This is a genomic window from Nostoc sp. (assembly GCF_036917635.1).
Taxonomy (GTDB): domain Bacteria; phylum Cyanobacteriota; class Cyanobacteriia; order Cyanobacteriales; family Nostocaceae; genus Nostoc.
Genome location: NZ_JBALCW010000008.1, coordinates 173,015 through 230,685 on the forward strand (window position 1 = coordinate 173,015; position 57,671 = coordinate 230,685).

Consider the following 57,671-nt stretch of genomic DNA (forward strand, 5'->3'; position numbering starts at 1 on the left):
AAGAAACTGCTACCCGATTTTTGTAAGGCTGTCCGAACAAAAGCCCCTGATCCCGAAACTCAAAAACAGCCGTCGTTTCATTGCTCGTAACACGGTCTAGACTAGTCAGGTTCAAACCAGGACTGAATGATTCAGAAACGTACTCGAAAAATTCTCTAGCTCGTTCTTTTCCCACATTCAACCCGTGGAATTTTCCCATAGGAAACCAAAGGGTAAAATCTTCTGTGAGCATATCTAACAACGGTTCCCACTCTCGTGTTGCCATCCCATGCGTCAGATTATCAAATGCCTGTTGAGCAACTTTTAAAGTATTTTCTGAATCTTGCGTCATTTTCATCCCCGGCTGGATATAAATTAATACCGTGTTACTTAAAACCTCACCACCACTTTGCCACAATTCTGGCCACTGAGGAGATATTCTACAGCGTCGGGTATAGATTCTATGCCCTGAAACTGTGTTGTGTCAACGGCAACTTGAAGTTTGTCTGTGTAGAACAGGTTTAAAAGGCGATCGCGTGCTGCTATATATTCATAAAATCTCATATTTACTCGATAATAATGTTAATAGGACTTACAGACAGACATAGGTATTAAAATGAACAGTAACATCTATACAGCGCGCAAACATGTAGAAACTGAAGAATCGCTGAACTCAGTTCTTAATTTTCCCCAAGTGCCTTTGAATGTAGAAAACTTTTTTATTAGTCAACACGGTACTGCCCAGGTTCTATCAGTCAACCAAAGTACAGGTGAATCTACACAGCGAGTCGTCGTGAAAAAGGGTTGGAATGCAGGGATCGGTCATTTCACTACCGATGTGGAAATTTTTGTATTAACTGGCACACTTTGCCAGGGTGGGTTTAGACTACGCAATCTCAGTTACTCTTTCATCCCAGCTGGCATACCTACTGGCCCCTGGAAAACGGAAGAAGACGCCATTATCTTGTGGATGCCAAATGCTACCCCCACTTACATCACAGAAGACTACGCAAGCCTTGAGCAAATCCCCGAAACTTCTGTATATCATCTGAATATGCAGACCCATGAACGGATGACTGAGTATGTTCCTTTGCAAGAACTCCACGCTATGAAATGGGAAAGCACAACCTTTTTACCTCCTGGTTCAGCACGTAAAAGCCTGTATACCAATAAAAAAACCGGACGCGCCACATGGATTTTAGGCTTAGTACCTATGTGGACTGAAGGTAATTTCTATGCTGGTCATCCTACTACTGAGGAGGCTTATGTCATCTGTGGAGATGTGCTTGGACATTGGTCTATGAGCGATGATCCTTTTAATAGACGGTATACGGTAATGTGCAAAGATGGCTATTACTGGCGACCTGCACACATTCCACACGGCCCATTCTGGACAGAAAGTGGAGCATTACTTTTGTTTCGCACGAATGACCGCCTAAACTGTTATTGGATACTGCATAACCCAGATATTACTCAACAAGACCAGGCATCTCTCCAGGCTGCACTCGATCGCAACAAATCCGACTCTTGAAAATACAACCAGCAAGCAGGGTAATTAGGCGATCGCAATATACTCATCCCACAAGCAAAACAACCTTTAGACAACAAAGAATTTACTACGATTCAATCAGAATTTTTCATGATTTGGGGACAAGTTCATGTATAGTCAGTATACCTTGACATAAGCGATATCCACGGGTACTCTACAATGACAGATGCGTTAGGGTGGCGCAAAAAATTTGGCGTGCTTGCGCCCAGCACAAACACGATCGTCGAACCAGATTTTCACGCGATGGCGGTACGGGGTGTTACATCCCACATATCCCGGATTCATATTCGCGATCAAGACTTGAGTAGTGACGAAAAGATGGTGCGTATTCTGGAGCAGATCGACGAGGAAATTCTCTTCGCGGTTGATCGCGTGATGACAGCTGGTATCGACTACTTGATCATGGCAATGAGTGCCGAGACTTTTTGGGAAGGACTTAAGGGGAACAGAGCCTTCGTGAAACGGCTTGAGGATTATACTGGTCTGAAAGTGGCTGCGGGTGGCTCGGCGTGTCAGGCGGCTCTCGAAGCATTTAAAGTAAATAAGATCGCCGTCATCACTCCTTATCAGGCTGTAGCCGACGAGAGATTATGCGGCTTCTTCAGTGATATTGGGGTGGAGGTCGTCCGGCTGAAAGGATTGCGTTGTCCCACTGCAATAGCGATCGCTGAAGTCTCCGAAAATACTCTTCGCAACTATCTTCAAGAACTCGATGGTGATGATGTAGATGCGATCGTGCAGATGGGTACCAATTTAAGTATGCTCAGGCTTGCCGACGAAGCGGAGCGGTGGCTCGGAAAGCCGATCGTTGCCATTAACGCGGCAATCTGGTGGTATGCCTTACGACATAACGACATCCAGGATCGAGTCTACGGGTGTGGGAGACTTTTGAGAGAATTTTGAAAATGGCGAATTATCCTTCCTAGCCAGTTTGGAGATCATAATTAAGCTTATAAAACTTTATCCCACTCTAATTGATGAGCTAAACCATACTTGATAAAATCTTCTACTTTAGCTTTATCACTTTTACCAAAAACACCTAAGCTGTAAGGATTATCTTGCATCCGTTGTGTAACTTGCTCTTTCTCAAATCGGATAACTTCTTCTCTAGGTTTATCTGGTTTAAAAAAGTCTACAACCAAAACAGTTCTATCATAATTAGTGTAATTATGCGGACAGTGTGGATAGCTGTGATCTAAAACCAGAAATTTTCCTTCATGCCAATAAAGTTGATCGTGGCATATTTTCATCGCCACATCTCCCTCTGGCACGATTAATCCTAAATAGCCACGATTCATATGAGGGTTATAGTTCACATGCAGCTTGATATCCAAGCCGGGATGGAATGTACCAAAATACACATTTCTGATGATTTCATCATTGCTAAAGTTGACTTTTTCTATTACTTTAGCCAAACTTGGAAAATATTTTTTTCTTAATATAAGTGATTGTTGTGATGCATCATCTGTTCCATAATCAGGATATTGTATTTGATGCGCCTGAATATATTTTTCAATAAACATACCTTGAAATAAAATACCAAAAGCACTATATTTTGCATCACCCTTGGTTTTAATCGTTTGGTTTTTAGGCCCCAAAACCTCATAAGTTAATTTTAACTCGTCATCAGATGCATTCTTAATAAAGCGTGTAAACTCATCTCTAATAACTTGCCAGTTATCTTGAAAACTTTTGAGGAAAGTAAATTCTTTTGGGTCTATATGATACTCATTAAAACTTTCCATTGTCTTTTTTCCTGAAGATGATTTCATAAAAAACTGTTATATAATGATAGGATTTGGTCTTCGTCCCGATTCGATGTTGGAATTCCTGACTAAACTCATTTTAGTGTAAGGTCTACTGTGTCTGAAACTCCCGTATTAGATAAAATTATCAAAAATGTGCGGGTAGTTCGTCCCCATCAGGATGCAATCGAACTACTCGATTTAGGCATTAAGGATGGAAAATTTGCTCAGATTGCCTCTAATATTAGCCCAGACACAGGTAAAGAGGTATTTGATGGCAAACACCTGTTAGGCTTTCCTGGGGTCGTGGATGCCCACATGCACATCGGTATCTATCAACCTCTGGACAAAGATGCTGTAACTGAAACCAAAGCAGCCGCAATGGGAGGCGTGACTACCAGCCTGAATTACATCCGTACAGGGCAGTATTATCTTAACAAAGGCGGCTCCTACCGCGATTTTTTTCCAGAAGTGTTGGCATTATCCGCAGGTAATTTTTTTGTAGATTACAGCTATCACATCGCACCTATAGCTAGCCAGCATATCGGCGAAATACCTTTATTGTTTGAAGAACACGGTGTCTCTTCGTTTAAAATCTTTATGTTTTATGGCGGATATGGGTTGCATGGTTTGTCAGACCAGCAAAACCTCTTCTTGATGATTAATAAAGAAGAACGGTATGACTTCGCCCATTTTGAATTTATTATGCGTGGTCTAACTCGCTTGATGGAAAAACATCCAGAAGCGCGAGATACTATCAGCTTGAGTTTGCACTGCGAAGTTGCAGAAATTCTCAACGCTTATACCAAAATAGTTGAATACGATTCTAGTCTTAGTGGATTACACGCTTACAGTGCAGCACGTCCTCCTCATTCTGAAGGTTTAGCAATTTGCATTGCTGCTTATTTGGCGCATGAGACTAACTGTGCAAATATCAATTTGTTGCACCTAAGTTCGCGTAAAGCAATGGAAGCAGCTTTGACTATGCAAACTGCTTTTCCTCATATCAATTTTCGGCGAGAAGTTACTATCGGACATTTGTTATTAGATGTCGATACTCCTAATACAATTTGGGCAAAAGTCAACCCTCCTATTCGTCCCCGTGCTGATGTAGAATACTTATGGCAAGCAGTACTCAACAATCAAGTAGATTGGATAGTTAGCGACCACGCTTGCTGTTCTGCTGAACAAAAAAGAAGTGCTAAAGACTCGGATAATATTTGGTTAGCAAAGTCTGGTTTTGGCGGTACAGAATATTTACTTTCTGGTGTATTTAGTGAAGGTAGCAAGCGGGGGATGTCTTACAACCATATCGCTAAGTTGTTGTCTTGGAACCCATCGCGGCGCTTTGGTTTGTTAGAAAAAGGCGATATTGCTATTGGCTATGATGCTGATTTAGTATTGGTAAATCCAAATGAAAGCTTTGTGGTACGTGCGGCTGAGTCTGAGTCACAACAAGGTTATACACCTTTTGAAGGAGTGGAGTTAACTGGAAGGGTGAAGAGTACTTTTTTGCGGGGAAATTTGATTTACAATAACGGACAGGTTTTGGGTTCTCCTATTGGGCGCTATTTAAAAAGAGTATAGATTTTTAAACATTTGTATTGTCCAGAAACTCTATAAGTACCTTTGGGAGCATCCCAATTTTGGCTTAAATCTTTTCCCTCAGCCCCTCTCCCATCATATGGGAGAAGGGAGACATAATTCTAGTTCCCCGAATCTCAAAGATGGGATTCGGGGTTAGGGGATGAGAGCTATCAAGGTTTTTGCACCTGACGGGATGCTCTTAGGGACTGACAAATAAAAAAATGTTCCAAAACTGACGCAAAAACTCTCTCTATTTCTTCTCTCTGCGTTCTCTGTGCGGCAGTCGCTCATGGGGGAAACCCCCAAGACCGCGCTGCCTTGTCTCTGTGGTTCGTTTATTGGAATAATTTATTTCTTGTCAGTCCCTTACTACCTTTGATATTTCTTCAGGTATCTGTTCATCATACAGATGATTCCATCTGGAAACTGCACAACTTTAGCGTGGGGAATTGCTTGTGATAATAAATATGTCTAAAAAAGCTCGCTTGATTAGTTTATTCATAAACTAATCGGCATTTAAGTTGCATAATCAGGGCGCTCATGTTGCCCACCCCACAGGATATTGATAAAATTTTGATATGCAAATTAGATGTGTTTTAGCTTAGTACCCTGAGAAATTTAGGATTTATATCAACCTTTATTTAACTTCTTTAGCAAATTACCTTTTTTGTGCTATCTTCTGTAACCATTCAATTAAGGATCTTAAGGTTCCTGGCAATACTGCCTCACTGACAGTCACTGTATGCTGCTTACCGTTATCTTCTACTGTTAACTTATACTGAAAGCGATCGCTCTGAGGATTTGGCGAAGTAATATGTTCAGGTAGCCCAAATAAATCAGCAACTTCCACCAGTCGCGCAAGTGTGCTGGCTTCGTTTGGCAAAAGAGTGTCTGTATCAATGGTTGTTTTCTTGGTAATCCCAGCAAAGCCGCCCGTGCGTTCAAAGGATATCTGCATTTTTTTGCTCTCCGTTGCGCTATTTAGTTAGGAGAAATACAAAGACTGGGAGATAATAGTTTTCACATCCCAGTTTAACTTCTAACTCTTAACTCCAAACTCCTAACTTCTAACTCTTAACTCCAAACTCCTAACTTCTAACTCTTAACTCCAAACTCCTAACTCTAAATAACTCCTACCTTTTGCCAAGCATTCTGCACAGCTTTTTGTTCATTACTGCCATTACCATAGAGTTCACCAGCAATTTGAATGGTGACACTGGCAGCTTTTTTAAAATCTGCTTTGGCATTCAAGCGATCGCGTAAAGCAATATACCAGATTTTACCAACTGTTTGCCAAGCATAACCACCAATGTCAACAGCTGCTAAATAAAACGCATAGTTAGGGATTCCTGAGTTGATATGCACCCCGCCGTTATCATCAGTACCAGTATATTTATCTTTCACATGGGCTGGTTGCGGATCTTTACCTAATACTGGGTCATTGTATGCTGTTCCTGGTGCTTTTAGCGATCGCAGGGCAACACCTTTAATAGTTGGTACCAAAAGACCTTGACCAATCAGCCAGTCTGCATCTTGTACAGTCTGGTTTTTGGCCTTTTGTTTCACTAATGAACCAAAGACATCAGAAAACGACTCATTCAAGGCCCCTGGTTCACCGTAATACTGTAAACCCGCTTGATACTGGGTTATACCATGAACTAGTTCATGCCCAATCACATCAATTGACTTTGTGAAGCGTTGAAACAGTTCTCCGTCGCCATCACCATAAACCATTTGGTCGCCGTTCCAAAAGGCATTGTCATATTTAACGCCATAATGCACGGTGGAGTCTAAACGTAGTCCTTTGTCGTCAATGGAATTGCGATCGAATATCTCATGAAACAAGTCATAAGTAGCACCCGCCGCATCGTAGGCTTCATTCACTGCGGGATCGCTGCTAGGAGGGCTTCCCTCACTACGCACCAGTGTACCAGGGAGTTGCTGTCCATTTTTACCATCGTAGATGGTGCGGCGCTTTTCACCAGGAGAAGGCGCAAAGGAGATATTACCTACAATGTTTCTCCGTCCCAGAAATTGTGCAGAAATATTTAATGTATGAAAAGCCCAAGTACGCTGCTGGGGATTGCCATTCACCACGATATTTTTTAGTATATGAGGTGGGATAATACAACAAATAGGGCATCTAGAGTCTAGCGATCGCTCATACTTTAACCCAGCTGATTTCTTTTTATTTCGAGCCATCCAAGATATTCTCCTTTTAAAATTAAATATTGACAAACAAAGGAGCAAAAAAACGAATCCAAATCGCGTGTTCCTGGTTTGTTTTCTGAAAAAATTTTCTCCTCTGTACTCTCGGCTCGGTCTGTGGAGGATTGATAGTACCCCGTGAGGGTACTATTGATGTAAAAATATTCCATAAAAACACAAAGCAAGCTTAATTACCGCAAGTCTCAGCCAAAATCCTTGTGTGAGTTAGCAAAACCTCCTTTACAGACCTAATGCGTTTATATATCAATACAAGTTAAGCAATTTTTTCCTTCTCTCTGTGTCCTCTGCGCCTCTGTGGTAATGCCTCCGGCACGCTCCGCGAACGATAAAAAAACGACTTTGACAAAGAGTGGTAGCCTTAACTGAACCGTATTGGTTTATATATTAATTCTGATTAAGGGAAATAATGTTATTTATTGCTGTTTTGTTACTATCAATCTTTTCATCGTATCGGGGTAACAGTTGGACATACTTTATCAAACTTTTATAATTTTATAACTCGCCCAATTTAGCTGCTGTATCACTTAGCCACCTCAGAATATATAACGAATAAAAATCTAAGTTGTTTTGGGATGTCCGGAAAAACTAATAGATGCGATTAATCTCGTCTCTGCAAAATATAGATATATAAATACACTAATAATTTTAATGGTGTTGAGTTGTAGTATTATGTCTGTAGCACAACCTATCTTGTGAAGCGATCGCTCTGGCGTTGATAGTAAAATAAGCTGAAGTAATTAGTTTAGCAAGAAGCTGTATTTTCCCTACCCTCTATCTTCTGTAAGGTGTGAACTTGACATTAAACGTACTAATCTAGCTATAGTGGAACAGCCTTTGCTGTGTTTGGTTGGGCAAAAGATGGATTTTAGTCAGACTTTAATTGCAAAAAGTGATGCCATTCTCGATCAATGGGTAGAAGCGGTTTACCAAGATGAACAAATTCAAGCTACTAATGAACTTACTTTCAATGCTGTACGGGATAGCTTACCCCGCGTTTTGAAAGCATTAGCAACAGTACTTTCAGAATCTGAAACGAGCGATTTGCAGACAGTAGTAGATGCAAGTTTAGAACACGGTACACTCCGCGCCCAACAGGGATTTGAACCAGCCGAAATTGCGCGAGAGTATCGTTTACTCCGGTTTGTGATTTTTTCCTTTTTAGAGGAAGATTTATTACAGGTATCTGCACAAGATGTGCTAAGGACTGTTCGCCTGATTGATACAGTAATTGATGAAGCGATCGCGCGTTGCTTTAACAGTTATACTCAAGGACGATTACAAGAGCTTAAACAAGTCCAAAGTCAGTTGCGCTTGACTAACCAAGAACTAACTCGTTTGGTTCGCGCTAATAAAGATAGTCTCTCTCATTTGGCTCATGAACTGAAAACGCCCCTCACTTCAATCATCGGTTACGCAGACTTATTTCTGCGCCAGCAGCGTAAACAATCAGATATCAAAGATACCTATGGAAATCTTGAAAGTATCGAGCGAGTTCTCAAGAGTGGTAGACTTCTTGTGCGGTTAATTAACGATACTTTAGAAATTTCGCGCTATGATGCCGGACAGATGAAATTGCAGCCGACTTTAAGCGATGTGCGTAGTTTAATCAACTTTGTTTTAGAGATGATTGAGCCATTAGCGCGTGCTAAAGAATTATCCTTGGTTGTTGAATGCGATCGCGCCCCAACTCAAGTTACCACAGATCCTCTTCGGCTTCAGCAAATTCTCACAAATCTGCTCAGTAACGCAATTCGCTACACAGAATCTGGTTCAATTCATTTAAAGTGCTGGACGGTATCTCCACAGCAGTGGTCTATCTCCATTACTGATAGTGGTATTGGTATTTCTTTAGATGCTCAAGCACAAATCTTCAATCCTTATTTTCGGGAAGTAACTTCTCCCCAAGTGCAAAATTCTGATGGTACAGGATTAGGTTTAGCAATAGTCTCTCGATTTGTTCAGTTAATGGATGGTGAAATTAAAGTAGATTCAGAGTTAGGAAAAGGATCTACATTTACTGTAATTTTGCCATTAGAAGCCATTGCCTATAACCAAGGCTGACTATTTCAGCGAAATTTGAAAGTAAAATCGCAACTTAAATTGGTGCGTTACACTGCGTTAACGCACCCCAAAGGCTTATCTACTCGTCAATTTGACCAACGCGGCGGATATTCAAAATGTCGCTCATTTTCTTAATTTGGACAAACACTTGCTCTAATTGCGAGCGATCGCGTATATCTATTCCTAAGTCCATCAATGCAGGTTGACCAACACAGGTTTTCACTTGAGCATGGCGGACATTAATTCCTTGGTCACTCAACCGTGACAAAATATCCTTTAGTACCCCTACGCGGTCAAGGGCTTCAATTTGAACATCTACTGGGTACGTATGCGGACGACCACTATTTTCGGCGACTGGGTTCCATCTAACTGGTACTAAGCGCTCATACTCCACAGTTTCCAGATTATTGCAGCCTTGGCGATGAATCGAAATCCCCCTACCTCGCGTCACCACACCAATAATCGGTTCGCCAGGAATCGGGGTACAACACCCAGCTAAATAATACACCAACCCCTCTACCCCTATTATTGGCGAATCAGTGGAGCGCGAGATAGTTGCAGGTGCATCTCGCAAAGCTTTTGATGTAGTTGCTTCTTTGGGAATAAATGGCGAGACAGTGGAAACTGGTTGTTGTCCCTTCGCCACTTCTCGCCAACGATTTAGCACTAGGTTCAACGTTACTTCTCCGTAACCCAAACCGGCAAGTAAATCGTCCACACTGTGGTAATTACACTTTTCGGCGACAGTCTCCATTGCATCCGACTTCAGCAAACTATCAAAACCAGTTTTACCGAGTTCCTTTTCTAACAATTCCCGTCCACGAGCGACATTTTCTTCCCGGCGCGATCGCTTGTACCATTGTTTTATCCGATATTTCGCCGCCGAAGTTCTGACAAAGTTCAACCAATCCAAACTCGGATGGCTGTTCTTTTGGGTAAGAACTTCTACAATATCGCCATTGTGTAGCCGTGTTGACAGTGGCACCATTCGCCCATTCACCCGCACCCCTGCACAATGGTTTCCCACTTCCGTATGAATCCGATAAGCAAAATCTATACTCGTAGCTCCAGGACTTAAAGGAACAACATCCCCCTTAGGGGTGAAGACATAGACATCATCTTCAAATAAATTATCTTTGATACTATCAAGATATTCTTGTGCATCCTTGAGATCGCTTTGCCATTCCAGCAATTGCCGCAGCCAAGTAAACTTGTCATCCGTCCCTGTCAAATGGCTAATACTAGAACCTCCTGTTTCTTTATACTTCCAATGGGCGGCAATCCCGTACTCAGCGATATGATGCATTTCAACTGTCCGAATTTGCACCTCTAAAGGACGGCCAGATAGTCCAATCACCCCAGTATGTAACGACTGGTAACGGTTAGGTTTTGGCAGTCCAATGTAGTCTTTAAATCTCCCAGGAATTGGGCGAAAAGCATCATGAACCACCGCCAACGCCCGATAGCATTCCTCATTGCTTTGAACAATAATCCGCAGCGCCGCCAAATCGTAAATTTCATGAAATTCCTTTTGCTGGCGGTGCATTTTTTGGTAAATGCTATAAAGGTGCTTGGGACGGCCGCTAATATCTTGAAAGCGGATTCCGGCTTGCTGCAAACGCTCTTGCAACATGTTCGTAGCTTTAGCCAATTTCTCTTCTCGCGCCGTCCGTTTTTCAGACACAAGCTCTTGCATTTGCCGAAAAGCTTCCGGTTCCAAATACTTAAAAGCCAAATCTTCCAGTTCCCATTTAATTCGCCAAATCCCCAAGCGATTGGCTAAAGGTGCAAAAATATCTCGCGTTTCCTGGGCGCTGCGGCGACGGCTGGCCTCTGACATGTATTGTAAAGTTCGCATATTATGCAAACGATCTGCCAATTTCACCACAATTACCCGAATATCTTGGGCCATTGCCAAAAACATCCGCCGGAAGTTTTCGGCTTGACTTTCGGTTTTGCTGGTGAAATTGATTTTAGAAAGCTTGGTGACACCTTCAACCAATTGGCGCACTTCTGGGCCAAAGTGTTCTTCTATTTCTTGACTTGTGACTTCTGTATCTTCAACGACATCATGAAGAAATCCAGCTGCTATCATAGCAGCACTGCCTCCCAAGTCATGCAGCAAGTCGGCTACAGCGATGGGATGAGCGATATATGGTTCTCCCGATTTGCGGTATTGACCTTGATGCAGTTGGAAAGCAAATTCAAATGCGCGACCAATTAAGACTGCATCACTATGCCTTCGGTCATCTTCCGGTACGCCGCTACTTGTAGATGACTCCTTTAAACATTTTTTTAACCATTCGGGAATGGTTAGACCAACTGATGAATTTATAGCTAAACTGCTCATACAATTAGGTTTGGATAGGATCGGTAGATAAGTGAATGATAAATAAAACTGGCAGCATCAACTTAAGTTGATGCTGTCGCCCAGAGACGGGTAGAAAAAACAGTGTAAGGATGATTTTCCAATTGCCGGTGGTAGTCATCCAATTTGAGTTTCAAGCATCATAAAGAAAATCCATTGATGGCAAACAAAGCCCCAAATCCTGATTTGAGGCTTTTAGTGCTGATAAGTCTAAAAGAGAAGTTTATTGTAGAAGAAAAATTACTTGACATTAATACTATCTTAACTACCACAGGATGTCTTTAAATCGTGATAAATATTTGGCACTCGTAACCTTGCTAGAGCAATTACGTTCCGATGCCACAACTACCCAAATTGTTGCACCCGAATTGCGGCGGCGTGTAGCCTCGTTGCAGCAATTCTTTGGAGAGCAGATTGTGCCTTTGGCTGATGAAAACTGGCGAGTGCAGTCTTATCAAACTGAAATGAGCAAGCAATTGCGCCTGTTGGCAATAGATGTGATGTTTTTGCAAGGAGCGCGGCAAGCATCTACTGCACAAACGAGACTTCAGACGATTAGCGATCGCTTGACCACTCTCATTGAATACTGTAATGCCATCCTGCAACCAGAAGCGGAAGGAGAAAAATAACAATTGTTCACCTTTTTCTCTAATTTCTCCATCATCTCATTTATGAACTATAATGGAAAGTTATTTTGCTAACAACTTGAAAATGGGCATTGGGCATTGGGGAAACACTTACTCCAACTTCCCTTCTGGTTCCTTACTCTCCTGTTTCGTTGTCTCCAATAGACATCTCCATAAATTAATTATGCGTTACCTGAAATCCTTGTAGAGACGCGAAATTTCGCGTCTCTACATCTTTTTCGGAAATGCCCCATTCCCTAATCCCCATGCCCCACTCCCTTCATAAGAAGATTTATTGTGCGTCGCATATACGCTTCTACCGGCTCGGTTGTGGGTTTGAAGATCAGTGCATAATATAGTGACCCGCTCACAAGGTCAATAATTAAGTCTACGTCTGCATCCTTGTGAATTTCGCCTCTAGACTTGGCACGCTCAAGTACTTTAGAAAAGGCTTCACGTCGGAGTTTTGTATATTTTGTCCAATAAACCAAGGCAAACTGAGGATTGCTAGACGCTGTACCAATTATCAAGGTGAGTGTCTGACGACCAAGGGGACTATCTATTTTTTTGGCGGCATTATTTATTAAGATATCCATGTCTCCCCAAAACCTGCCAGTATCGGGGATCGCTAAATCATCTCTCAAACTTTCTATCGCGTCTGCAACTAGCTCCTCTTTGGAAGTGTAACGCCGATAGATGGTCGTTTTACCAACTCCAGCCCGAGAAGCGATCGCTTCTATACTCATGCTTTGATATCCTACCTCTGCAAGCAGATCCAAAGTCGCTTGCACAATAGCCTGATCGGCGTGGATGCTGCGTGGTCGTCCAGAGGGGCTGTTGATTTGCTTACTCATAAAATATCATCCCCAAGCAATATCTTGTTAGCCATTTGCTTCTAGCTTTGGGCATATAACATCGCCTATAGGAAACAAATAAGCCCTATAACCCAATTCTCATGCATGAAAACAGTAGCAGTGACCATCCATCCTTAGCATAGGTATTTCTGCCACTTTTCATTGGATTCTCCCTTGACCGTTTTAATATGATACGCTACCGTAACGTATGTATACAAAATTTAATTTTAGCTTTGGCGTCAGTGTCTCAACCAAGGCATTGCTTGACATTTCGCAAATATTATTTACGTAAGAATGGCTACTAATATTAAAAGTTCTAGTTTTGACCAATTTGGTTATGTCCACGGCCCATTGAAGTGGGCGATCGCTTTTACGGCTTCTCTTGGTGCCATCTTAGAAGTAATTGATACTAGTATTGTTAACGTAGCTCTTACCGATATCCAAGCGACTTTGGGTGCAACTGTCAGTGAAGTAGGTTGGGTAGTTAGCGGATATGCGATCGCTAACGTCGTTTTAATTCCCTTATCTGCATGGTTGGGAGATTACTTTGGTCGTAAAACCTACTTTATTTTCTCACTGATTGGTTTTACGATTTCCTCGGTTTTATGTGGGCTGTCCTTGAATCTACCGATGTTGATCGTTGCCCGAATTCTCCAAGGTTTATGCGGTGGCGGCTTGCTAGCGAAAGCCCAAGCGATTTTATTCGAGACTTTTCCTCCAGCTGAACAAGGTTTAGCGCAAGCAGTCTTTGGTGTAGGTGTAATTGCTGGCCCGGCAATTGGCCCAACCTTGGGAGGATTCTTAGTAGATGGTTTAGGCTGGCGCTGGATTTTCTTTGTTAACATTCCCTTTGGGATCATTGCAGTAGCGATGTCTTTGGCGTTTTTGCCAAAGAATAAGGAAAGGAACGACACCCAAAACCAAGCTGTTGATTGGTGGGGAATTGGGTTTTTAATCGTGGCTGTGGGTAGCTTGCAAACTGTATTAGAAGAAGGGGAGCAAGATGACTGGTTTTCTTCTAGTTTTATTGTCACTCTGGCGATCGTTGGTATTATCGGCTTGGGGTTGTTTATTTGGCGAGAACTGAAAATAGATCACCCGGCTGTAGATTTGAGAGTTTTGCGTCACCGTTCTTTAGCTGCGGGAAGCGTTCTCTCAGCAGTCGTGGGTATGGGGCTTTATGGCGCACTCTTTGCTGTGCCAATATTTGCTCAGAGCGTGCTGCAATTTACGGCAACACAAACAGGATTATTATTAGCACCTGGGGCTTTAGCGTCTGCGATCGTCATGGTTTTATTAGGCAAACTCTCTAGTATAGTTGATGCCCGATTTTTAATTGCAATGGGCGCTGTCGGCTCATCTGGAGTTATGTTTCAATTGGCAGCAATTACCCCACAAAGCGGGACAGACGATTTATTTTGGCCATTGGTATGGCGCGGAGCTTTTACTGTGTTGATGTTTCTCCCTTTGAGTTTGGCAGTTTTAGGGCCACTACCCAAACAAGATGTTTCTGCCGGTTCTGGTTTCTACAACCTAACCCGACAACTAGGTGGCAGTATCGGCATTGCCCTACTTACTACTCTGCTTGACCAAAGACAGACTTTTCATCGAGCCATCCTGTTAGCAAAACTTAGCCCTTATGACCCAGAAACCAATCAGCGTCTCGACTTGCTCAATGGCGCACTCCAAAGCCAAGGCATAGATGCGGCAACAGCACAACAACAAGCACTAGCTTTATTAAGTCAAACAGTAAATACTCAAGCTGCTGTTTTATCTTATGCAGATTGCTTTCGAGTCGTAGGGGTAGGGTTCCTTTGCTCATTACCTCTGTTATTATTCCTGGGCAAAGGCGGCGCAGGAGCGAAAGCGCCAATCGGTCACTAAATAATCTGTCAAGTTTAAATTTAGGCGATATAAGTAAGTGGGCGCAAATAATCATTACTGGCTCGTAGTTGCGCTTTAGCGCTAAAGCACAACTACGAGCCAAATACAGAGATTTTACTTTTCCTTATATAGTTTGGTTTTATCTTGTCTACCTACTTACACGGATTCATCTAGATGAAAAGCAAAAGCCCCACTCAGTTTTGAGCAAGGCTATGTGAAGTTTTATTGCTAAAATTAGAAATCTTTAATCTTAGAAAAAGTTCATTATTGTAATTATGCTAACGCTGGTCAACATCATTAAAGCGCCCATGATCATAGATTCGCCTAAACGGCTGGGGGTTTTTGAAGTGTTCATTTAAGTAAAATCCTTTTTATTAATTGTTCCTTAACCATATCAAAACCAGTATAAATATCTATAAAAGCATTGTAAAACTTAAATTTACGTAAAGTTTCTTAGTAATTACTTAATTTATACTTAAATATTTTTACTTATGATTCGTTATTCTCCTAGTCTCCCCAATACCGTTCGGTTAAGGAATTTCTTGGTTGAGACAGTTTGGGGGACAGGTCGGGAAGAGAAGAATTACTCAACAATAATCCTCTTTCCTCAAGAGTCTTTGCGACTCCCCCTGCTTATCGGAACCGTATTACTAATTTCCCCACTATCCATACCCCATACCAATAATGTAGTAATTTCCGAACAAAATAATTACCTCATCTCCGAGCGGAATACGAGCCTTTGTGGGTTAAAATAAATCTTAGTCAAGGGAAAAATATTTAAACAGAAGATTATCATGACAGTTTCCACGGCATCTAGAAACCAAGCGATCGCTTTTGACTTAGAAAAATTAAATCAGCAATTTGAAACTGCCACTCCTAAAGAAATACTGGCATGGTCTATAGAGAATATCCCAACGGAACTGGTGCAAACAAGCGCCTTTAACGTGGATGATATGATAATTACCCATATTCTTTACACTGAACTGAAGCATCCAGTTCCTGTGATCTTTCTCGACACCTTGCACCACTTCCCTGAAAGCCTAGAATTAGTAGCCAAAGCCATACAAATCTACAACCTGGATTTGCAAACTTTCAAAACTCCAGATGTAGACACCCGCGAAGCCTTTGAAGCCAAATATGGCGACAAACTCTGGGACAAAGATATTGCCCAATTCCACCACATTACCAAAATTGAACCACTGCTACGGGGACTAGACGAACTCAACAGCGTCGCTTGGATTACTGGACGCCGCCGTGACCAAGCAGTAACCCGTGCGAATATGCCCATATTTGAATTAGACGGTAAAGGTCGCCTGAAAGTAAATCCTATTGCTACCTGGACACGCCAAGACAGCTGGGTTTACGTAGCTGAACACGGAGTCATCTACAACCCCTTACACGACAAAGGTTATCCCAGCATCGGCGACGAACCCATCACCACCAAAGTAGGCGAAGGCGAAGACGAACGCGCCGGACGTTGGCGAGGAAGTGATAAAACAGAATGTGGAATTCATATTTAGTCATTAGTCATTAGTCATTAGTATTAAACAAAGAACAAATGACTAAGGACTAAGGACAAATTATGATTAAAATCCTCCATCTCTCCGACATCCACATGGGAAGCGGCTTCTCCCACGGACGAATTAATCCCACGACTGGATTAAATACACGGCTGGAGGATTTTGTCAATACCTTATCTATCTGTATTGACCGAGCGCTGACAGATACTGTTGATATGGTGATATTTGGTGGCGATGCTTTCCCTGATGCTACACCACCGCCTTATGTACAGCAAGCTTTTGCCAGCCAATTTCGCCGTCTCATGGATGCCAATATTCCAACAGTGTTGTTGGTAGGTAACCACGACCAACATTCCCAAGGACAGGGAGGCGCGAGTTTAAATATTTACCGCACTTTGGGAGTGCCAGGATTTGTTGTCGGTGACACATTAACTACTCACTGCATCGAAACCCGCAATGGTAAAGTGCAAGTCATTACCCTTCCTTGGCTGACGCGTTCAACTCTAATGACTCGCCAAGAGACTGAAGGTTCATCTTTAGCGGAAGTGAACCAACTGTTAACGGAACGCCTGCGAGTTGTTATGGAAGGGGAAATTCGCCGTCTTGACCCCGATGTGCCAACTATCCTTTTGGCTCATTTGATGTCTGATAATGCTACCTTCGGCGCAGAACGTTTTTTGGCGGTGGGTAAAGGCTTTACTCTACCTCTATCTTTGCTGACGCGACCTTGTTTTGATTATGTAGCCTTGGGACATGTCCACCGTCACCAAAATCTGAATAAATCTAACAACCCACCGGTGATTTACCCAGGGAGTATTGAGCGGGTAGATTTTAGTGAAGAAAAAGAAGATAAAGGCTATGTGATGCTAGAACTGGAGCGGGGGAGGGCTGAATGGGAATTTTGTCCCTTAACAGTTCGGACTTTCCGCACCATTGAGGTGGATATCTCGAAAGCAGATGATCCGCAAGGGGTTTTAATGAGCGCGATCGCCAAGTATGATATTCAAGATGCTGTAGTGCGGCTAATTTACAAACTCCGCTCCGAACAGATGGATTTAATTGACAGTTCCTCTCTACATACTGCTTTAAGTCACGCTCACACCTACACCATTCAAGCAGAATTATTGAGTCAATTAGCCAGACCCCGGATTCCTGAATTGACTGCAAGTAGCAGCATCGACCCAATGGAAGCCTTGAAAACCTACTTAAACAACCGCGAAGACCTCAAAGACATCGCAGCATCAATGCTGGATGCTGCACAGAAGTTGCTAGCAGATGATGTGGAAGTCTGGCTGGAAGCAGCAACTACTGAGTAGGATCCCACATTCCGCACTTCAAAATGTATTATCTATCTTTTCAATAAAAATTCCTAATAATGTTCAAATTATTAAGTATTAATATTGAATACCATTGGCGATTTATGTTGTTGATTTAACCATTTTTTTCCACCTATGGGAAATCTACGCATATTACACGATGAAGTGCGGAAAGTCGGTAGGATGTATGCCAATTATATTTTCATGTTTTAAAGGTGGCGATCGCTTGATTATATTTTCTCACTGTAGGGGCGATCGCTCTCTCAATAATGAGAGAATATAATATAACTTCAGGGAAGTTCATGATGAAGCGAGAATTTAATGTAATTATTGAACGAGATGCAGACGGCTACTTTGTTGCTTCGGTTCCAAATCTTCCTGGTTGTCATACGCAAGCCAAAACTTTAGATGACTTAATGGAGCGTATTAGAGAAGCGATTGAACTTTGTTTAGAATTTGAGGAAGAACAGCAAGATTCACTGGACTTTGTTGGTATTGGGCGAGTCGCAGTTGAGATATGAGTCAATTCCCAAGCGTCACAGGAAGGGAAGTTATTGCAGCCCTTAGCAAAGTCGGTTTTGAAGTGGCTAGGGTACGTGGTAGTCATCATATTATGATACACAGCGATGGGCGCAGGACAGTAGTTCCTCTACATTCAGGTGAAACAATTGGTCGTGGTTTCCTGTCACAAATACTACGCGATTACCAAATGAATCGGGAAGAATTTAGGGAATTATTGTAAGAATTGATGCTTTTGAGACAGATAATAGATAGTCGTAAAAAGTGCGATCGCTAAATATAATATTCAAGATGCTGTAGTGCGGGTAATTTACAAACTCCGCTCCGAACAGATAGATTTATTAGGTCATCTGGAAAAACACACCAAAAACCTAACCCCCTTCCCGACGCTTTAAGGGGGAAATTTCATAGTCTCTGACGCCACGTGCTTCAAGTCGGCAAAGCCGCCCAACGCAGTTGCTCCTCCTTAAAGGAAGAGAAAAATAGAAGTGAGGTTTTCCATATGACCTGAATTTTCATCTTCTAAATGGGGTTCTTTGACAAGATGCTAAAACCCTTTGATGGATTCTCCAATACAGGTTAGCATAATCCATCAATTAGAGGAAAAACTTCAAGCACCCTTAATCGCGTTGCAACATGAAAATCACTCAACTATAAATTTGGGCAGATTCTATAAGAGTTTGCTACTCTACTATCAATTGTTGTTTTTCTTCTAGTTAGAGGAAGTTTTGGACTCAGTACATAAAGTTATCGAGCCTTGAATAAGCTATTTTTTACAGGTAAATCTTTTCGTTTTATGGCTTTTGTCCTACCGCTAATCATCTGGTGGGGATGCAAAGAAGTACAAAACCAATTTGTACAGCCGCAAGCAGTTGTAGTGTTAGGTGGTTCAACGAGACGTTTAGAGCGAGAGAAGTTTACGGCTGAATTTGTCCGCCAGCATCCAAATATACCAATTTGGATTACTGGGGGTAGTCCAGCTAGATTCACCCAACGAGTATTTACCAAAGCTGGTGTTGATCCCAAACGTTTACACTTGGACTATGAAGCCGTAGATACTGTTACTAATTTTACTACGTTGGTGGATGATTTGCAAGCTCGTGGCATCAAGAGCGTTTATTTGATTACTTCAGATTTCCACATGCGTCGGGCTTGTGTCATCGGCGAAATTATTTTGGGTAGTCGAGGTATTGATTTAAAACCAGTCCCGGTTCCTTCAGAAAAACCCCCTGAATCTATCGAAAAATCTATTCGTGATGGAGCCAGAGCGATACTTTGGATAGCAACTGGTTACACGGGTGTGAATGTAGTTAAAAATAAACGGTAAATTAAACCAATTTTGGATTTTGGATTTTGGATTTTAGAACTGAAAATCTTCAGATTCAGAAGGTTTACCGATTTGAAACGATACAAACTATAAACTATTACAATTTGCTATCATTTATGAGAATTTGCCTATATTGACCTAAGTCAATATAGGCAAATGTAAGAAAACGAATGTCAATATTATTGGCATTAACCATTAACTTAGTAATAATAGACACTATAATTGTCCAATTCCCAAAAACTAGCGCAACACCAACCTTCAAAGAATACAATATCAAAACCAATTAATAATTTTTGCTCATTTGGTTGCCTGGTAAATACTTTGCGTCCATCAAAGTTTCGAGCGGCGACTTGGATAACTCGAATTTATCTGTGTAGTTCAGGGAAAAAAACGCTCCAACCTATCTCACAATTTGATACCCTAGCTTAAACAGATTTGAGAAAAATTAAAGCGTGGAAATTCAACTTGGGCGGGGAAAAACAGCTCGGAGAGCTTACGGAATAGATGAAATTGCTCTAGTCCCTGGCAATAGAACACTAGACCCCAGTTTGGCAGATACTAAGTGGCGTATTGGCAATATTGAGCGAGAAATCCCGATAATTGCCAGTGCGATGGATGGTGTAGTAGATGTTCGCATGGCTGTACGTTTGTCACAGTTAGGAGCATTAGGTGTCCTGAATTTAGAGGGTATTCACACTCGCTATGCTGACCCAGAGCCAATATTAGATCGGATTGCCTCTGTGGGGAAAGATGAATTTGTTGCCCTGATGCAAGAACTCTATGCCGAACCAATAAAGCCAGAATTAATTGAACAACGGATTCAGGAAATTAAACAACAAGGTGCGATTGCGGCGGTAAGTGCGACTCCAGCCGGTGCAAGTAAATACGGCGAGGCGGTAGCAAAAGCTGGAGCAGATTTATTTTTTGTACAGGCTACGGTAGTTTCTACTGCACATCTGTCACCAGAGTCTTTAATACCACTTGATTTAGCAGAATTTTGCCGTTCCATGCCCATCCCCGTGGTGTTGGGGAATTGTGTAACTTACGAAGTCACTTTGAATTTGTTGAAAGCAGGGGCGGCTGGGGTACTGGTGGGAATTGGGCCTGGTGCTGCTTGTACGTCCCGTGGCGTGTTGGGTGTGGGCGTACCACAAGCGACTGCGATCGCAGATTGTGCAGCAGCACGAGATGATTACTACAAGGAAACTGGTAACTATATCCCCATTATTGCTGATGGCGGTTTAATCACCGGTGGCGACATTTGTAAATGCATCGCCTGCGGTGCCGATGGTGTGATGATTGGTTCTCCCTTTGCTAGAGCCGCAGAAGCCCCAGGACGAGGTTATCATTGGGGTATGGCTACTCCCAGCCCAGTGTTGCCCCGTGGCACCCGCATTCGCGTTGCCACCACCGGTAGCCTAGAGCAAATACTCATTGGCCCAGCAGGGCTAGATGATGGCACTCACAATCTTTTAGGAGCCTTAAAGACGAGTATGGGCACATTAGGAGCCAAAAATATTAAAGAAATGCAACAAGTGGAAGTTGTGATTGCGCCCTCTTTATTAACCGAGGGTAAAGTCTACCAAAAAGCTCAACAATTAGGTATGGGGAAATAGAATTGGGGGATGGGGCATGGGAAAGAGGCAGAGGGGCAGAGGGAAATGAAGAAGCTGGAAAGCTTTTAGCTGGGGGAAAAAGGGAAACTTTTTTCCTAGCAAAGTGCACCCTGTCCCAATTGCTCTTTTCCTGCCCCCTAAACAATTGCTGGAAAAATTCGATATGTCGCCTACAATAGAGATAGCGGAGACGAATGTTTCCGTTCACTCCTCACACCACACTCCGCCCGGACTACTGTTCGGGCGGTTCCTTATGTTTATAAATAAAATAAGAGAGCTTCTTTGCAAATGTACATCCTCGCACTTCCAAGCTGAGGTTTTTGCTATGGTAGAATTTTCACCAAGCTCAGATATTATTGGCGAAGGTTTTAGGCATGTCAACAGCCGCACAAGTTACCGATTCTAGTTTCAAGCAAGAAGTACTCGACAGCGATGTACCAGTTTTAGTTGACTTTTGGGCACCCTGGTGTGGACCATGCCGTATGGTAGCTCCTGTTGTCGATGAAATCTCCGAACAGTACAAGGGTCAAATTAAGGTCGTCAAAGTCAACACGGATGAAAATCCTAATGTTGCCAGTCAGTACGGCATCCGCAGCATTCCCACATTAATGATTTTTAAAGATGGACAAAAAGTGGATATGGTAGTCGGCGCTGTGCCTAAAACTACATTAGCCTCCACTCTGGAAAAGTATCTTTGAAACTCAATCGGCAATAAACTCATCTTGAGTTATCCATCTTGTTTTAACTTTAGGTTAATTTTTATAAACAAGTTTGAGAGGCGCGAATTTCTCGTTTCTCAAACTTGTTTACATTTGTATACAGTTTCAGAATATTTTTAGGAGTTTTCTAGCTCAAAAACAATTCCCTAATTCCCGTACTACCAATTTCCACCGCTAGCGCCGCCAACAAAAAACCCAAAAGTTGAGTCACAATCACTCCACCTTCTGCACCAATCCACTGGTCAATCACGTTTGCTAAACGCAAAATTAACCAAGTGACAAACATCGCCGCTAAGATACCCCCCGTGACACCAATATGCGGACTCTGTGATTTCGACATCAACAACATCACCGTTGTCAAAGTCCCCGGCCCCGCTAGCAGTGGTAAAGCTAGTGGAGTAATTGCAACATCGCGTCCTTCTTCAATAATCGGCTGATCTAATTCTCCCCGCAGCATTTGCAAAGCAATTAACAGCAACAATAGTCCTCCTGCTACTCGCAAAGAGCCGATGCTGATTTCTAAGTAATTTAAAATTATTTGCCCTCCAAAGGCAAATAGCAAAAGAACTGCGATCGCAATGATAATTGCTTTATCTATGACTTTATTTCTTTGGTCTGGCATCATGCCCTTAGTCAAAACTAAAACAATCGGTATATTGCCCACAGCATCTGCTAGGACAAACACAGCGATAAATGTTTGAATGAGAATAGAAATATCCACAGTAGACTGTTTTTATCAAGGTTTGATCACAACCTAATCTTTATCTTGCTCAGTTTGCTATAACCCAGAGGAAGATTAAGATCAGTAATAAAACCAGTGTGTTAAAGAAAATCTTCGCTGACGAATTTCTAATTAAGTTCCACAGATGTTGAAGTAGCGATATATTTGATAATCTATCTTCCATAAATCAACTGTTCGTTGTTGAATCTATGAAGCCTTATTTAGCCGCCGCTATTCAATTGACCAGTGTGCCTGATCTACAGAAAAATTTGGCACAGGCAGAAGAACTAATAGAGCTTGCCGTGCGTCAAGGTGCCCAATTGGTGGGTTTACCAGAAAACTTTTCCTATATGGGAGAAGAAAAAGATAAACTCGCGCAAGGTGATGCGATCGCTCTTGAAAGTGAAAAATTTCTCAAAAAAATGGCTCAACGCTTTCAAGTTACGATCTTGGGCGGCAGCTTTCCACTTCCTGTAGACAATACAGGCAAAGTTTATAATACCACTCTACTGATTGACCCAAGCGGTGAAGAACTTGCCCGCTACTACAAAGTACACTTATTTGATGTTGATGTGCCTGACGGTAACACCTATCGGGAATCCAGCACGGTTGTAGCTGGTACGCAACTACCGCCCGTCTATTTTTCAGAAAAACTTGGTAATTTAGGGCTTTCTATTTGTTATGATGTCCGCTTCCCTGAACTGTATCGTCATTTAGCAGATAAGGGAGCCGATGTAATCTTTATTCCCGCCGCCTTTACCGCCTTTACAGGCAAAGACCACTGGCAAGTACTACTACAAGCCAGAGCCATCGAAAATACCGCCTACGTCATTGCTCCTGCCCAAACAGGGAATAACTACGCCCGTCGTTTAACCCACGGCCACGCCGTTATTATCGACCCTTGGGGCGTAATTTTAGCCGATGCCGGGGAAAAACCGGGAATTGCGATCGCAGAAATTAAGCCCACTAGACTCGAACAAGTCCGCCGTCAAATGCCCTCGTTACAGCATCGGGTGTTCTAGTGGCTGGGGATGAGGGAGATGAGGGGGATGAGGGGGCAGGATAAATATCCAATTTCCATTGCTCAATGCCCACCAGCGTGGGAATAAAAAAACCGGGTAACTAAGTACCCGGTTTATGTCAATATTAAAATCCTCAATTTTTTGGGAGCATAGTAGTAAGCTAAAAAACATCTAATTTGCATAATCGAATTAAATATAATTCTTGTGGGGTGGGCATCCTGCCCGCCCAGCTTATGCAATTAAAATGTGAAACAGCTTATTATGCCCTTATTTATTTGTTGTCAAAATTAAACTTTAGCAGCAGCTTTGGTAACAACATTCAGTTCACCTTTAGCATACTTAGCAGCAAAATCTTCTAAAGAAATTTGCTTAATCTTGCTTGCATTGCCGGCTGTGCCAAATTGCTGATAGCGTTCAGTACATACCTTCTGCATATATGTAATAGAAGGCTTGAGGAAGTGACGGGGGTCAAACTCCTCTGGTTTTTTAGCTAAAGCTTCACGGACAGCAGCAGTGATTGCCAAACGGTTGTCGGTGTCGATGTTTACTTTACGTACACCGCTCTTAATACCCTTTTGGATTTCTTCTACAGGTACACCGTAGGTTTCAGGAATTGCACCACCATACTGGTTAATTAGAGCCAATAAATCTTCTGGTACAGAAGAAGAACCGTGCATTACCAAGTGGGTGTTAGGCAAACGGCGGTGAATTTCTTCAATGCGGCTGATAGCTAAAATTTCACCAGTGGGCTTGCGGGTAAACTTGTAAGCACCGTGGCTTGTGCCAATGGCAACAGCCAAAGCATCTACTTGGGTTGCTTCTACGAAGTCAACAGCTTCATCGGGGTCGGTTAACAGTTGAGAGTGGTCGAGTGTACCTTCAAACCCGTGACCATCTTCAGCTTCACCAGCACCGGTTTCTAGAGAACCCAAACAACCGAGTTCACCTTCAACGCTGACACCCAAAGCATGAGCTACATTTACAACTTCGCGGGTAACACTGACGTTGTATTCAAAGCTAGCCGGGGTTTTAGCATCAGCTTCTAAAGAACCATCCATCATCACGCTAGTGAAGTTGTTCTTCATTGCTGAGTAGCAAGTAGAAGGGGCATTACCATGATCTTGGTGCATGACAATGGGAATCTGAGGATAGGTTTCTACTGCTGCCAAAATCAGGTGGCGTAGAAAATTTTCTCCTGCATAATTACGAGCGCCGCGTGAAGCTTGCAAAATTACAGGGCTATCTGTCTCGACAGCAGCCTTCATGATCGCCTGAATCTGCTCCAAATTATTAACGTTAAAAGCTGGGATGCCGTAACCGTTTTCAGCTGCGTGATCCAACAGCAGCCGCAGTGGTACAAGCGCCATAGATAATCCTCCTAATGTGGTTGTCAGCTAGTCGGTCTGAGAGAAGCGTAATCATTACGCTAAATCTTAAGAGTTTTTTCAACTTATAGGAAATTATAACTAGTGTCGTGTATCTATGTTGAAAAACTTTACGCCATTGTTACTATAAATTATGTTCTATCCTGCTGTACTATGCCCCAGAGTTGGTCTGTATTGCTGTACATCTAGTTACTCTACAGCTAGTAGTTATGGTAGCCCAGTTATCTAAAATGGTGATTTCAAACTGTTTCGGTGACAAATGCCGCGATCGCCTTTTTCCCTGACTATTGCATTTGGGACTATATTATGCGTAGTAAATGTAATTTAGCTATAGAGGGACGATTGCACTAACATTCCACTGACAACAAACAAGGTGCGTTAGTCAAAATAACGCACCCTACAAAATCAACTGATCGCACTAAAAACCATAACGATGGTTATTTAATTTCATAATACCAAACGAGCGATCCGTCTTTTTGTTTGATGGAAGCACGAGCTTGAAAAGGATCGTTTGAGATAGCTTTATCTGATGAATCGCCGGTCTGATCCCAAATTCTTTCTGCTGGTTTATTTCCGTCTTCATTGAAGCTTCCGAGTCCAACCTTTCTTGTTCCTATAACAGGAAATTTCGCTACTAATTGGACATTTTTACCAGGTTGAACTCTATAGTTAGATGCAAAGGAAAAACTATTGGTACGAGGAATACCGTCAAATTGTTGTCCAACTGCTGTATTTGCGTCAATATCACCAAGAGGCCAATTTGATGAGTCATTGTAAACGCCTACACGCTCAAGAGTCTTTCCAGTTTTGTTAGCCACCACAACAGTGTATTTCCGGTCAAATCTGACACCGTTTACTATTTTGTCAAAAGTGGTATTTACGTCAACACTAATGTTGGGTATCGCTAGGGGTGACGACTGAGCATGAGCATTACTATTAAAACCACCAAAGGTAATGCCTACAGTCAACAATAAAGCAACAAAAATTTTAGTTAGAGATTTCATCAAATTAGTCTCTTCAACCTTGTACACTTTTAAGACGATCTCAGTCATGAATTTGGGAATTTTTCGAGTTAGAGGCGTTTTTTCTCTAAAATAAATCCACCCGCTCAAACTAGACTCAAGTACGATAATTTTTTCGCGCCGTCGCTTGTAAGCTTGTCAAAGTATTCTTCAGCTACCGATGAGCCGGATAAAATAACTGTCGCATCGCAGATTATCGCGCTGACTGCAATTAAAAAGAGCGATCGCACTTCCTTCGATAAGATCAGCGATCGCTCTACATATCATCAAAAAATAAAATAGTAGTTGCCTTGACAATAAACAAGGTATGTTAGTCAAAGCATAACGCACCTTACAAGATCAACCGATAGTCCTAAAAGCTATAACTATGCTTATTTCACTTCATAATACCAAACGGACGATCCGTCTTTGTATTGAATGGAAGCACGACCTTCTACAGGGAAATTTTTGACTGCTTTATCATCTCGATCGTTCGTATTCTCCCAAACTTGTTTTGCGGGTTGATTTCCGTCTTGATTTATGGCTCCGAGTCCAATTTTTCTACTCCCTATAACAGGAAATTTCGCTACTAATTGGATATTCTTATCAGGTTCAACTCTATAGTTAGATGCAAAGGAAAAACTCTTACTATAAGGCTCACCGTCAAATTGTTGTAAGACTGCCGTATTTGGCTTAATATCACCAAGAGGCCAGTTGGATAAGTCATTGTAAGCACCTACACGCTCAAGAGGCTTGCCAGTTTTGTTAGCCACCAAAACAGAAAATTTTCGGTCAAATCTGATGCCGTTTACTATTTCGTCGAAAGTTTTATTTGCATCAATGTTAACACTTACGGGTGACGACTGAGCATGAGCATTACTATGAAAACCACCAAAGGTAATGCCTACAACCAACAACAAAGCAACAAAAATTCTAGTTAGAGATTTCATGAAGTTAGTTTCTTCGACTTGTACACTTTTAAGACGATCTCAGTCATCAATTTGGGAATTTTTCGAGTTAGAGGCGTTTTTTCTCTAAAATAAATCCACCCGCTCAAACCAGACTCAAGCACGAGATTTTTTCCGCACCATCTTTTGTAACCGTGTCAAAGCTTCCTTAACCTCCCCACGAGCCGGATAAAATAACTGCTGACTTAAAGCAGTGCGATAAGCTGCGATCGCCCCGAAAGTATCGCCCAACCCCTCTAAGGCTCTCCCTTGCCAATAATCAGCCGTAGCCGAGTTCAAAGACTTTAGTTCCTGACTTCGCCCACAAGCCTCTTCCCACCACCGCCGACTTAGGGCATCATTCCCCAGGCTTCGGTAACTTTCTCCCAGCCACACCGCAGCAGGTACAGATTGTAGATAACCCCCTGTTACTGGCAAAAACTGCCATCCTGTTTCCAAAGCCGCGATCGCTTCTTGATGTTTAAGCGCCAAAGCCAATACCCGCCCATAACTAAACCAAGGGTTAGCTAACTCAGGTTGCAGTTCTATTCCTTTGGCAGAAACACTACACCCCCGTTCAATTTCTTGAAAGCTTTCCACCAGCACCCGCCCCACCGTCGCCCAAACACTCCACCGTTCAGGAAAACGCTCAAGCATCTCTTCTAGTAAGGGTTGTAATTCTTCTAATCGAAAAGCAACGGGCAAAATCTTACACAACGCCTGATAGATTTCACAATCGTGGGGATACAAACCATAAGCTTTCAGCATCATCTGGGCCGCCGTCTCATATTCCCCTGTGTGAAACAAGCACTGTCCATAGTAATACCAAGCACTAGGATGATTAGGGTGTTGCTCTGCAAACTCTGCTAACACCCCTACCCCTTGCGCCCAATCCCCCCGATAAAGGTGATAATAGGCTAGTGATTTGTAAGCTGCTGCTGCATGAGGAGCCTGTTGAAGCAAAGAGCCGATGAGCTTTTTAGTCTGCTTTCCCTGTTCACCACATACCAACCTCATCCCACAACGCTGATCTAACTGTCGTTGCAGTACATTAAAATCATCGGGAGCCAGAGCGATCGCTCTATTTAAATTCTCCCTAGCTGCTTGGAAATCCCCCACCGCCATCAGGGCATCATAGCTGTGAATCAAGGCGACAATATCCTCTGGGTTGAGTGACAAAACCTGTGAAAAGGCTCCTAAAGCCCCAATCGGATTTTCTCTGCCCTTCTGCACTTGTCCCAATGCCAGCCAGTGAACGATTTTGTCAGGTTCTAGCTCAGTCGCAGCATCAAAATCGGCGATCGCTTTATGACTATCACCTTTACAGACAGCAATCAATGCACTTATATGGTGTCGAGTCCCTTGATTACACGACAATGCTAAGGCACTTCCGTATACCTCCATAGCTTCTGCTTGCCGTTTCATCATCTGCAAAATTTTCCCCAGTTGCAGGCGCACATTGATCAATTGCGGCTGTCGCTCAATTACTTGGTGATATTCTGCGATCGCCTGCTGCCAGTTTCCCATGCCGGACAACAAATCAGCCAATTCCAACCGTTTTTTCCACCCTTGGGGATACTTCTGGACGTACTTACTTAAGGTTTTTAGCTTCTGGTCTTGTCTACTCGGCTTTTCCTCTAAAACTAGATGAACATTCATGTCCACCCCAGAGGACTGGGGGAGCTGTACCAAGTATGTTGCAAGTTTTCCAGACATGTAACGGTTAGTTTGTAATTAATTTCTTCCATGCTGCTTGTTGTCGTCGGCACTTCCCAGTCAGATTGATCGGGTTTAGATTCCACCATCGGAACCACCAATCTTAAGCGGGGTGGGAGGGAATCTAGGGAAGTGTTATCTTCCCCGGCCAGATATTTGTTTAACTGCTTTTGCAGAATCCTTCGCGCCTGTTGAACTCGTTTGTAAACGTTGTCTTCCGAGAGGGCGAGTTCCTTGGCAATGTCTTTGTAAGACTTTTCTTGGCAGTAGCGAAAAATAAAAGATTGCCGCAGTCTCGTAGGTAACGACTCAATTTTGTGGTATAGATATGCCCTTAGTTCATAACTAAATATCTCTGATTCAGGAGATTTAGGTCTGGAAGTAACTACTGCATGATCTGCAAATTGAATATCGTCAAAGTTTTTGATCCTTTGCGCCTCTGGCTTGCGTTCTCGATGCAAATCCATGCACAGGTTCTGGATGAGTCGGCTTAACCAAGCCCTCGGTTTGGTGATTTTACTTCTGTAGTCTGGCCATTGATTCCAGGCTTTGAGCATTGCCCGACTGAACAAGTCATCGGCATCATGACGATTACCTCCCATCCACTGTAAGCAGCGACTATAAAGATAATCTCGATACTGCTCCCATAACTGCCAAAAGTAACTGTAATCGCTAACAGACAAATCCTGTAATCGTATTTCCTTTATCGGTAAATTCTCAGGTTTGGGATCTAGTAAGGAAATAAAAGCTTTTTGCTCAAAATTTGCCTGCATCTGTTACTTCCAGTTGAAAAGCTCCAATTCAGTTATTTACCTTTAACTCGCGCTTAAATAACCGTATAATTACTGAAATAAGTGAAAACTTCATTAATTTTGGTTAAATTCAGCTAGAATTTACGCAAAAAACTTCTTTAATTCTTATTCTTCGGTGTTCTCTGTTTCTGTGTAGTACCCTGCGGTAAGCCGCTTTGCGTGTACTATTTTCCGTTTCTTGTGCGTAAGTCGTCTCAGCAAAAAGCGATCGCTCATCCGAAAATTTTTCTTCCCCAGAGCGATCGGATTCACAAGTTGCTTAGGAACGTGGATTAAATAAAATGCGAAACTTCATCCTGTCTCTAGCTTCCCTCTCCAATATATCGGAGAGGGATTGAGGGTGAGGTAAGCCAGGGACATAAATTGTATGTTATTTAATTCTTATTCCTTACTTAATAAAACTCGCCTGTGCTTTATCTCAAAAGCACAGGCAAATATGCAATAAATTTTTATATGGGTCGCCCGGGATTCGAACCCGGAACTAATCGGTTAAAAGCCGAGTACTCTACCGTTGAGTTAGCGACCCTTTCTCTGCATTTCGCAACTTTGCCATCATAGCATATATATCTGTAGATTTGTAAAGGGGTTTAGAAAAAATTAGCAGTCAACCTTATAGATGCTGTATGGCTAGCTCCTGGTGCTAACACAGTCAGGTTATCACCAGTATTGAGAGAGTTACGGGTGGCACTCCACGGCTCTAGACAGTAGAATTCTTTGCCTTTGACAGTCCAAAATACCACGTAGGTAGAGAAATGATCATAATCCAAAGTGAGTTTTAAGTTCCGGCTGCGATCTATGGCAGTGGCGGATTGACTCGTTAACTGTCCAAAGGCAAAATCAATTTCATCACGACTAAAGTCAAAATTGCCGTCAAAAGAGTGAATTTCTTTAGTTTGATTGTCTTGATACTGCTTAGAAGGAATTTCAACCTCTAACTGAGTTTTATCACCACACAAAAAGTAGGGATGGAAACCAGCCGAAAAGGGCATTGGTGTGGACGAAAAATTTTTATACTCCTGACGCACTTCTAGAATATTACCTTGAAGTTCGTAGGTGAAAGCCACCTGAAAATCAAAAGGATAAACTGCCTTGGTTTGCTCATTGCTATTAAGAACAACAGTGAGACTAGCTTTATCTTGAGTTTTTTGTTCTGTTGCTTTCCACGGCAATTCACGGGCGAAACCGTGTTGTTTGAGAGTATATTGTTTCCCGTCGTAAGTATAAGTATTATTTGGTAGATTGCCACAAATAGGAAACAAAATTGGATTCCCACCTCTGACACTCAACTCAGGATGAGTAAAGCGTTCAGTGTCCAGATAGAAAATTTCTTGCCCTTGAATGCGCCAACGGGTGATGATACCACCGCGTTCTGGTACGACTTCTAATTGAGAACCAACGCCTTCGTCAGAAAGAATGTAAGTCTTGTACTGTTGCTGTTGAACTGCAATGCTAAACACAAATTTTAGTCCTGGGTATAAGGATAGTTAGGAGTTAGGAATTGTGAGTTAGGAGTTGTGAATTCCAATTGTAAGGGTTGGCCTACAGGGTCTTGCTGGCAGGAGTTGTGAGTTAGGAATTCCTAACTTTTAACTTTTAACTCCTAACTCTTAACTCCTAACTCCTAACTCTTAACTTTTAACTCTTAACTTTTAACTCCTAACTTTGTTACTCGTCTTCTGCAAACACGAAACGATATAACTCGCTAGGGTCTGGTTCGGGGCTGCTTTCGGCAAATTTAACCGCTTCGTCGATTACATCCTGAATTTTACGATCAATTGCTTTGATTTCTCCCTCATCCGCCAGATTTTGCTCCAGCAAATAAGCTGCTAACTTCTTAATTGGGTCACGGGCGAACCAAAATTCTTTCTCCGCTTTGCTTCGCATTTCATCTGGGTCAGCCAAAGAGTGACCCCGGAAGCGGTAGGTAAGCGCCTCAATTAATGTTGGACCCTCACCTGCACGGGCACGGGCTACAGCTTCTTGAGCCACGGCTCTGACCGCGAGTACATCCATACCATCGACTTCGACGCCCACCATGTTAAATGCACTGGCTTTTTTATAAATCTCTGGCTGGGAAGTAGCTCGTTCGTGAGACATCCCAATCGCCCACTTATTATTTTCGACTACAAAAAGAATTGGCAGTTTCCATAGGGCTGCCATATTTAGCGTCTCGAAAAACTGACCGTTATTAGCTGCACCGTCGCCAAAAAAACAAGCTGTCACTTGGTCAGCATTTTTATCTCCTAGCACTTCCCGGCGGTATTTGCTTTGAAAAGCCGCTCCAGCTGCTACAGGAATTCCCTCAGCCACAAAAGCATAGCCACCCAACAAGCGATGTTCGGCAGAAAACATGTGCATGGAACCACCTCGCCCTTTGCTGCAACCTGTGGCTTTACCAAATAATTCTGCCATTACCTCTTTTGCTGGTACACCGGCACTAAGAGCATGAACGTGGTCGCGGTAAGTACTACAAACGTAATCTTCACCCGGTCGCATTGACTGCACAACACCACTGCAAACGGCTTCTTGACCGTTGTACAAATGGACAAAACCAAACATTTTGCCTCTGTAGTACATTTCAGCGCACTTGTCTTCAAACAAGCGCCCTAATACCATGTCCTCATACAACCGTAACCCTTCTTCTTTAGTAATGTGCGTAGTAGCAGCATTAAATGTGGGTAAAGTACGCTCTTGAACCATTATTTTTGAGTATCCCTGTTGTACAACTTAAACTTACGGTCTTAAATAAGTTGGTCTGATAACACCTCAGCTTTTAACAGGCTAGCGTTTGTAAGACTCAACAATCAAACTTTATTTATGCACCAAAAAAGGATCTTAGGGAATAGCTGAATTTTTAATTTTTGATTTTTAACTTTTCAGCCCATGTCCCGTGAGGATTTGACTCTAAGGGCAACATCTGCCGCTTTAGGTTTTTCTCTCTCACTATTCCCCTTCATAGACTAGCAATCAACACATACTGCTTTCTGCATATCCATTAACAATTTAAAAAAAAAGCAGGCAAAAATCTATATACCCAAATAGATAATTGTAATTAAAGGTAAATTATGATATTATTTTGCTCTCTAGTTATCAGGCTAAGACCTCCAATAGTGGTATTTTTGTTACCTACTAGTGGGAAAGTCCCGAAAAAATCAATCATCAATAGATTCTTGTAACCACAACAATTATGCCGTGATTAAAAGCGGTAGTTGTGGTTTGTGCTATCGGAGGCTGATAATAGTTGTGTTAAACAAAAATACTAAGAATTAAGACAAACAATTGAGGCTTTCTAGGCGAAAGCAAAAAATTAGTACTAGAATGTGACTCAAAATTTCGGGAAGGTACAAAACAAGTTGTTGCAATATACACTTGTAGAGTAAATTCTATACGGCATTGTTATGGCACGGTTTTACAGGCCTGGAACGCTCTAGGTGAATTATGTTGATCACGGTGCAGGGGAAGTAGGCTGTGCGAATTCCGCTAGATTACTACCGAATTTTAGGACTACCGTTGGCGGCAAGTGGTGAACAATTGCGGCAGGCATACAGCGATCGCATTGTACAATTGCCTCGACGTGAGTATTCTCAGGCTGCAATTTCTTCTCGCAAACAACTTATAGAAGAAGCTTACGTGGTTTTATCAGATCCAAAACAACGCAGTACCTACGATCATCTCTATCTTGCCCACGCCTATGATGCTGATAACCTTGCTGCTGCCGCAGTAGCAAAGGAAAATCGTCCAGAAAGCACCAAAAGGGGCATTGACACCCAGAGTCTGGGCATCGAAATCAGCCAAGACGAATTAGTTGGCGCTTTATTAATTTTGCAAGAGTTGGGCGAATACGAGCTTGTATTGAAACTAGGTCGTCCTTACCTCGTAAATAAAAATAGTGCTAAAAGTCTAATAAAAAGTAATAATTTAGCAGATGAAGAAATATACGAAAACGCTGAACATCCAGATGTTGTTCTCACTGTAGCCCTTGCTTGTCTAGAATTAGGTCGTGAACAGTGGCAGCAAGGCCACTATGAAAATGCCGCCATATCCCTAGAAACTGGTCAAGAACTGCTAGTACGTGAAGGGTTGTTCTCTAGTGTACAGGCAGAAATTCAGGCGGATCTTTACAAATTGCGACCATATCGAATTTTGGAGCTGTTGGCACTACCTCAAGAGAAGACTGCCGAACGGCGCCAAGGCTTGGAATTATTGCAAAACCTCTTAGAAGATCGTGGTGGCATTGATGGCACGAACAATGATGATTCCGGTTTAAATATAGATGACTTTCTGCGATTTATCCAGCAGTTACGCAACCACTTAACAGTTGCAGAACAGCACAAGTTATTTGAAGCTCAAAGCAAACGTCCTTCTGCTGTTGCGACTTACTTAGCTGTTTATGCGTTGATAGCACGGGGATTTGCTCAACGGCAACCAGCTTTAATTCGTCAAGCAAGGCAAATGCTGATCCGTTTGGGCAAACGCCAAGATGTACATTTAGAACAGTCGCTATGTGCATTACTTTTGGGACAAACTGAAGAAGCAACTCGTGTTTTAGAACTTAGTCAGGAGTATGAAGCTTTAGCTTTTATTCGGGAAAAATCTCAAGATTCTCCAGATTTGTTACCGGGGCTGTGTCTATATGCAGAACAGTGGTTGCAACACGAAGTATTTCCCCATTTTAGAGATTTAGCAAACCAGCAAGCTTTTCTAAAAGATTACTTTGCTAACCAACAGGTGCAAGCTTATTTAGAAGCACTACCAACTGACGCAGAAACAACTAATGAATGGGCTGTAATTAACCCCCAATATTTTCCCCAACCCAAGACAAATAATCCTCCTTTCGACAACAATTCAACTAGAAGTTCAGGGCAATTTAATCACAGCAGAACACCTGACCCAGATTTGCCAAAAACACCAACAAAAGAAACATCCGAATATGCAAACTTCTCACCACCTATGTGGAATTCATCTGGAAGTGTAAAATCAGACATTCCTGCTGCTGAACGGATGAGTAGAGGCACTAACCAGCATTTGAACGGTTCAGCTAAAAGTGCTGCACCGGTTCATAACCAAAAGCGTAGGCAAAGAAAACCTACTCAATCTGCTAGCCGAGGGCGTGTACCAGATAATCGTCCTCCTTCTCGTCGTCCCCGGCGGCGGCGAACTTTTGCTAACACCATCGAAGGGAAAACACGGCTGGTGTGGAGAGTATTTATTTCGTTGGTGAGTCTATTAGTTCTCTGGGTAGTAGCCACAACAACTTTTGGATGGTTAAAAAATCTATTTTTCCCTACACCACCTGTGTCAGAGTTATTTGTAGAGATAAATCAACCACCAATATCTATTCCCGATCCATATAGTAAACCAGAATCAGCACAAGGTCCTCTAACAAATGCAACGGCAGAGGAAGTCATTCGGACTTGGTTATCGACCAAAGCTGAAGCTTTCGGGCCGAATCATGAAATTAATAGTTTAGAGCAGATTTTAACTGGTTCAGCTTTGTCTCAATCGCGGCAGACTGGTGAACAGTATAAATTAGAAAAACAATATTACAAATACGACCATAGTCTGAAGATAGAATCTGTAGATAAAAATGATTTATATGCAGATCGTGCCGTAGTGAAAGCTACGGTTAAGGAAGCGATGCAGTTATATGAAAATGGTCAGTTTGAAAAGTCTTCTAGCGAGGATTTGCGAGTTCGGTATGATTTGATTAGAGAACGAGGTAAATGGCGCATCCAGAGTATATCTGCTGTCAACAAGATAATTTAGATAAGTTTGAATTTTTAGGCGATGTCTAAAGATTGCCTACTTGAGGAGCACACGCGACATAGTTTAGAATTTCAAAATTACCCATTAATTCTTGTTGGGCAGGCTTAAAATCCCAGTTCAACAATACGAAATTCTACAAAAGGCATAGCTACCGAACCAGTCCAAACTTTTTCTAATACCTGTTCCTCTAACTGTCTTACTCCCCGTTCCATAAAGTGATATACAACTTGGACTTTATATGATGCACCTGGATTAAGACCGATAAAATAATCAAAGGTATTTTCTCCAGTAAAGTAGTGACGATATTTATTGGAAATTACAAGTTTAAGCTGACCATATTCCCAAAAAAGCATTCCATCTAAATAGAAAACTCCACTTTCTTTTGGTTTAACTAAATAATAATTTTGTCTTTCCACTACCTCACGTGCTTGCTTAATAGGGTCGCTACCAAAACTAATTTCTTTACCGTCCTGATCGATTAGGGTTAATTTGAAAGAGCCTACTTGGCAAAAGTAAAGAGCAGTTGATAGATTGTTCGTAATATGAATGCATAACTTTACATCTGTTCTAGTGCTAGTTTGTCTGGCAGGGATATTCAAGACAGATTTTGGCATTTCTACTTTGAACACAATGCCATCAACTTCGATAGCGTTATTATCAGTAGATAAGGGATGAACTAGACGTAGATTTACCCAGGATGTTGCCAATATTTTTGAACTAGTTTCTATTGTGATTTTTTCGGTTAGAATATCTGGTTTTGAGGCAAATCTGGCTTGAAATTCAGTAGTCAAGATAAATCGAAGCTGATAAGTGTTTGCTTGGAGGTCATCGAAACACCAGAAGTAATTGAAGCTAGTAGAACCAAATACGTAGTTAGCAGGACTTGGAATTTTTAATTGTAGAGAGTTATTTTGCCAAAAAAGCTTTGCAGTCAGACGAAAACTAAAAGAAGATTCAGGTCTAATTGGCCACCATCCGACTTCTTCCCTGTGACTATATTCAAGCGATTTATTTGGTTGAGTATTAGTAATAATCTCTTTAGTCACTAGATTTTGTTGTATTATTTGTCCATCTAATGTCACAAGTTCTGGAATAAAGCTTTGGAAGAGGTTGATATAAGAAGCTGTTGAACTATCGTTAATGACACTTACATCTAATCGAATAGGAACATTAACTTCACTTTCTTTTTGTGGAATGGGATAGACACTTGTAGGAAAGAGTAATGGGTGAGGACGAGTAATTTCTATGCGTATACCATTCAATTCATAAGATGTCATGTTTCCTATCCTCTCAACTTCTACTTTTCACGCGCCATCACACTAATTGGTGTATGACTTAATACTATTATTCCAAAAAGGATTAAAACCACAGTTAAAACTTTCGCTCTTGAGTGACGCATGAGATATTTACTGAAGTTTAGAAGGTTTTATATAAACTAGATTTAAGTCTTAGGCTTCACATAAATTTTGCACTGTTATGTAAATTCATGCTCTAGATAACCTAATGACACTCCAATCTCAAGATTCAATCAGGTTAAAGAAAATGATTCCAAATATTTTACCGCCCTTCGCTTTATTTCTCGCAAGGCAGCAACAACAATATTTTTTCAAATACAGGGCAGTCACTCTTTCTAAAATCTTTATATAAATTTGCGTTCTATCCCGCCTCGGAATGAATTCGGAGTCTTATAGCTGAAGTCCACTCAAGTGGACTTTCGCTATTAGCCCTGAACTTCAGTTCTGGGCGGGATGTCGTTAAGTGTGACAGTTTCACTTTGACAAAAATAAAATGTGGCTAGAGGATTTTTCGACTTGTGTATACAAAGTAGGCTAAAAGAAGAGAGACTTTAAATTTTCCCCCCTTCCCAACCCGGCAAGGAGGTTAGGTTTTTCTAAATGACAGTCAGTTATTTAATTTCAATTCAAAGATTGCATCCACTCAATACACTTGTGCATCTGCTGGCGCATGGTTTCCTTATCAGCATGAAACCTTCGCCCATGACCTGGTAGCACCCACTCAAAAGAATAATTAGCCAAGTTACGCATTGATTTAGTCTGTTCTGACCAAGAATACCAGCAGACACCGTGGAATGCAGTCAGTTGGTGCAAGCTTTCTGACCAAGCGAGATGGTCGCCAGTAAACAGAAACTTATTTTTGTAGAGTAGGGCGGTTTGTCCTTTGGTGTGACCGGGAACTGGGATAATTAATAAATCTGGTGTCAAAGTAAATGCTTCAGAACCAGTTAGCTGTATTTCTACATTGCGAGTATCCGCAGTAATATCATCAGCATGGAGGATGCGATCGCACTGAAAATGCTCGGCAAACTTTTGATGATCTGCCACATCATCCTTATGAGTTAGGTACATATAACGAATTAGCCCTAGTTCTTCTAAACGCTTGACTAAAGGCGGCGTAAACCGGGGAGAATCCACCAAAATATTACCTTCTGGAAGTTGAATTAAATAGCTAGCAGCACCGTAAGATTTTTCAGAATGATAGCCGCAGTGGTAAATATTTTCAGCTACTAATATAGGAAACTTTTCTTGAGCAACTTTGATATCTTTTGGTTTCTCAACTGTGCCAATAGAACTGGTAGGACATGCCAAAAGTGCTTCAAGCGCTGCTAATCTTTCTGCCTCATTCGATGGTTGATGATAAACAGCCGATTGGTCATCAACATCATAAAATACTTCAGGAGCCATCCAGCGACAGGTATCACAATCAATACAGGTAGTATCTACATAAAAATCGCCGTTGACATTTTGGGGACGACGCTGATTTAAATGAGCCATATTAATCCTTTTGCTTCCAGGTGCTTCCTGGGGAGCGATAAACCTTATATTCCTACGCTAGCAAAAGTTGACTTAAACTGTAGCCGTCACTAGAAATAAATCTGCTCAAAAATATTAAGACTCGTGAAACCCAGTAAGCATAAATTGGGAAAACTGAATAAGTTTTAGACATGCGATCGCTTTTGAGCTTTACAACAGTTATAACGCCTCCCATTCATCTTTGTTTATATTAGCTTGACGTAATATTCTATTTAATAAGCTTAGGCTGACGTCTCCCTGATGTGGATTGGGAATTGTCAGCTTTAATTCACCTTTTACCATGTATTGATGCTTACCACCTGGGTAAAGCCCATCAAAACCTGCATCTTTCAGATAACGAATTAGATCCCGCCGATTAATCGATCCAAAGGGTGGCATTAGGCAACCTCTTTGGTGAAATTCAGGTCAATACTATCAAGTATCGGTAGAGTATGACCTAAACGCAATCCTAAAATAATCCATCCTTCAAGAGCATCTTGCAAATCCTCCCGGCAAGCTTCTAGTGTTGCAGCGTTTGCCCAAACTCCTGGACATTCTGGAATTTCGCTATAAAAAGTTCCATCCTCAAGCAACTCGTAGGTTGCTTTGTGCATTGCTGTACGAATGTAATTTGTCAACATTTAGATTTTTTACAAACGACTTCATTCAGCTTTTTTAGGACTTATACAAAATATTTCTCAAACTCTCATTTCTCCGTGTCCTCTGCGCCTCTGCGGTTCGTTATTCCGTAACTCGTCTATAAGTCCTATTTTTAATCAATTTGGTTATAACTGAAATTTTACTTTTAATCGCAAATCCGCCAAACTCTAATTATTATGTATATTTTTTAATTTCTGAAAATGCGATCGCGCCCCTTTACCAAACGCGATCGCTAAATTTTCCATCCCCTATCCAATAAAATGCAGATGATTACTCACCGTACTAATTAAATTATGGGTAACGGGAAGACTATCAACTACCATCCCCAGACATAACAGCATCATGTAAGAGATGGAAAAAAGAAACAACTCTTTAGCTACAGCGCGATCCTCTGGATTTTGCAACAACCGCCAAGATTTGTGGATAAATAATCCTCCCAGAATTAGGGCGATCGCAGCATAAAGAATACCACTTGCGCCCAAAGGATATACCAATAACAGAGTTGCAACTACAGTTAGCAGCGTATAGTACCAAATCTGCTTCACCGTTGCCGTATCACCTTCAATCACAGGTAGCATTGGTATCCCCACCTTTGCGTAATCATCCCGAATCATCAGAGCTAAAGCCCAGAAATGGGGTGGTGTCCACAAAAAGACGATAGCAAAAATTAACCATGCTGACCAGCTTAAAGTGCCTGTGACAGCAGCCCAACCCACTAAAGCCGGAATTGCCCCAGCAGCCCCACCAACAACGATATTTTGGGTGGTGTGGCGTTTTAGCCAGTGGGTATAAACCAAAATATAAAAGACGATGCCAGAGAAAGCTAGCAAGGCGGCTAACAGGTTGGCAAATACTGCTAGGAGTGTAAAGGAGATTGTCGCCAGTGCGATCGCAAAAATTAGAGCATCGCGCGGCTGCACCTTACCCGAAGGTATCGGACGATGGCGCGTCCGCTCCATGTCATAATCAATATCCCGGTCATAGACACAGTTAATTGTCTGGGCGCTTGCAGCTGCCATTGTGCCACCAGTGAGAGTTACTAGCAACAGCAATGGGTCTACTTCTCCCTTAGCAGCAATCCACATACTCCCAGCCGTGGTAATCAAAAGCAACGGAATAATCCGAGGCTTGGTTAGCTGGTAGTAACTTTGAATTACCTGTAAAAATGTTTCGTGGTGGCGAGAGACATTAGTCTCAATCATTTTGGCTCTGGTTCCTTATTTTTCAACAACTTATATCCAGCCACCGCTCAAGCTGGCTCTTTCAGGCAAACGAAAACACAGATTTTCTGCACCTCTGTGAGTCGCATCATCAATGCTGAGTTAGGAGTTAGGAGTTAGGAGTTAGGAGTTAGGAGTTAGGAATTAGGAATTAGGAATTAGGAATTCTTCCCCTGCTTCCCCTGCTTCCCCTGCTTCCCCTGCTTCCCCTGCTTCCCCATTCCCTACTCAGCAATCAGCACTCGTGAATCAGCACTCACTGAGTCACGCAGTGCGAGAACTGTGAAAACTACCAAAGTAGCCAGCAAAGTAGCTCCTATAGCTTGGTGAGAGACGGTGAGAGGCTCAACTTGGAGGTGTAATTTGAAGGTGGCGAATCCCAACAAGATTTGTAAGATCAACAATCCACCAGCCATATTTGCCAGTCGCCGCAGGGCTGGATGTAGTGCTGGTGTCCGCCAACAGATAAATACCATTGCCAAGGTTGCCAATGTTGGCGGCACCAAACCAGCAATATGGCTGTACATTACAGTACAAAGTTGAGAACCGCCGAGACATTGGTGTAGCGCCCAGCGAGAGCCTACTAAAGCTCCTAGCAGACTTTGCAGGTAAACCAGAACAGCAGCGGTTAAACCGACCCAAGGCAACTTACCAACGGTTCCAGTCCCCTGATAGGGAGTAAGTGCTGTGCCGATAATCAGGAGGGTGGTAAAAAACAACAGCGCCGTTCCTAAATGAGCGGTAACGATATCAAACCGCAACAGTTCGGTGACGGTGAGTCCCCCCAAGATGCCTTGGAAGACAATTAAAAACAGGGCGAATGTGGATGCCCAAGGAAGCCATTTGGGTAAGAAACGACGATGCCACCAGGACAAACCGAAGAGTGCGATCGCGCTTACACCAATTAAAGCTGCATCTAATCTGTGAAACCACTCCAAAAACACTTGGAGATTCATTTGCTTGGCTGGCACCAGTTCGCCATAGCATAAAGGCCAGTCTGGGCAAGCAAGCCCAGCATTCATCACACGGGTGGCGCTGCCTATTGCCATCAAAATTAAGGTGGCTATGCATATTTTCCACACCAAGCGACGAATCATTTCCTTGGGCTTTTGCTGCTGAAGCGCCGCTTCATTTTGTTGTTGTAGGACAAATTCGCTCATGAATGATACTTTCTGCCCGTTCTTGGTGGCTCTCTTAAAATTTTCAATTTTTCTTTTACTGTCTCATCTCCACCCTAGCGTATAGGCTAAGGGTTTATAGATTAGCACTCACTTATACTTTGAATCACTCCAGAAAGGTTTTGCCTGAAGCTTTAGGTATTTTTCAAGATGTGAAAAATTGATTAATCACAATTCATTTAAACATTCTAAATTTTTCCTTAAATTTTTCCACTGATTTTAGGAGAAGGCAGGAGGAAATAATTATGAATGAAAACTTTAGTTTTGGGTATAAAATCCAGTGCTTCAATCCCATACTTTTAAATGCATCTGGGTTACTCCTACCCCCTGCCCCCAGCAAGAACTGCCCCCTGCTTCCCAATAGTCACCTTGTACCCAAAATTAGTAAAATAGTTAAAAAAATTAATAAAAATTTCAGACCTTTGTCCCCTATGCCTTCCAGCCTAGACTACCTTAGTAAGTGGGCAGCTTTAAGATAACTTAGTAAATTCAATTAAGTAAGCCGTGAAGATTCCAAGTTCAATCTGGACATTACTCATTGGCATCGTGCTAACGTTAGCCAGCCTTTGGTACGGTCAAAATCACGGTCTGTTGCCAACAGCAGCCACGGATGAAGCCGTCTTGGTGGATGGTCTGTTTAACGCGATGATGGTTGTTTCTACAGGTATATTCCTATTAGTAGAAGGTGTTTTAATTTACTCTGCATTTAAATACCGACGGCGTGTAGGTGATAATGAAGACGGACCACCAGTTGAGGGCAACGTACCTCTAGAAATTCTCTGGACGGCGATCCCAGCAATTATCGTTTTTGGCATTTCTGTTTACAGCTTTGATGTTTACAACGAAATCGGTGGCTTTGATCCTCACGCTATCCATCAAGCGCCGATGAATCAGGAGTCAATGGCAATGCCTCGAAGTGCGATGGCCGCAACTTTAAGCGATACTCCTCTTAGCGCCGAACCCAACCTCAATCAAGAAAAATCTGATGAGGCGATGCAAGACCCAGCTACCGCAGCAGTTCGTAATGCTGACCAAATTCCCCAACTGCGGAATGCCCCAGGTGTCGGTAGTGTTGCTCCGACAATTGGGGGAACTCCTGATAAAGCAGGTAAACCAGCAGGATTACAGGTCAACGTCACTGGTTTACAATATGCCTGGATTTTCACCTATCCTGAAACTGGTATAACTACAGGTGAAATGCACGTCCCCATCGGGCGGGAAGTGGAAATCAATATGACAGCCAATGATGTCATCCACGCCTTCTGGGTGCCAGAGTTCCGCCTGAAACAAGATGCGATCCCTGGTAGGCAAAGCGAGATTCGCTTCACCCCCAAAAAAGCAGGAGATTATACCCTAATCTGTGCTGAACTTTGTGGCCCCTACCACGGTGCAATGAGAGCAACAGTAGTCGTTGAGCCACAAGAAGCCTTTGACAAATGGGTGCAAGAACAGCTAGTTGCCAGCAAAGAAACACTAAATCAAGCCGTTGCTGTCAACCCTGCGAATCTATCCCCAAATGAATTTCTCGCTCCTTACACCAAGGACATGGGAATTAAGCCAGAAATCCTCCATCAAGTTCACCATTAGTCAATATGTTATTTAGTCAAAATCCAATGACTAATGACCAATGACTAATGACCAATGACTAATGACTATGACCCAAGCTCAAGTGCAAGAAACTGCCAACGCCCCTGCTCTTGTTGAGGAGCCAGGGAGCAGAAAATGGCAAGACTACTTTACTTTCAACACCGACCATAAGGTGATTGGGATTCAATACCTAGTCACTACATTCGTTTTTTACTGTATCGGTGGGGTGATGGCTGACTTGGTTCGTACAGAACTGCGAACCCCAGAAGTCGATTTTGTCACCCCTGAAGTCTACAACAGCTTATTTACGCTGCACGCCACGATCATGATTTTCTTGTGGATCGTGCCAGCTGGTGCGGGTTTTGCTAACTTCCTCATTCCCTTGATGATTGGGGCAAAGGATATGGCATTCCCACGCTTGAATGCTGTTGCCTTTTGGATGATTCCCCCTGCGGGTTTATTGCTGATCACTAGTTTAGTGGTAGGCGATGCACCGGATGCGGGTTGGACTTCCTACCCTCCTCTGAGCTTGGTAACAGGTCAAGTAGGTGAGGGAATTTGGATTATGAGCGTCCTCTTACTAGGTACGTCATCGATTCTAGGGGCAATCAATTTCCTTGTCACATTGCTCAAGATGCGTATCCCCGGTATGGGGGTTCACCAAATGCCCTTGTTCTGCTGGGCGATGTTTGCTACCTCGGCACTGACTTTGGTATCTACGCCAGTATTAGCAGCTGGTTTAATCCTGCTTTCCTTTGACTTATTGGCAGGAACGACATTTTTTAACCCGACTGGGGGTGGCGACCCAGTTGTGTATCAGCACATGTTCTGGTTTTACTCCCACCCAGCAGTTTACATCATGATTTTGCCATTTTTTGGGGCAATTTCAGAAATTATCCCGGTGCATTCCCGCAAACCGATTTTTGGCTATAAAGCGATCGCTTATTCCTCTCTTGCTATTAGCTTTTTGGGGCTAATTGTTTGGGCGCACCACATGTTTACCAGTGGTATCCCCGGTTGGTTGCGGATGTTCTTTATGATCACCACTATGATCATTGCCGTACCCACGGGAATTAAAATTTTCAGCTGGTTAGCAACCATGTGGGGTGGAAAAATCCAGCTTAACAGTGCCATGCTGTTCGCCATCGGCTTTGTTGGCACCTTTGTAATCGGTGGTATCAGTGGCGTAATGTTGGCAGCAGTGCCTTTTGATATTCACGTTCACGACACCTATTTTGTGGTAGCCCACTTGCACTACGTGCTGTTTGGTGGTAGTGTTCTCGGCATTTATGCGGCAATTTACCACTGGTTCCCGAAAATGACGGGACGGATGGTAAACGAATTTTGGGGTAAGGTTCACTTTGCCTTAACAATTGTGGGTCTAAATATGACCTTCTTACCAATGCACAAGCTGGGATTAATGGGCATGAACCGCCGCATCGCCCAGTATGACCCCAAATTTACCTTTCTCAACGAAATCTGCACTTATGGCGCTTACATACTAGCAGTTTCGACATTCCCCTTCATCATCAATGCCATTTGGAGTTGGTTATACGGCGAAAAAGCTGGTAATAATCCCTGGAGAGCATTGACCTTAGAGTGGATGACTACATCACCACCTGCGATCGAAAATTTTGATCAAACCCCAGTACTGGCTACAGGACCCTACGACTACGGCTTGGAAAGGGCTGACGAAGGTGTACCTTTGTCTGATCCCAATCCAGTCTTATCTGGTGGGCCAAACTCAGTATTAAGAGCAGAACCCGACCCGGCGGTTGCTGCTAATCCCGAAGACCGTAAATAAAGTTATGAGTTAGCAGTGAAGAGTTATGAGTTATGAATGATGAGTTATGAGAATTTCTAACTCCTAACTCCTAACTCCTAACTCCCATTCCCAATTCCCAATTCCCCACTTATCAAAATTCATGCAAAGTCAAACTATTGACCCAGCTAAAACCGAACTAAATCATCATCACGCCGCAGAAGCAGCAGTTGGTCATCACGAAGAACATCCAGATCATCGTCTGTTTGGGCTAATTGTCTTCCTGATTGCTGAAGGGATGATTTTTATGGGGTTGTTCGGAGCCTATTTGGCTTTCCGTGCTACCTTGCCTGCATGGCCTCCAGCAGGTACCCCAGAGTTAGAACTATTGCTACCTGGAGTCAACACCATCAATCTAATTTCTAGTAGTTTTGTCATGCACAATGCTGACACTGCTATCAAAAAGAACGATGCGCGAGGTGCGCGAATCTGGTTAGCAATTACGGCTGCAATGGGTGCTATCTTCTTGGTGGGTCAAGTATATGAATATACCCATTTAGAATTTGGTTTAACTACCAATTTATTTGCTAGTGCATTTTACGTTTTGACTGGTTTCCACGGATTGCACGTTACTATCGGTGTTTTGGCAATTGTTGCCGTGTTGTGGCGATCGCGCGTTCCGGGTCACTATAGTAACGAAAAGCACTTTGGCATTGAAGCAGCCGAAATCTACTGGCACTTCGTTGACGTAATTTGGATTATTTTATTCGGATTACTGTATCTACTGTAAGTATTAATTATTAGTTGTTCATTCCACGCGGACAACTTAATAGGCCCCCATTAGGGGGCTTTTTTAATTAATAGAATGCTACCGTTGCAGTTAGCTACCCTGAGCTGCGAGTCAAAGGTGGGAAAGGTTGGAAAAGTTGGATGTTTTGTAGAAACTATTGAAGAACTAGTTAATATGCTGTAAGTTGATATGTGAGTAATTGATAACTAACACTTGTTTGCCTCAAAAACCATCAATCAGTATTTACCTCAAGAACTTACCTGTTTTTTCTGTTTTGTCTAACTAAGCTTGATATGAGGAAGCGATCGCGCTTAATAATGACTAAATGGTAACAAAATTCTGGTGGACACTGTAAAAATACTTATGCCTTTAAATGCCACTGTTCCAGGTTTTGTCAGCAATCAGACCCAAAATGTATAAATCCACTGATTCGTGAATGTTGTCGTCTGCCGGCACTTATAACTATTGTGGGCTAGTGTTAAATTTACTTAAGTGATAAGATTATTGAAATATTACAGAAATATATTTTTATATCAAGATGCCATAAAGGGATGAAATAAACCAATCAAGCAGCTAATCATAAAATTGTTCAAAAGCATAGCTCACCTGAGAAGCTGACTGCCTCAAATACCAAGAAATCTAGCGGCAGGTATTCATAACCTCACCCAAGCTCTGAATGGTTAGTAAATTAACAAGAGTAGTATACGCCACATGAGCCAAAACCCTTTATTTAGAAAAAAACTCCGAAGTCGCTTTGAGACAGTGAAACTGCTGGGAGGAGGTGGTAATACTTACTTGTTATCAGGTGGTACACGGAAAAGCCATCAATACTCTCTGGCCAGAAAAACACTTCGGAATCGCTTTGAGATTGTCAAACACTTAGGAAGCGGGGGATCTGGTGATACCTACTTAGCCGTAGACCTAGATTTACCAGGACGACCCCATTGTGTCGTCAAACATTTCCAGCCAAAAGATACTAATCCCGCTGTTCTACCCATTGCTAAAAGCCTATTTGATCGGGAAGCAGAAGTTTTATACCAGCTAGGCAACAACCACGGACAAATTCCTAGACTATTTGCCCATTTTAATGAAGATGGAGATTTCTATTTAGTTCAGGAATTTATTGACGGTCATGCATTGACTCAAGAAATTGTAGCAGGTGAGCCTCTTAGCGAGAATGCAGTCTTAAATTTATTAAAAGAGATCCTGGAAGTGCTGTCCTTCGTCCACGAAAATAACATTATTCACCGGGATATTAAGCCCCAAAATTTAATGCGGCGGCACTTTGATCAGAAGATTGTGCTAATTGACTTTGGGAGTATTAAGAAAATTGGTGCTTTAGGAGCAGGCTTAACAATTTCTGTTGGGACTCCTGGCTATATGCCAAGCGAACAGGCTAAGGGAAAACCAAAACTTTGCAGTGATATCTATGCAGTAGGGATGATTGGCATTCAAGCTTTGACAGGTTTAATCCCTGAGCAACTACAAGAAGATCCCAATAGTGGAGAAGTTCTCTGGCGCGAGCAGGCACAGGTAAGCGACGCTCTGGCAAATATTTTAGATACAATGGTTTGCGATCGCTATAGCCAGCGTTACCAATCTGCCGCAGAAGCTTTGCAAGCACTTAATTCTGATCTGGCGTTGTCAGAGTCATTAGAATCTACTGGCATAAAGCAAGACACTGATAATAGCTATTTTCTAAGTTATAAAAATTTTCTTTTGCTCTTGGGAATAGGGCTTGGTGCGATCACTAGTTTTATAGTACTAGTTTTAATGTATACATTTATTAATACAGGTACATCATCTCCAAACCAACCTACTCAATTAAATAATTTTAGAGAAAAATTGGTTGAGCCACGGTTTACTAATATTAAAGTCAATCCCCAAGGAGCTAAATCAGTAGCTAACACAGGAGTCTATAAAAGCAATTCCACCATTGCCAAGACTACCAAAAATGAAATTAAGCCTTAATACATGAGAAAGACTTAATCATTTACCAGCAATCATAAAACTTGCTATTAACTGGCTTATTCCAGATTTGTTCTTTTAACCTAAATATTTATAGATTCCTGTAGGATAAATAGAATAAACAATATTTAAAGATATGGACAATACAAAATTTAAAGATATGGACAATACAAATTCAAAAAAAGCTTTAATTAACGGTGAAATTGCCCTCTTTCTTAGAGGTTTGATTATTGGTAAAGTGCTGACACTTATGGTGATTGGCGCACTGCTTTGGTGGTTGCTGAAGCCGAATTTCTTCTCTCGCAACAGCGTTAATTCCTCTAATCAAAATATCAATACCCCCTCTAGTACTGGATCAACTTTTCAGACAGTTGCTGATGTCCCCAATGCCTCATTTAACTATGGAGGTAGTACAGCTTGGGCATCTATCCGGCAATTGGTAGATTCTCAGATCCAGAGCGATCGCCCCGAATTACAATTACGCTATGTAAACCCTGTTAATGGTAGCCCTGGTTCTAGCTCCGGCATTCGGATGTTGCTTGATGGGAAACTAGACTTTGCTCAGTCTTCCCGTCCCGTTACAGATGAAGAACAAGCGATGGCAAAAGAGCGAGGCTTTACCCTTGAGCAACGTCAGGTGGGTATGGATGGGATAGCAGTGGTAGTCAACCCATCACTCAATGTACCTGGTTTAACTGTTGACCAATTACAGCAGATTTATTTAGGGAAAATTACTAATTGGAATCAAGTAGGTGGGCCAAACCTAGCCATTACACCTTTGTCTCAACGGCGAGAGGACGCAGATACAGTAATATTTCCTAGCAACAGCACCTTGAAAGGACAAGCATTTGGCTCTAATGTGCAGTATGTCTACTCTACTACAGAGGCATTGCGGCAACTCAGTAAAACTCCTGGTAGTGTCTATTACGCTTCTGCCCGTTCAGTATTACCTCAATGTAGTGTGAAGGCTTTGCCATTGGGTAGCACTTCTGGTCAGCTAATTACCCCCTACCGCAAACCGATGGTGTCATCTGAGCAATGTTTACATCAGCGCAATCAGCTAAATACTCAGGCTATTAAAGATCGCAGCTATCCAATGATTGCTAACTTGTTTGTGATTATTAAGCAGAATAAAGGTCCAGAGCAGCAAATTGGAGATGCTTATGCCAAGCTTTTATTAACTGATGAGGGGCAAAGAGCAATTGAGCAAGCTGGTTTTGTCGCAGTTCGTTAGGAGATTTGATGATGTTAGCGATCGCGCAATAAGTAGTCTTGTATGGTGTGTTAGAGGAAAGTACGGCACTAAAAGCTATGGGAAGCGATGCCTACGGCGGTAAACTACGCACCATTCACTGCTTGTTCAACGAGTTTAAAATATTTACATTCACTCGAGAGCATAAGAAGTAAATTGGCGTTTAAAAGGAGAATGGAACCCAATGACGATATCAGAAGGGGGTACACCTAACTCAACCAATCGTTCAGCAACAGACTCTTCTGTACCGTTATACTGAATCCATATTTTCCCATTTTGAATATCAAAATGCCTAACCGGGCCAAACACCCGCTTATCTCCTTGCCAGCCAACATAAGCTAATTGATAATGGTCGTTTTCGCTATCAATAATTAGTTGTGAATTGACTGTATCTGTGTTATTTATAATTTGTGCATGTTCTGTCAATATTTTTTTTATTAGTTGTCGATAATGTTTTATCTTATCCATTCCCGAATCTCCTCCTGTCTAGGATCATAGACTATTAATTTAACTTGGTAACGTTGAAGGGCACGTTGGACGAAGGGGAGTTGAAAAAAATTTTGATAGGTTTCACTAGGGACAGCTAAAAATAGGATTCTGTCAGCTTCTTGTTCTTCGAGAGCTTGGCAGTAATTGAGATATTGTCCGAGTGCAGTATGAAATTCACTGATATCTGAATCTACAATAAAACTTTTAATTTCGACAGCTATTTTCTCTGTATTACGTTTTGCGGCAATGGCATTTTCAGCCGCTAAATCTATTTGTAGTTTAATTGCTTCACTAATCCGAATTGTAAAAGATCGTGAGTAATTATCCACCCATCTTTAATTAATGCTTTTTTTACCTGTTGATGAAAAACATCTTTAGCCATATTGCTACTCTAAATTAGGTCAGATTAACCTAAAATGATATTGTTACTCTAAGTAAGTAGGCAAGATAAAACCAAACTATGTAACGAAAAGTAAAATCTCTGTATTTGGCTCGTAGTTGCGCCCTCTTGCGCTTTAGCGCAACTACGAGCCAGTGATGATTATTTGCGCCCACTTACTTATGTAATGCGATCGCACTCTCCATTATTCTGCATTACTGCGGCAAGTCTTTCTAGATTTTGGCGAATAGTGACACTACGAATATGATTTACACCCCAGACTCGTTCACAAATATCTAAAGCTTGCAAATAAAGCGGTTCTGCTTCACCGTAACGTCCAGTTTCACGATAAATTTCTGCCAGATTATTGAGGCTTTCGGCAACATTGGGATGATTTTCTCCCAATAGGTGCTTATCAAGTTCTAAGGCTTTTATACATAAGGGTTCTGCTTCATTGTAACGCCCCTGCTCCCTGTACATATAACCAAGAGCATAGATAGTATCTGCTAAAAGCGGATGCGCCTTTTGCAATAAACGTTCCTTAAGTTCCAACGATTCCAAAAACAAAGATTCCGCTTGATCGTAGCGTCCTTGAGCGCGGTATATCAATCCTAAATTGTGCAAATCTGTTGCAACATCGGGATTTTCTTCTCCTAAAAATCGCTTATCTAGCTCTATAGCTTGTTGCGACAACGGTTCAGCTTCAGTGTAACGTCCTTGATGATAATAAAGTAGTGCTAAATTATTCAGTATAAGAGCCAAAGAAAGATTATTTTCGCCAACCAAACGTTTTTCGAGTTCTAATGATTGCAGATACAAAGGTTCAGCTTCATCATAACGTTTTTGTTCATCATATAGTAATGCCAAATTGTTGAGACTGATGGCGACATCAGCATGGTTTTCTCCCCACAGCCGTTTCCTCAGTTCCAAAGCTTGTTGATATAAGATTTCCGCTTTAGTATATTGTCCAGTAGATTTGTAGAGTCCTGCTAAATTATTCAGACTAGTAGCAAAAGAAGGATGATTTTCTCCTAGCAGGCGTTTTCTCAGTTCTAAAGCTTGCTGATATAATGGTTCGGCTTCGCTGTAGTGTCCTGTTGCACGATATATTCCTGCTAAATTGTTGAGGCTATTAGCTAAATCTATCTGCGAACCTGATTCATTTTGTAGCTCAATCGCCTGACGCCAATACTTTATTGCTAGTTCTTGTTCTTCTTGATAATTCTGAGACTCACCCCGTTCTAATCTGCTGCGGTAAATATCACCTAAGCTTGAGTATAAAGTAGCCAAACTGGGGTTTTTAGTTCCCCCTTCCTGTTTTACTTTTTCAATTAACCCTTGCAAATCTTGGATGGGCAAGAAAAAGGAGTTATCTTCATTAGTATCTGTGCTGGCTAATTCTGTGTCTCTAAAAACAAAACGTATATTTTCTAGTTCTTTACCAGGAATAGCATTCGTCTTTTTAGATTCAAACCGAAATACACCATTACGCCAACTCCAAAAATCAGGAGCTTTTTTAATCAAGTTAACTAATATTTGGTTAGTTACCCAAAGTACAATCGCAAACGGAAACTCGCGCAATCCTTCCCTTGTCCACTGTAAGTAACCAAAAAATTTCTCCTGTTCCGATTGCTCTTTTCCCAATCTGAGAAAATAAAGTTGTTCAGCACCCGTGACAGTAATCACCACCTGGTTTTGCTGACGGAGATATTCTTCTTGTTGTATCAGTTGGTTAAGAGCAGCTTTTAGGCTTGGTTCCTGACGTGCTAAAGTTACTCGATATGCACGGAAAGCGGGTTCTAGTTCAGCTTCATATTGGGCAATAATCTCATCACGAAAGCTAGCATCATCACAAACTGCAATCAGTAGATTTAATCCCCGCTTTTGAGCTTCAATAGAAACAATTAAATCATCATACGCATCTTGATTTTCTCCTTCATCATCTAATAATTCCTCATTTAACATTAATTGCTCCCTGCCTTCTCAAGCTTTCGATAATAATTGGATGAACATCGTACCAAGTTTCATCAGTGCGATATTCTAGAACATATAACCCATGTAACAAATCTAAAAACTCTGCTTGTTTGGGGTCATTCGGCATAAATTGTTCATAAACACTCTGCAAAATATCTATGTCAGCCTTTCCTAAACGTATAGAAAAATCATTGCGGATTTTATTGATTGCTTGAAGGAGAATTTTATCATCAATGATAACTTCGGCTGTGGGATTTCGCCGGATCATTCGCAAACATATACGGCAACATTCCTTAGAAATCCGAATTAACTCTCGCAATACGCCACCACTGGAAATCACAATTTTTTCAGCAGTTTCAGCCGCGATTAATTGACTGGGAATCCGCTTTTGTAAAACTTCACCAAGAATCTTTGTTGCTTCCGGGCGAGGTTGGGCATTCGGGAAGCGATTTTTACCTTTATCAAATATTTTTAAAACAGGCATTGCTACAACTTGATCGTTGGTTTCAGTGGCAATTATTGTGCTGATAAATGTTTCCCGAAGGACTGCGATTGGGATAGTGTAGATAATTTGAAAGTTAGGTTGACAAAGAGCTTTAATGTTATCTCGATAAATTTCGTTAACTCTGCCTAAGTCAAGTTTATCTAAATCATCAATAATTACTAAAACGTTTTGTTTAGTTGCAGCTTGAATTAAAGCAGCTATTTCGTTAATTCTGGCAACTAAATCTGATAACTTGCGTTCAAACTCTTGCTTAATTTCATCTCGAACGCTTGCATCAGCTTTTAATTTAGAGCTAATCAATTTTAAGAGGTCAAAACCTATACTAGCTTCTGTTTGCAAATTTGATTCTTCAGTGCGAGTGCGGGTAGCAAACCACTTATAAAGAGCTTCTTTAGTAAATTGGGGAATATCAACTTTGCGTGCTTCTGCTTCTGTCATTAAATTAACTGCGATCGCAAACAGTATATTAATATGATTAACAGCCGACATTTCAATTTTGTCAGCAATAGAAAATAGAACTACAAAATATTTATCTTGAATTTGTCGGCTAAATTCAGCTAACAAAGTAGACTTACCACATCCGCGATGTCCTGTAAAGACAATTTTGCCATCTCCATTAGGACTATCTTCCACTAATTGGTTCAGGTCTGCAATTAAATCATCACCATATTCGACTCGAAATTTTTCCATTTCGTTCCGTTCCATCAACGGAAACAGTTCCAAATTGCTATATGCTTCTTGAAAGGAGTTTAATAAGTCTTGAGACATTGGATAGTGCCGTAAACGTGCTAACTATTCATATAATGGCTCATGATTTTAGAAGCACAAGTTTAGATAATGTCTAGGATAGAGTATGCCTACATAACTTCTCAAATTGCGTTAATAAATAATTACTAAGTGAATGATATGTTATGTCTTAAAAAGAGATATCCTAATCCCCAAATGTCAACCTATAAATAAGTAACAGAGGCCAATAATCGATAAGACTGAATGATAGATTATACATTCGATAATTCAGACTGAATGATAGATTATACAGATAACATCCTGAAAGCTACTTAACACATAAATAAAATAAATTTTTCAGTTATAAAAATAAATTTTTAGTGGACTTCGTCTCATCCCCCTCTAGCCGAAACGGGTACGGTGTACACACAAGTGCTGTCTACATAAATTTCAACTCTTTTACACACATTTTTGTCAGATTTAAACTATCACACTCACCCACATCCCGCCCAGAACTAAAGTTTTTTGGCTTTTAGCTGAAGTTCACGCTTTGTGGACTTCAGCTATGAGACTCAGAATTGATTCCGAGGCAGAATAGAAATGCAGTGCGAGATTATTAATAAAGATATGGCTGCGGTAAGACTTATGCGTATACCCTAGCCTTATAAAGGGGAGAGAACTAGATTTTTTTCTTCTTTCCCCCCAATACATCGGGGGGATTAAGGGGGGTAATTCGACTTGTGTGTACACCGTAGCCCCGAAACGGAAAAAGGCTTTGATTCTTGCTCCCCTTGCTTTACAGGGAAGAGACTGGGGGGTTAGGTTTGAAAGAAAGTTGCACACGGTGCGGCGCTAAAAAGGATTATTTTAATTCCGCCTTGCGGTAATAGTCGCAACCCCACAGATTTATCCGTGGGGTTGTTCTGTTGAGCTAATTAAGCGTTATGCAATACTGCTCGGTTAAGGAAAAATAGGGACTAAAATAAACAAGATTATGTTCTCGTGTGATGAAGAAGTTGGTTTATTTCTCCTTAACCGAGCAGTATTGGAACCCTACCCCCAACCCCCTAAGAGCAAGCTCCTTGCTTGCTCTGATGAACCTCATTTGATCGCGAAAAGCTATAGTGCCATCATCATATTTCAGGTATTCTTCAAAAGTGAGCTTTGGCGTGGTTATAGTCATTAGACATCTCCGACAATGAATGTAGAGACGCTTTCTTCGTAGCGGCACGAAGTGCAATTTCGCGTCTATACAAGGGTTTCAGGTTACGCATATTTAATTTCTGGAGATGTCTATTGCTTCCCCTGACAAATTTTTACCTTGGTTTGACAACTAACACCGAACAATTAGCCTCTTCCACAACTTGACTGCTAACAGAACCCTCGACAATTCGCTTCATCCCCATCAATCCCCGGCTACCAATTATAATCAAGTCAGTTTTATAAATATTGGCAAGGCGAATAATCTCTTCGGCAGGATCGCCAGTTACCAGTTCTAACTCGCTTGGGACTGATAACTTTTCCTGATAAGATTGCAGCTGTTTTTCAACATGAAAATAAGAAAATGTTGGTGACTCTGGCTGAGGACGATCGGCGGGTAGTTCCATCTCTGATTCTGGCGTAAGAAATACATGACAGAGAATAACCTTGGCATCTTTTGACAACGCCAAATTATCTAAAGTCTGAATTACTCGGTCTGAAATTTCCGAACCGTCCAGAGCTACCAAAACACTATTTAGCACCGCTCTCGTCTCCTAATAAGTAGACCCCTTACATAAGTATCTAGCAAAACCGTCGGCAACGACACTAAACCAATTTTTTATTTGCCAATTAGTTTATATGTTTGAGGCTCTGCCATAGGTGAGTTTCATGGTGGCCGATTTTAGCACAATACGCTTGGGTTAAGGATAATTGTAGGTTGGGTTGAACATTCGTGTTACCCAACAAATAGCTGAAAATGTTGGGTTTCGTTGCTCAAACGCGACTTGCTTCTCCCAGGGGGAGACCCTACGCGAACAAGTCGGGAAACCCGCTCAACACAGTGGCTCCCCAACCTACGGAAATTTATTTTTCTGGCTTAACCTAAGCGTATTGCATTATAGGAACTGGTCTGGAGAAGCTTTTCAGGAGTTTCTAGGACAGGAAAACCCTCTCCCAGAAACTACCGTCGGCAATGCCCGACTTGTGGACGTTTAAAGGTCAACTGAAGATCAGGATAGCAAATGGCGTGCGTTAGGGTAGTTTAGCGTAGTTAAATAAGTGAAGAGTTATAACTGATAACTCTTCACTGTTGGCTTCCTTACCCGCCTTAAACTAAAGTTCTTTGCGGGACATGACTTTTACGTTAAGTTGACACGTATGACATCTGTGCTACCCTACAATGGGATTTTTTTAACTAGAAGTCCCTTATAAGAAAAAATTAACCATTCTAAATCACTCTTCTTGCTGAATTCGGCGGCGTACTGAATCAGCATGAGAAGGTAAACCTTCTGCTGTTGCTAGCACATCAATAGCACCAGCCACATTTTGCAGCGCAGTTTGGGAGTATTGAATAATACTAGAGTGTTTGAGGAAAGTTTCCACCCCTAATGCCGAAGCATAGCGGGCAGCACCAGAAGTTGGCAAGGTGTGGTTAGGTCCTGCCAAATAGTCTCCTACAGCTTCTGGTGTGGAGCAACCCAAAAATATTGCCCCAGCGTGGCGAATCTGTGGTAGAAGTGACCAAGGGTCTTTGATTTCTAATTCTAGGTGTTCGGGGGCAAATTCATTTGAGAGTTCTGCTGCTGCTTCGAGCGATTCCACAAGGACAATCAAGCCGTAGTGAGCGATCGCTTTTTCTGTGTCTATTCGCCGTGGGTGATCCACTAGCTGTCTTTCCAAGGCTAATTGCACGTTTTTTGCCAAACCCGCATCCGTTGTTAGCAAAATTGCTGCCGCCATTGGATCGTGTTCGGCTTGGGCTAGCAAGTCAGCAGCTACATGCACCGGATTTGCGGTTTCATCGGCAATCACCAGCACTTCGCTTGGGCCTGCCAAAGAATCAATGCCAACAGTGCCATAGACAAGTTTTTTCGCTAAGGTGACATAAATGTTACCAGGGCCAGTAATCACATTTACTTTCGGAATTGTTTCTGTGCCATAAGCTAAAGCGGCGATCGCTTGTGCGCCCCCAATCCGATAAATTTCTTGCACTCCTGCTTCTTGGGCAGCTACCAAGACTGCTGGGTTAATTGCACCCCCTGGCCCTGGTGGTGTCACCATCACCACATGAGGTACAGCAGCAACATGAGCCGGAATTGCATTCATCAGCACTGTACTGGGATAAGCGGCACGGCCACCAGGCACATACAACCCCGCCCGATCTACGGGGGTGTAGCGTTTGCCCAGCACTACTTCATCGTCGCCAAAGTGTACCCAGCTTTTTGGGACTCGCTGACGATGAAACGCTTCAATTTGGCGGCAAGCTAGCCGAATTGCGCCCAACAACTCTTTTGACACCTGCTGATAGGCTGCATCTAGTTCCGAGCCTGTGACTCGGAGTTCTTCAGCTTTGAGGGTTTGTTTGTCAAATTCGGCTGTGTAATGCAAAACAGCTTTGTCGCCTTGGCGCTTCACTGCTTGCAAAACTTCCCGCACCGTTGCTTCTTTGTGAAGCACCTGTTCGTCATGGGTGCGATCGCAGATCCGTTGTAGTTCTGCTCTAACATCTGCCTGCTGAGTAATGATTCGCAGCATGGAGTAAGGACAATGCCAAAATTATAATATTCATACCTGAGATTTAGTATTGCTCTTGACCCACTGGGGTGTGCAAGCTGACTCTAATTCTCTTCTCTAGCTTAACCTGGATTTTTTTGATACTCTCAAGCTTGCCACCATATTGTTTGCTTGAGAAGGCCACTTAATTGCTCAGTCCAACCAGCCTTAGCAGGCTAGCAGCAGCAAGCAGGCGTGCCATTTCCTGCTACTCTTACGCCCTTATCCTCACTCCTTGCGGGGTGCAGATGGTGTATTTACACATCCAATTCCCCAGATTTACAGGGGGTATAGTCTGAGTATAATTTTATTTTCCTAACTTTTACTAGTTAAAATCTGTACAGAAACGATAATATAGTGTCGTTTCTATACTTTGAAACCCCTGAAATTTAGCTATTTACAGTTCCTTGCCTTTGACAATACACCCGTTTTAGGAACAGATTGATTATATTGGCAATTACATTGCTTAACCAGGTGATGAGTTAGGATGACTATTTTATTTCATGTACCTTATTTTAACGCATTTCCTAAATTGACGACACACCAAATTAACGACTGGCGACTAAGGACTATCTTCCCCAATCTCCAGTACCGAATTTCCAATGATAGATTTTTTTTAGGAAATTATAACATTGGCAATTTGGATGCTATATTAGTAAGTCTAGTAGTGTGTGTAGATATTAATAGTATTTTTGGAATTGACTGTGGCGAATACAAAGTCTTCTCTCAAGCGTGCCGAAATCGCAGAACGTAACCGACTGCGTAACAAAGCTTACAAATCAGCAGTCAAGACGCTGATGAAGAAATACATTAATGCTGTAGCTGTCTATACAGCTAATCCTACCCCAGAATTAAAACAAGAAGCACAAGCTCGCTTATCCGAGGCTTACGCCAAAATTGATAAAGCGACCAAACGGGGTGTCCTTCATCCCAACAATGGGGCAAGGAAAAAGTCGAGGTTGGCTCAGAAACTAAAACCCTTAACTCAAGCAGTTGCTCAATAGTCATTGATGAGTTAGTGACCTGTTCTGACTCAAAGAGCCAGTGTGTTGCGAAAATCAGAAAAATATTGTAACTAGTAGCAAATGCGAGGGGTAATGGCAGGCCAGTGCAGTCTTGAGGGTTTCCACAACACTTAGTATATTCCTATCAAGCCTTCCACCGCAGGGCTGTCAGATGAGGGAATTAAAATGATTAGTTGGTGTGGTTTACCTCTTGAGCAGTTTAGCGATCGCAGGAGTAAAGATTCACCCGGAGGGTCATTTATGCTTAGTCGTGATCGGGGCTAATAATTTGTGACCAATGAGAAAGGGCAAAGAATGCAACTGATAGACACGCACGTTCATCTC

49 protein-coding genes, 1 tRNA gene and 2 pseudogenes (2 of these 52 running past the window's edge) are annotated in these 57,671 nt (G+C 42.1%); 23 read left to right on the top strand and 29 right to left on the bottom strand.

All coding sequences use genetic code 11. The features are described from left to right. Together V7K32_RS01750 and V7K32_RS01755 are read right to left on the bottom strand one after the other, a co-directional pair. Positions 1-331 carry the 5' portion of a nuclear transport factor 2 family protein gene (locus V7K32_RS01750; protein ID WP_334989763.1) on the bottom strand. Its footprint begins 68 nt before the window's first position, so the window shows 331 of its 399 coding nt (coding positions 1-331); it begins with the start codon at positions 329-331; its stop codon lies off the left edge, out of view. 38 nt (positions 332-369) lie between these two features. Next, a pseudogene (locus V7K32_RS01755) lies at positions 370-537 on the bottom strand (alcohol dehydrogenase); the annotation flags it as partial. A 58-nt stretch (positions 538-595) separates the two neighbouring features. Here V7K32_RS01755 and V7K32_RS01760 point away from each other — a divergent pair. Both V7K32_RS01760 and V7K32_RS01765 read left to right on the top strand, forming a co-directional pair. Then, entirely contained in the window at positions 596-1,510 is a 915-nt protein-coding gene (locus V7K32_RS01760) for a DUF4437 domain-containing protein (RefSeq protein ID WP_334989765.1), read from the top strand. Positions 1,511-1,687: 177 nt separating this feature from the next. Then, positions 1,688-2,431, top strand: coding sequence for a maleate cis-trans isomerase family protein (locus V7K32_RS01765; RefSeq protein WP_334989767.1), 744 nt, complete (start codon positions 1,688-1,690; stop codon positions 2,429-2,431). A 47-nt stretch (positions 2,432-2,478) separates the two neighbouring features. Here V7K32_RS01765 and V7K32_RS01770 read toward each other — a convergent pair whose 3' ends face one another. Further along, positions 2,479-3,273 (bottom strand): aspartyl/asparaginyl beta-hydroxylase domain-containing protein, encoded by a 795-nt coding sequence (locus tag V7K32_RS01770; protein WP_334989886.1) that lies wholly within the window; start codon positions 3,271-3,273, stop codon positions 2,479-2,481. Between the two features lie 117 nt (positions 3,274-3,390). Here V7K32_RS01770 and V7K32_RS01775 point away from each other — a divergent pair, with 117 nt between their 5' ends. Then, positions 3,391-4,860, top strand: a complete 1,470-nt coding sequence (locus V7K32_RS01775; protein WP_334989769.1) for an amidohydrolase family protein — start codon at positions 3,391-3,393, stop codon at positions 4,858-4,860. A gap of 658 nt (positions 4,861-5,518) precedes the next feature. Here the strand turns inward: V7K32_RS01775 and V7K32_RS01780 are convergent. After that, a complete protein-coding gene (locus tag V7K32_RS01780; RefSeq protein WP_334989771.1) occupies positions 5,519-5,818 on the bottom strand; it encodes a protealysin inhibitor emfourin in 300 nt (99 codons plus the stop codon). Between the two features lie 164 nt (positions 5,819-5,982). Next, on the bottom strand, positions 5,983-7,062 hold the full coding sequence (locus tag V7K32_RS01785) for a M4 family metallopeptidase (protein WP_334989773.1): 1,080 nt from the start codon (positions 7,060-7,062) through the stop codon (positions 5,983-5,985). Between the two features lie 885 nt (positions 7,063-7,947). On the opposite strand from V7K32_RS01785, the gene V7K32_RS01790 reads away from it, so the two are divergent. Beyond that, entirely contained in the window at positions 7,948-9,150 is a 1,203-nt protein-coding gene (locus V7K32_RS01790) for a HAMP domain-containing sensor histidine kinase (protein WP_334989775.1), read from the top strand. Between the two features lie 79 nt (positions 9,151-9,229). Here V7K32_RS01790 and V7K32_RS01795 read toward each other — a convergent pair whose 3' ends face one another. Beyond that, on the bottom strand, positions 9,230-11,500 hold the full coding sequence (locus tag V7K32_RS01795; RefSeq protein ID WP_334989777.1) for a RelA/SpoT family protein: 2,271 nt from the start codon (positions 11,498-11,500) through the stop codon (positions 9,230-9,232). A gap of 293 nt (positions 11,501-11,793) precedes the next feature. On the opposite strand from V7K32_RS01795, the gene patD reads away from it, so the two are divergent. Then, entirely contained in the window at positions 11,794-12,147 is a 354-nt protein-coding gene (gene patD / locus V7K32_RS01800) for a heterocyst frequency control protein PatD (protein ID WP_334989779.1), read from the top strand. A 254-nt stretch (positions 12,148-12,401) separates the two neighbouring features. On the opposite strand, the gene V7K32_RS01805 is transcribed toward patD, so the two are convergent. After that, positions 12,402-12,998 carry a TetR/AcrR family transcriptional regulator gene (locus V7K32_RS01805; protein WP_334989781.1) on the bottom strand — a complete coding sequence of 199 codons (597 nt, stop codon included), beginning with the start codon at positions 12,996-12,998 and terminating at the stop codon, positions 12,402-12,404. A gap of 294 nt (positions 12,999-13,292) precedes the next feature. Between V7K32_RS01805 and V7K32_RS01810 the strand changes: the two genes are divergently transcribed. From V7K32_RS01810 to trxA, 8 genes are all read left to right on the top strand, one after another. Further along, positions 13,293-14,882: a DHA2 family efflux MFS transporter permease subunit gene (locus V7K32_RS01810; RefSeq protein ID WP_334989783.1), complete on the top strand. Its 1,590-nt coding sequence runs from the start codon at positions 13,293-13,295 to the stop codon at positions 14,880-14,882. A 794-nt stretch (positions 14,883-15,676) separates the two neighbouring features. Then, entirely contained in the window at positions 15,677-16,402 is a 726-nt protein-coding gene (gene cysH / locus V7K32_RS01815; RefSeq protein ID WP_334989785.1) for a phosphoadenosine phosphosulfate reductase, read from the top strand. A gap of 62 nt (positions 16,403-16,464) precedes the next feature. Next, entirely contained in the window at positions 16,465-17,718 is a 1,254-nt protein-coding gene (locus tag V7K32_RS01820) for an exonuclease SbcCD subunit D (RefSeq protein ID WP_334989787.1), read from the top strand. Positions 17,719-18,020: 302 nt separating this feature from the next. Then, positions 18,021-18,239 (top strand): type II toxin-antitoxin system HicB family antitoxin, encoded by a 219-nt coding sequence (locus tag V7K32_RS01825; protein ID WP_334989789.1) that lies wholly within the window; start codon positions 18,021-18,023, stop codon positions 18,237-18,239. After that, positions 18,236-18,460, top strand: a complete 225-nt coding sequence (locus V7K32_RS01830; RefSeq protein WP_334989791.1) for a type II toxin-antitoxin system HicA family toxin — start codon at positions 18,236-18,238, stop codon at positions 18,458-18,460. Before V7K32_RS01825 ends, V7K32_RS01830 begins: the two co-directional genes overlap by 4 nt. A gap of 573 nt (positions 18,461-19,033) precedes the next feature. Further along, positions 19,034-19,564, top strand: coding sequence for a YdcF family protein (locus tag V7K32_RS01835; RefSeq protein ID WP_334989888.1), 531 nt, complete (start codon positions 19,034-19,036; stop codon positions 19,562-19,564). Positions 19,565-20,016: 452 nt separating this feature from the next. Continuing rightward, positions 20,017-21,180 carry a GuaB3 family IMP dehydrogenase-related protein gene (locus tag V7K32_RS01840; RefSeq protein WP_334989792.1) on the top strand — a complete coding sequence of 388 codons (1,164 nt, stop codon included), beginning with the start codon at positions 20,017-20,019 and terminating at the stop codon, positions 21,178-21,180. Positions 21,181-21,554: 374 nt separating this feature from the next. Next, positions 21,555-21,878 carry a thioredoxin gene (trxA, locus tag V7K32_RS01845; RefSeq protein WP_190895257.1) on the top strand — a complete coding sequence of 108 codons (324 nt, stop codon included), beginning with the start codon at positions 21,555-21,557 and terminating at the stop codon, positions 21,876-21,878. A gap of 148 nt (positions 21,879-22,026) precedes the next feature. Here the strand turns inward: trxA and V7K32_RS01850 are convergent, their stop codons facing one another. Continuing rightward, on the bottom strand, positions 22,027-22,620 hold the full coding sequence (locus tag V7K32_RS01850) for a MarC family protein (protein WP_334989794.1): 594 nt from the start codon (positions 22,618-22,620) through the stop codon (positions 22,027-22,029). A 209-nt stretch (positions 22,621-22,829) separates the two neighbouring features. On the opposite strand from V7K32_RS01850, the gene V7K32_RS01855 reads away from it, so the two are divergent. Beyond that, positions 22,830-23,642 carry a carbon-nitrogen hydrolase family protein gene (locus tag V7K32_RS01855; protein WP_334989796.1) on the top strand — a complete coding sequence of 271 codons (813 nt, stop codon included), beginning with the start codon at positions 22,830-22,832 and terminating at the stop codon, positions 23,640-23,642. 287 nt (positions 23,643-23,929) lie between these two features. Here the strand turns inward: V7K32_RS01855 and fba are convergent, their stop codons facing one another. Both fba and V7K32_RS01865 read right to left on the bottom strand, forming a co-directional pair. Continuing rightward, on the bottom strand, positions 23,930-25,009 hold the full coding sequence (gene fba, locus V7K32_RS01860) for a class II fructose-bisphosphate aldolase (protein WP_334989798.1): 1,080 nt from the start codon (positions 25,007-25,009) through the stop codon (positions 23,930-23,932). Between the two features lie 455 nt (positions 25,010-25,464). Further along, on the bottom strand, positions 25,465-26,031 hold the full coding sequence (locus V7K32_RS01865; RefSeq protein WP_334989800.1) for a hypothetical protein: 567 nt from the start codon (positions 26,029-26,031) through the stop codon (positions 25,465-25,467). Positions 26,032-26,184: 153 nt separating this feature from the next. Here V7K32_RS01865 and V7K32_RS01870 point away from each other — a divergent pair, with 153 nt between their 5' ends. Further along, the gene (locus tag V7K32_RS01870; RefSeq protein WP_334989802.1) at positions 26,185-26,331 is read left to right on the top strand and encodes a hypothetical protein; all 147 of its coding nucleotides are present in this window, start codon (positions 26,185-26,187) and stop codon (positions 26,329-26,331) included. Between the two features lie 89 nt (positions 26,332-26,420). On the opposite strand, the gene V7K32_RS01875 is transcribed toward V7K32_RS01870, so the two are convergent. From V7K32_RS01875 to pdhA, 7 genes are all read right to left on the bottom strand, one after another. Then, positions 26,421-26,978, bottom strand: coding sequence for a hypothetical protein (locus tag V7K32_RS01875; RefSeq protein ID WP_334989804.1), 558 nt, complete (start codon positions 26,976-26,978; stop codon positions 26,421-26,423). Positions 26,979-27,092: 114 nt separating this feature from the next. After that, entirely contained in the window at positions 27,093-28,634 is a 1,542-nt protein-coding gene (locus tag V7K32_RS01880) for a tetratricopeptide repeat protein (RefSeq protein ID WP_334989806.1), read from the bottom strand. Beyond that, positions 28,631-29,464 (bottom strand): RNA polymerase sigma factor, encoded by an 834-nt coding sequence (locus V7K32_RS01885; protein ID WP_334989808.1) that lies wholly within the window; start codon positions 29,462-29,464, stop codon positions 28,631-28,633. Before V7K32_RS01885 ends, V7K32_RS01880 begins: the two co-directional genes overlap by 4 nt. 144 nt (positions 29,465-29,608) lie before the next feature. After that, positions 29,609-29,755 (bottom strand): hypothetical protein, encoded by a 147-nt coding sequence (locus V7K32_RS01890; RefSeq protein ID WP_334989810.1) that lies wholly within the window; start codon positions 29,753-29,755, stop codon positions 29,609-29,611. Positions 29,756-29,957: 202 nt separating this feature from the next. Next, positions 29,958-30,029: transfer RNA gene (locus tag V7K32_RS01895), tRNA-Lys, on the bottom strand. A 61-nt stretch (positions 30,030-30,090) separates the two neighbouring features. After that, positions 30,091-30,960, bottom strand: a complete 870-nt coding sequence (locus V7K32_RS01900) for an aldose epimerase family protein (RefSeq protein ID WP_334989812.1) — start codon at positions 30,958-30,960, stop codon at positions 30,091-30,093. A 208-nt stretch (positions 30,961-31,168) separates the two neighbouring features. Then, positions 31,169-32,203 (bottom strand): pyruvate dehydrogenase (acetyl-transferring) E1 component subunit alpha, encoded by a 1,035-nt coding sequence (pdhA, locus tag V7K32_RS01905; RefSeq protein WP_334880374.1) that lies wholly within the window; start codon positions 32,201-32,203, stop codon positions 31,169-31,171. 768 nt (positions 32,204-32,971) lie between these two features. On the opposite strand from pdhA, the gene V7K32_RS01910 reads away from it, so the two are divergent. Then, positions 32,972-35,269 (top strand): IMS domain-containing protein, encoded by a 2,298-nt coding sequence (locus V7K32_RS01910; RefSeq protein ID WP_334989814.1) that lies wholly within the window; start codon positions 32,972-32,974, stop codon positions 35,267-35,269. 104 nt (positions 35,270-35,373) lie between these two features. Here V7K32_RS01910 and V7K32_RS01915 read toward each other — a convergent pair whose 3' ends face one another. The 6 genes from V7K32_RS01915 to V7K32_RS01940 all read right to left on the bottom strand — a co-directional run bounded on the left by V7K32_RS01915 (position 35,374) and on the right by V7K32_RS01940 (position 41,119). Then, the gene (locus V7K32_RS01915) at positions 35,374-36,546 is read right to left on the bottom strand and encodes a hypothetical protein (RefSeq protein ID WP_334989816.1); all 1,173 of its coding nucleotides are present in this window, start codon (positions 36,544-36,546) and stop codon (positions 35,374-35,376) included. Positions 36,547-37,185: 639 nt separating this feature from the next. Beyond that, positions 37,186-38,061 carry an MBL fold metallo-hydrolase gene (locus tag V7K32_RS01920; RefSeq protein ID WP_334989818.1) on the bottom strand — a complete coding sequence of 292 codons (876 nt, stop codon included), beginning with the start codon at positions 38,059-38,061 and terminating at the stop codon, positions 37,186-37,188. Between the two features lie 198 nt (positions 38,062-38,259). Next, positions 38,260-38,478, bottom strand: a complete 219-nt coding sequence (locus V7K32_RS01925) for a type II toxin-antitoxin system HicA family toxin (RefSeq protein ID WP_334989820.1) — start codon at positions 38,476-38,478, stop codon at positions 38,260-38,262. Continuing rightward, positions 38,478-38,720 (bottom strand): type II toxin-antitoxin system HicB family antitoxin, encoded by a 243-nt coding sequence (locus V7K32_RS01930; RefSeq protein ID WP_334989822.1) that lies wholly within the window; start codon positions 38,718-38,720, stop codon positions 38,478-38,480. Before V7K32_RS01930 ends, V7K32_RS01925 begins: the two co-directional genes overlap by 1 nt. Positions 38,721-38,987: 267 nt before the next feature. Next, a complete protein-coding gene (locus V7K32_RS01935; protein ID WP_334989824.1) occupies positions 38,988-39,941 on the bottom strand; it encodes a heme o synthase in 954 nt (317 codons plus the stop codon). A gap of 242 nt (positions 39,942-40,183) precedes the next feature. Next, positions 40,184-41,119: a COX15/CtaA family protein gene (locus V7K32_RS01940; RefSeq protein WP_334989826.1), complete on the bottom strand. Its 936-nt coding sequence runs from the start codon at positions 41,117-41,119 to the stop codon at positions 40,184-40,186. A 522-nt stretch (positions 41,120-41,641) separates the two neighbouring features. Here V7K32_RS01940 and V7K32_RS01945 point away from each other — a divergent pair. From V7K32_RS01945 to V7K32_RS01965, 5 genes are all read left to right on the top strand, one after another. Next, positions 41,642-42,724, top strand: coding sequence for a cytochrome c oxidase subunit II (locus V7K32_RS01945; RefSeq protein WP_334989828.1), 1,083 nt, complete (start codon positions 41,642-41,644; stop codon positions 42,722-42,724). 67 nt (positions 42,725-42,791) lie between these two features. Continuing rightward, complete coding sequence (gene ctaD, locus V7K32_RS01950) at positions 42,792-44,528, top strand: cytochrome c oxidase subunit I (RefSeq protein ID WP_334989830.1); 1,737 nt, start codon at positions 42,792-42,794, stop codon at positions 44,526-44,528. A 121-nt stretch (positions 44,529-44,649) separates the two neighbouring features. Next, the gene (locus V7K32_RS01955; protein WP_334989832.1) at positions 44,650-45,276 is read left to right on the top strand and encodes a cytochrome c oxidase subunit 3; all 627 of its coding nucleotides are present in this window, start codon (positions 44,650-44,652) and stop codon (positions 45,274-45,276) included. Positions 45,277-45,987: 711 nt separating this feature from the next. Beyond that, the gene (locus V7K32_RS01960) at positions 45,988-47,247 is read left to right on the top strand and encodes a serine/threonine-protein kinase (protein WP_334989834.1); all 1,260 of its coding nucleotides are present in this window, start codon (positions 45,988-45,990) and stop codon (positions 47,245-47,247) included. A 157-nt stretch (positions 47,248-47,404) separates the two neighbouring features. After that, the gene (locus V7K32_RS01965) at positions 47,405-48,478 is read left to right on the top strand and encodes a PstS family phosphate ABC transporter substrate-binding protein (protein WP_334989836.1); all 1,074 of its coding nucleotides are present in this window, start codon (positions 47,405-47,407) and stop codon (positions 48,476-48,478) included. Positions 48,479-48,628: 150 nt separating this feature from the next. Here V7K32_RS01965 and V7K32_RS01970 read toward each other — a convergent pair whose 3' ends face one another. From V7K32_RS01970 to hisD, 6 genes and pseudogenes are all read right to left on the bottom strand, one after another. After that, positions 48,629-48,964 carry a XisI protein gene (locus V7K32_RS01970; RefSeq protein ID WP_334989838.1) on the bottom strand — a complete coding sequence of 112 codons (336 nt, stop codon included), beginning with the start codon at positions 48,962-48,964 and terminating at the stop codon, positions 48,629-48,631. Next, positions 48,952-49,367: pseudogene (locus tag V7K32_RS01975) on the bottom strand (XisH family protein). The gene V7K32_RS01970 and the pseudogene V7K32_RS01975 overlap by 13 nt, the downstream one beginning before the upstream one ends. Before the next feature lie 177 nt (positions 49,368-49,544). Further along, positions 49,545-51,329 carry a tetratricopeptide repeat protein gene (locus V7K32_RS01980; protein WP_334989840.1) on the bottom strand — a complete coding sequence of 595 codons (1,785 nt, stop codon included), beginning with the start codon at positions 51,327-51,329 and terminating at the stop codon, positions 49,545-49,547. Further along, on the bottom strand, positions 51,319-52,611 hold the full coding sequence (locus V7K32_RS01985) for an ATP-binding protein (RefSeq protein WP_334989842.1): 1,293 nt from the start codon (positions 52,609-52,611) through the stop codon (positions 51,319-51,321). Before V7K32_RS01985 ends, V7K32_RS01980 begins: the two co-directional genes overlap by 11 nt. Before the next feature lie 1,274 nt (positions 52,612-53,885). Then, on the bottom strand, positions 53,886-54,311 hold the full coding sequence (locus V7K32_RS01990; protein ID WP_334989844.1) for a universal stress protein: 426 nt from the start codon (positions 54,309-54,311) through the stop codon (positions 53,886-53,888). Positions 54,312-55,002: 691 nt separating this feature from the next. After that, entirely contained in the window at positions 55,003-56,304 is a 1,302-nt protein-coding gene (gene hisD / locus V7K32_RS01995; protein WP_334989846.1) for a histidinol dehydrogenase, read from the bottom strand. A gap of 722 nt (positions 56,305-57,026) precedes the next feature. Between hisD and rpsT the strand changes: the two genes are divergently transcribed. Continuing rightward, positions 57,027-57,326, top strand: a complete 300-nt coding sequence (gene rpsT / locus V7K32_RS02000; RefSeq protein ID WP_334989848.1) for a 30S ribosomal protein S20 — start codon at positions 57,027-57,029, stop codon at positions 57,324-57,326. 315 nt (positions 57,327-57,641) lie between these two features. Continuing rightward, positions 57,642-57,671, top strand: partial view of a TatD family hydrolase gene (locus V7K32_RS02005; RefSeq protein ID WP_334989890.1) — the 5' portion only. It continues 756 nt past the right edge of the window; only the first 30 of its 786 coding nucleotides appear in the window; its start codon is at positions 57,642-57,644; its stop codon lies beyond the right edge, outside the window.

Bases quoted from the DNA above. Each gene is read 5' to 3' on its own strand.
- patD (WP_334989779.1), top strand. From the start codon at position 11,794: ATGTCTTTAAATCGTGATAAATATTTGGCACTCGTAACCTTGCTAGAG.
- V7K32_RS01810 (WP_334989783.1), top strand. From the start codon at position 13,293: ATGGCTACTAATATTAAAAGTTCTAGTTTTGACCAATTTGGTTATGTC.
- V7K32_RS01765 (WP_334989767.1), top strand. From the start codon at position 1,688: ATGACAGATGCGTTAGGGTGGCGCAAAAAATTTGGCGTGCTTGCGCCC.
- V7K32_RS01955 (WP_334989832.1), top strand. From the start codon at position 44,650: ATGCAAAGTCAAACTATTGACCCAGCTAAAACCGAACTAAATCATCAT.
- pdhA (WP_334880374.1), bottom strand. From the start codon at position 32,203: ATGGTTCAAGAGCGTACTTTACCCACATTTAATGCTGCTACTACGCAC.
- V7K32_RS01915 (WP_334989816.1), bottom strand. From the start codon at position 36,546: ATGACATCTTATGAATTGAATGGTATACGCATAGAAATTACTCGTCCT.
- V7K32_RS01880 (WP_334989806.1), bottom strand. From the start codon at position 28,634: ATGAATGTTCATCTAGTTTTAGAGGAAAAGCCGAGTAGACAAGACCAG.
- V7K32_RS01940 (WP_334989826.1), bottom strand. From the start codon at position 41,119: ATGAGCGAATTTGTCCTACAACAACAAAATGAAGCGGCGCTTCAGCAG.
- V7K32_RS01780 (WP_334989771.1), bottom strand. From the start codon at position 5,818: ATGCAGATATCCTTTGAACGCACGGGCGGCTTTGCTGGGATTACCAAG.
- V7K32_RS01925 (WP_334989820.1), bottom strand. From the start codon at position 38,478: ATGCCACCCTTTGGATCGATTAATCGGCGGGATCTAATTCGTTATCTG.
- V7K32_RS01830 (WP_334989791.1), top strand. From the start codon at position 18,236: ATGAGTCAATTCCCAAGCGTCACAGGAAGGGAAGTTATTGCAGCCCTT.
- V7K32_RS01980 (WP_334989840.1), bottom strand. From the start codon at position 51,329: ATGTTAAATGAGGAATTATTAGATGATGAAGGAGAAAATCAAGATGCG.
- V7K32_RS01935 (WP_334989824.1), bottom strand. From the start codon at position 39,941: ATGATTGAGACTAATGTCTCTCGCCACCACGAAACATTTTTACAGGTA.
- hisD (WP_334989846.1), bottom strand. From the start codon at position 56,304: ATGCTGCGAATCATTACTCAGCAGGCAGATGTTAGAGCAGAACTACAA.
- V7K32_RS01825 (WP_334989789.1), top strand. From the start codon at position 18,021: ATGATGAAGCGAGAATTTAATGTAATTATTGAACGAGATGCAGACGGC.
- V7K32_RS01875 (WP_334989804.1), bottom strand. From the start codon at position 26,978: ATGAAATCTCTAACTAGAATTTTTGTTGCTTTGTTGTTGGTTGTAGGC.
- V7K32_RS01785 (WP_334989773.1), bottom strand. From the start codon at position 7,062: ATGGCTCGAAATAAAAAGAAATCAGCTGGGTTAAAGTATGAGCGATCG.
- V7K32_RS01885 (WP_334989808.1), bottom strand. From the start codon at position 29,464: ATGCAGGCAAATTTTGAGCAAAAAGCTTTTATTTCCTTACTAGATCCC.
- V7K32_RS01920 (WP_334989818.1), bottom strand. From the start codon at position 38,061: ATGGCTCATTTAAATCAGCGTCGTCCCCAAAATGTCAACGGCGATTTT.
- V7K32_RS01790 (WP_334989775.1), top strand. From the start codon at position 7,948: ATGGATTTTAGTCAGACTTTAATTGCAAAAAGTGATGCCATTCTCGAT.
- fba (WP_334989798.1), bottom strand. From the start codon at position 25,009: ATGGCGCTTGTACCACTGCGGCTGCTGTTGGATCACGCAGCTGAAAAC.
- V7K32_RS01960 (WP_334989834.1), top strand. From the start codon at position 45,988: ATGAGCCAAAACCCTTTATTTAGAAAAAAACTCCGAAGTCGCTTTGAG.
- V7K32_RS01820 (WP_334989787.1), top strand. From the start codon at position 16,465: ATGATTAAAATCCTCCATCTCTCCGACATCCACATGGGAAGCGGCTTC.
- V7K32_RS01970 (WP_334989838.1), bottom strand. From the start codon at position 48,964: ATGGATAAGATAAAACATTATCGACAACTAATAAAAAAAATATTGACA.
- V7K32_RS01770 (WP_334989886.1), bottom strand. From the start codon at position 3,273: ATGGAAAGTTTTAATGAGTATCATATAGACCCAAAAGAATTTACTTTC.
- trxA (WP_190895257.1), top strand. From the start codon at position 21,555: ATGTCAACAGCCGCACAAGTTACCGATTCTAGTTTCAAGCAAGAAGTA.
- V7K32_RS01930 (WP_334989822.1), bottom strand. From the start codon at position 38,720: ATGTTGACAAATTACATTCGTACAGCAATGCACAAAGCAACCTACGAG.
- V7K32_RS01805 (WP_334989781.1), bottom strand. From the start codon at position 12,998: ATGAGTAAGCAAATCAACAGCCCCTCTGGACGACCACGCAGCATCCAC.
- V7K32_RS01855 (WP_334989796.1), top strand. From the start codon at position 22,830: ATGAAGCCTTATTTAGCCGCCGCTATTCAATTGACCAGTGTGCCTGAT.
- V7K32_RS01795 (WP_334989777.1), bottom strand. From the start codon at position 11,500: ATGAGCAGTTTAGCTATAAATTCATCAGTTGGTCTAACCATTCCCGAA.
- V7K32_RS01965 (WP_334989836.1), top strand. From the start codon at position 47,405: ATGGACAATACAAATTCAAAAAAAGCTTTAATTAACGGTGAAATTGCC.
- ctaD (WP_334989830.1), top strand. From the start codon at position 42,792: ATGACCCAAGCTCAAGTGCAAGAAACTGCCAACGCCCCTGCTCTTGTT.
- V7K32_RS01835 (WP_334989888.1), top strand. From the start codon at position 19,034: ATGGCTTTTGTCCTACCGCTAATCATCTGGTGGGGATGCAAAGAAGTA.
- V7K32_RS01760 (WP_334989765.1), top strand. From the start codon at position 596: ATGAACAGTAACATCTATACAGCGCGCAAACATGTAGAAACTGAAGAA.
- V7K32_RS01865 (WP_334989800.1), bottom strand. From the start codon at position 26,031: ATGAAATCTCTAACTAAAATTTTTGTTGCTTTATTGTTGACTGTAGGC.
- cysH (WP_334989785.1), top strand. From the start codon at position 15,677: ATGACAGTTTCCACGGCATCTAGAAACCAAGCGATCGCTTTTGACTTA.
- V7K32_RS01985 (WP_334989842.1), bottom strand. From the start codon at position 52,611: ATGTCTCAAGACTTATTAAACTCCTTTCAAGAAGCATATAGCAATTTG.